Source organism: Sphingobacterium humi (genome assembly GCF_009768885.1).
GTDB classification, from domain to species: domain Bacteria; phylum Bacteroidota; class Bacteroidia; order Sphingobacteriales; family Sphingobacteriaceae; genus Sphingobacterium; species Sphingobacterium humi.
Genome location: NZ_WSQA01000003.1, coordinates 115,343 through 173,013 on the forward strand (window position 1 = coordinate 115,343; position 57,671 = coordinate 173,013).

At 42.6% G+C, this 57,671-nt stretch carries 48 protein-coding genes and 3 tRNA genes (2 of these 51 running past the window's edge); 28 read left to right on the forward strand and 23 right to left on the reverse strand.

The genetic code is table 11. The features are described 5' to 3' along the window. From GQF63_RS04670 to GQF63_RS04680, 3 genes are all read right to left on the reverse strand, one after another. On the reverse strand, window positions 1-215 hold the beginning of the coding sequence (locus GQF63_RS04670; protein WP_160367955.1) for an alpha-2-macroglobulin family protein. The gene continues 5,467 nt to the left of window position 1, outside the view; only the first 215 of its 5,682 coding nucleotides appear in the window; the start codon lies at window positions 213-215; its stop codon lies beyond the left edge, outside the window. A gap of 272 nt (window positions 216-487) precedes the next feature. After that, complete coding sequence (locus tag GQF63_RS04675; protein ID WP_160367956.1) at window positions 488-868, reverse strand: transposase; 381 nt, start codon at window positions 866-868, stop codon at window positions 488-490. A 73-nt stretch (window positions 869-941) separates the two neighbouring features. Further along, a complete protein-coding gene (locus tag GQF63_RS04680) occupies window positions 942-1,832 on the reverse strand; it encodes a LysR family transcriptional regulator (RefSeq protein ID WP_160367957.1) in 891 nt (296 codons plus the stop codon). Window positions 1,833-1,910: 78 nt separating this feature from the next. Between GQF63_RS04680 and hutH the strand changes: the two genes are divergently transcribed. The 6 genes from hutH to GQF63_RS04710 all read left to right on the forward strand — a co-directional run bounded on the left by hutH (window position 1,911) and on the right by GQF63_RS04710 (window position 9,519). Further along, window positions 1,911-3,479: a histidine ammonia-lyase gene (hutH, locus tag GQF63_RS04685; protein WP_160367958.1), complete on the forward strand. Its 1,569-nt coding sequence runs from the start codon at window positions 1,911-1,913 to the stop codon at window positions 3,477-3,479. 1 nt (window position 3,480) lies between these two features. Then, window positions 3,481-4,731 carry an imidazolonepropionase gene (gene hutI / locus GQF63_RS04690; protein ID WP_212592468.1) on the forward strand — a complete coding sequence of 417 codons (1,251 nt, stop codon included), beginning with the start codon at window positions 3,481-3,483 and terminating at the stop codon, window positions 4,729-4,731. Between the two features lie 5 nt (window positions 4,732-4,736). Then, entirely contained in the window at window positions 4,737-6,749 is a 2,013-nt protein-coding gene (locus GQF63_RS04695; protein ID WP_246163312.1) for a urocanate hydratase, read from the forward strand. Between the two features lie 7 nt (window positions 6,750-6,756). Continuing rightward, the gene (gene hutG / locus GQF63_RS04700) at window positions 6,757-7,725 is read left to right on the forward strand and encodes a formimidoylglutamase (protein ID WP_160367959.1); all 969 of its coding nucleotides are present in this window, start codon (window positions 6,757-6,759) and stop codon (window positions 7,723-7,725) included. Window positions 7,726-7,778: 53 nt separating this feature from the next. Next, window positions 7,779-8,657, forward strand: coding sequence for a pirin family protein (locus tag GQF63_RS04705; RefSeq protein ID WP_160367960.1), 879 nt, complete (start codon window positions 7,779-7,781; stop codon window positions 8,655-8,657). Between the two features lie 217 nt (window positions 8,658-8,874). Next, window positions 8,875-9,519: a hypothetical protein gene (locus GQF63_RS04710; protein WP_160367961.1), complete on the forward strand. Its 645-nt coding sequence runs from the start codon at window positions 8,875-8,877 to the stop codon at window positions 9,517-9,519. Here the strand turns inward: GQF63_RS04710 and GQF63_RS04715 are convergent. The 7 genes from GQF63_RS04715 to GQF63_RS04745 form a co-directional block, all read right to left on the reverse strand. Beyond that, complete coding sequence (locus GQF63_RS04715; protein WP_160367962.1) at window positions 9,516-10,346, reverse strand: sulfurtransferase; 831 nt, start codon at window positions 10,344-10,346, stop codon at window positions 9,516-9,518. The two genes, GQF63_RS04710 and GQF63_RS04715, sit on opposite strands and share 4 nt — an antisense overlap. 89 nt (window positions 10,347-10,435) lie before the next feature. After that, the gene (rpsA, locus tag GQF63_RS04720) at window positions 10,436-12,370 is read right to left on the reverse strand and encodes a 30S ribosomal protein S1 (protein WP_160367963.1); all 1,935 of its coding nucleotides are present in this window, start codon (window positions 12,368-12,370) and stop codon (window positions 10,436-10,438) included. A gap of 91 nt (window positions 12,371-12,461) precedes the next feature. Next, a complete protein-coding gene (locus tag GQF63_RS04725) occupies window positions 12,462-14,627 on the reverse strand; it encodes an ATP-binding protein (protein WP_160367964.1) in 2,166 nt (721 codons plus the stop codon). Window positions 14,628-14,677: 50 nt separating this feature from the next. Further along, complete coding sequence (locus GQF63_RS04730; protein WP_160367965.1) at window positions 14,678-15,649, reverse strand: YihY/virulence factor BrkB family protein; 972 nt, start codon at window positions 15,647-15,649, stop codon at window positions 14,678-14,680. Beyond that, a complete protein-coding gene (locus tag GQF63_RS04735) occupies window positions 15,649-16,059 on the reverse strand; it encodes an acyl-CoA thioesterase (protein WP_160367966.1) in 411 nt (136 codons plus the stop codon). The genes GQF63_RS04730 and GQF63_RS04735 overlap by 1 nt, the downstream gene beginning before the upstream one ends. A gap of 2 nt (window positions 16,060-16,061) precedes the next feature. After that, window positions 16,062-17,102 (reverse strand): endolytic transglycosylase MltG, encoded by a 1,041-nt coding sequence (gene mltG, locus GQF63_RS04740; protein WP_160367967.1) that lies wholly within the window; start codon window positions 17,100-17,102, stop codon window positions 16,062-16,064. 4 nt (window positions 17,103-17,106) lie between these two features. Beyond that, window positions 17,107-17,904, reverse strand: coding sequence for a PASTA domain-containing protein (locus GQF63_RS04745; protein ID WP_160367968.1), 798 nt, complete (start codon window positions 17,902-17,904; stop codon window positions 17,107-17,109). Window positions 17,905-18,785: 881 nt separating this feature from the next. Here GQF63_RS04745 and GQF63_RS04750 point away from each other — a divergent pair. The 3 genes from GQF63_RS04750 (at window position 18,786) to GQF63_RS04760 (ending at window position 20,950) form a co-directional block, all read left to right on the forward strand. Further along, the gene (locus tag GQF63_RS04750; protein ID WP_160367969.1) at window positions 18,786-19,403 is read left to right on the forward strand and encodes a hypothetical protein; all 618 of its coding nucleotides are present in this window, start codon (window positions 18,786-18,788) and stop codon (window positions 19,401-19,403) included. Between the two features lie 21 nt (window positions 19,404-19,424). Next, window positions 19,425-19,814 (forward strand): copper resistance protein NlpE, encoded by a 390-nt coding sequence (locus GQF63_RS04755; RefSeq protein ID WP_160367970.1) that lies wholly within the window; start codon window positions 19,425-19,427, stop codon window positions 19,812-19,814. A gap of 131 nt (window positions 19,815-19,945) precedes the next feature. Beyond that, complete coding sequence (locus GQF63_RS04760) at window positions 19,946-20,950, forward strand: D-alanine--D-alanine ligase (RefSeq protein ID WP_160367971.1); 1,005 nt, start codon at window positions 19,946-19,948, stop codon at window positions 20,948-20,950. A 372-nt stretch (window positions 20,951-21,322) separates the two neighbouring features. Here GQF63_RS04760 and GQF63_RS04765 read toward each other — a convergent pair whose 3' ends face one another. Then, window positions 21,323-23,950: a M14 family metallopeptidase gene (locus GQF63_RS04765; protein WP_160367972.1), complete on the reverse strand. Its 2,628-nt coding sequence runs from the start codon at window positions 23,948-23,950 to the stop codon at window positions 21,323-21,325. Between the two features lie 173 nt (window positions 23,951-24,123). On the opposite strand from GQF63_RS04765, the gene GQF63_RS04770 reads away from it, so the two are divergent. Both GQF63_RS04770 and GQF63_RS04775 read left to right on the forward strand, forming a co-directional pair. Then, a complete protein-coding gene (locus GQF63_RS04770; RefSeq protein ID WP_160367973.1) occupies window positions 24,124-24,987 on the forward strand; it encodes an N-acetylglucosamine kinase in 864 nt (287 codons plus the stop codon). 5 nt (window positions 24,988-24,992) lie between these two features. Next, window positions 24,993-25,505 carry a glutathione peroxidase gene (locus GQF63_RS04775; protein WP_246163314.1) on the forward strand — a complete coding sequence of 171 codons (513 nt, stop codon included), beginning with the start codon at window positions 24,993-24,995 and terminating at the stop codon, window positions 25,503-25,505. Between the two features lie 52 nt (window positions 25,506-25,557). On the opposite strand, the gene GQF63_RS04780 is transcribed toward GQF63_RS04775, so the two are convergent. After that, entirely contained in the window at window positions 25,558-26,151 is a 594-nt protein-coding gene (locus GQF63_RS04780; protein ID WP_160368312.1) for a thymidine kinase, read from the reverse strand. Between the two features lie 216 nt (window positions 26,152-26,367). Between GQF63_RS04780 and GQF63_RS04785 the strand changes: the two genes are divergently transcribed. Continuing rightward, a complete protein-coding gene (locus GQF63_RS04785; RefSeq protein WP_160367974.1) occupies window positions 26,368-27,465 on the forward strand; it encodes a hypothetical protein in 1,098 nt (365 codons plus the stop codon). 419 nt (window positions 27,466-27,884) lie between these two features. On the opposite strand, the gene GQF63_RS04790 is transcribed toward GQF63_RS04785, so the two are convergent. Next, entirely contained in the window at window positions 27,885-28,388 is a 504-nt protein-coding gene (locus tag GQF63_RS04790) for a hypothetical protein (protein WP_160367975.1), read from the reverse strand. A 99-nt stretch (window positions 28,389-28,487) separates the two neighbouring features. On the opposite strand from GQF63_RS04790, the gene GQF63_RS04795 reads away from it, so the two are divergent. Then, on the forward strand, window positions 28,488-28,805 hold the full coding sequence (locus tag GQF63_RS04795) for a YbaB/EbfC family nucleoid-associated protein (RefSeq protein ID WP_160367976.1): 318 nt from the start codon (window positions 28,488-28,490) through the stop codon (window positions 28,803-28,805). 6 nt (window positions 28,806-28,811) lie between these two features. Next, window positions 28,812-29,498, forward strand: a complete 687-nt coding sequence (locus GQF63_RS04800; protein ID WP_246163315.1) for a metal-dependent hydrolase — start codon at window positions 28,812-28,814, stop codon at window positions 29,496-29,498. Window positions 29,499-29,564: 66 nt separating this feature from the next. On the opposite strand, the gene GQF63_RS04805 is transcribed toward GQF63_RS04800, so the two are convergent. Together GQF63_RS04805 and GQF63_RS04810 are read right to left on the reverse strand one after the other, a co-directional pair. Then, window positions 29,565-30,425 (reverse strand): N-acetylglucosamine kinase, encoded by an 861-nt coding sequence (locus tag GQF63_RS04805; protein ID WP_160367977.1) that lies wholly within the window; start codon window positions 30,423-30,425, stop codon window positions 29,565-29,567. 241 nt (window positions 30,426-30,666) lie between these two features. Then, window positions 30,667-32,394 carry an MFS transporter gene (locus GQF63_RS04810; RefSeq protein ID WP_160367978.1) on the reverse strand — a complete coding sequence of 576 codons (1,728 nt, stop codon included), beginning with the start codon at window positions 32,392-32,394 and terminating at the stop codon, window positions 30,667-30,669. Between the two features lie 321 nt (window positions 32,395-32,715). Between GQF63_RS04810 and rho the strand changes: the two genes are divergently transcribed. Together rho and pssA are read left to right on the forward strand one after the other, a co-directional pair. Beyond that, on the forward strand, window positions 32,716-34,212 hold the full coding sequence (gene rho / locus GQF63_RS04815; RefSeq protein ID WP_160367979.1) for a transcription termination factor Rho: 1,497 nt from the start codon (window positions 32,716-32,718) through the stop codon (window positions 34,210-34,212). 56 nt (window positions 34,213-34,268) lie between these two features. After that, complete coding sequence (gene pssA / locus GQF63_RS04820; protein ID WP_246163317.1) at window positions 34,269-34,961, forward strand: CDP-diacylglycerol--serine O-phosphatidyltransferase; 693 nt, start codon at window positions 34,269-34,271, stop codon at window positions 34,959-34,961. Here pssA and GQF63_RS04825 read toward each other — a convergent pair. Both GQF63_RS04825 and folK read right to left on the reverse strand, forming a co-directional pair. Continuing rightward, the gene (locus GQF63_RS04825) at window positions 34,940-35,251 is read right to left on the reverse strand and encodes an Hpt domain-containing protein (protein ID WP_160367981.1); all 312 of its coding nucleotides are present in this window, start codon (window positions 35,249-35,251) and stop codon (window positions 34,940-34,942) included. The genes pssA and GQF63_RS04825 overlap by 22 nt on opposite strands. A gap of 1 nt (window position 35,252) precedes the next feature. Continuing rightward, a complete protein-coding gene (gene folK / locus GQF63_RS04830; RefSeq protein ID WP_160367982.1) occupies window positions 35,253-35,777 on the reverse strand; it encodes a 2-amino-4-hydroxy-6-hydroxymethyldihydropteridine diphosphokinase in 525 nt (174 codons plus the stop codon). Between the two features lie 78 nt (window positions 35,778-35,855). Between folK and sppA the strand changes: the two genes are divergently transcribed. Both sppA and GQF63_RS04840 read left to right on the forward strand, forming a co-directional pair. Beyond that, complete coding sequence (gene sppA / locus GQF63_RS04835; protein ID WP_160367983.1) at window positions 35,856-37,625, forward strand: signal peptide peptidase SppA; 1,770 nt, start codon at window positions 35,856-35,858, stop codon at window positions 37,623-37,625. Window positions 37,626-37,715: 90 nt separating this feature from the next. Then, window positions 37,716-38,906 (forward strand): phosphoglycerate kinase, encoded by a 1,191-nt coding sequence (locus GQF63_RS04840; protein WP_160367984.1) that lies wholly within the window; start codon window positions 37,716-37,718, stop codon window positions 38,904-38,906. 77 nt (window positions 38,907-38,983) lie between these two features. On the opposite strand, the gene GQF63_RS04845 is transcribed toward GQF63_RS04840, so the two are convergent. Next, window positions 38,984-41,800 (reverse strand): hypothetical protein, encoded by a 2,817-nt coding sequence (locus GQF63_RS04845; protein ID WP_160367985.1) that lies wholly within the window; start codon window positions 41,798-41,800, stop codon window positions 38,984-38,986. Between the two features lie 636 nt (window positions 41,801-42,436). Between GQF63_RS04845 and mgtE the strand changes: the two genes are divergently transcribed. Both mgtE and GQF63_RS04855 read left to right on the forward strand, forming a co-directional pair. Beyond that, window positions 42,437-43,810, forward strand: coding sequence for a magnesium transporter (gene mgtE, locus GQF63_RS04850; protein WP_160367986.1), 1,374 nt, complete (start codon window positions 42,437-42,439; stop codon window positions 43,808-43,810). Window positions 43,811-43,919: 109 nt separating this feature from the next. Beyond that, window positions 43,920-43,993 (forward strand) — tRNA-Asn (locus GQF63_RS04855). A gap of 233 nt (window positions 43,994-44,226) precedes the next feature. Here the strand turns inward: GQF63_RS04855 and GQF63_RS04860 are convergent. Beyond that, window positions 44,227-44,943 (reverse strand): class I SAM-dependent methyltransferase, encoded by a 717-nt coding sequence (locus GQF63_RS04860; protein WP_212592469.1) that lies wholly within the window; start codon window positions 44,941-44,943, stop codon window positions 44,227-44,229. A gap of 311 nt (window positions 44,944-45,254) precedes the next feature. Here GQF63_RS04860 and GQF63_RS04865 point away from each other — a divergent pair. Beyond that, window positions 45,255-45,328 (forward strand) — tRNA-Asn (locus GQF63_RS04865). Between the two features lie 59 nt (window positions 45,329-45,387). Then, window positions 45,388-46,308, forward strand: coding sequence for a PfkB family carbohydrate kinase (locus tag GQF63_RS04870; RefSeq protein WP_160367987.1), 921 nt, complete (start codon window positions 45,388-45,390; stop codon window positions 46,306-46,308). Window positions 46,309-46,407: 99 nt separating this feature from the next. On the opposite strand, the gene GQF63_RS04875 is transcribed toward GQF63_RS04870, so the two are convergent. Then, window positions 46,408-46,923, reverse strand: a complete 516-nt coding sequence (locus GQF63_RS04875) for an RNA polymerase sigma factor (RefSeq protein WP_160367988.1) — start codon at window positions 46,921-46,923, stop codon at window positions 46,408-46,410. Between the two features lie 280 nt (window positions 46,924-47,203). Then, the gene (murB, locus tag GQF63_RS04880) at window positions 47,204-48,220 is read right to left on the reverse strand and encodes a UDP-N-acetylmuramate dehydrogenase (RefSeq protein WP_160367989.1); all 1,017 of its coding nucleotides are present in this window, start codon (window positions 48,218-48,220) and stop codon (window positions 47,204-47,206) included. Window positions 48,221-48,322: 102 nt separating this feature from the next. Between murB and GQF63_RS04885 the strand changes: the two genes are divergently transcribed. After that, window positions 48,323-48,934 (forward strand): TetR/AcrR family transcriptional regulator, encoded by a 612-nt coding sequence (locus GQF63_RS04885; RefSeq protein WP_160367990.1) that lies wholly within the window; start codon window positions 48,323-48,325, stop codon window positions 48,932-48,934. On the opposite strand, the gene GQF63_RS04890 is transcribed toward GQF63_RS04885, so the two are convergent. Together GQF63_RS04890 and GQF63_RS04895 are read right to left on the reverse strand one after the other, a co-directional pair. Then, entirely contained in the window at window positions 48,931-49,905 is a 975-nt protein-coding gene (locus GQF63_RS04890; RefSeq protein ID WP_170292225.1) for a YpdA family putative bacillithiol disulfide reductase, read from the reverse strand. The two genes, GQF63_RS04885 and GQF63_RS04890, sit on opposite strands and share 4 nt — an antisense overlap. Then, window positions 49,892-52,081 (reverse strand): FUSC family protein, encoded by a 2,190-nt coding sequence (locus GQF63_RS04895; protein WP_160367991.1) that lies wholly within the window; start codon window positions 52,079-52,081, stop codon window positions 49,892-49,894. Before GQF63_RS04895 ends, GQF63_RS04890 begins: the two co-directional genes overlap by 14 nt. 241 nt (window positions 52,082-52,322) lie before the next feature. On the opposite strand from GQF63_RS04895, the gene GQF63_RS04900 reads away from it, so the two are divergent. The 5 genes from GQF63_RS04900 to GQF63_RS04920 all read left to right on the forward strand — a co-directional run. Continuing rightward, the gene (locus tag GQF63_RS04900) at window positions 52,323-54,899 is read left to right on the forward strand and encodes a phosphoenolpyruvate carboxylase (protein WP_160367992.1); all 2,577 of its coding nucleotides are present in this window, start codon (window positions 52,323-52,325) and stop codon (window positions 54,897-54,899) included. Between the two features lie 90 nt (window positions 54,900-54,989). After that, a complete protein-coding gene (locus GQF63_RS04905) occupies window positions 54,990-55,616 on the forward strand; it encodes a hypothetical protein (protein WP_160367993.1) in 627 nt (208 codons plus the stop codon). A gap of 9 nt (window positions 55,617-55,625) precedes the next feature. Then, entirely contained in the window at window positions 55,626-56,648 is a 1,023-nt protein-coding gene (locus tag GQF63_RS04910) for a Gfo/Idh/MocA family oxidoreductase (protein ID WP_160367995.1), read from the forward strand. Window positions 56,649-56,723: 75 nt separating this feature from the next. After that, window positions 56,724-57,602, forward strand: a complete 879-nt coding sequence (locus GQF63_RS04915) for a Ppx/GppA phosphatase family protein (protein WP_160367996.1) — start codon at window positions 56,724-56,726, stop codon at window positions 57,600-57,602. Between the two features lie 57 nt (window positions 57,603-57,659). Then, window positions 57,660-57,671 (forward strand) — tRNA-Leu (locus GQF63_RS04920); it runs 72 nt beyond the window's last position.

Below are 57,671 nucleotides of genomic sequence, written 5' to 3' on the forward strand. Positions count from 1 at the left end.
TGGAGATAGTTGTGAAAATGATTTTGGCCGAGCTCAAATCGACCTTCTTCCGTTTGATTCACCCGAAGGATCGTAGACTCGGCAAGAAAGACCCGCATAAATAAAGGATTATCCTTTTGCCGAATAGCATAGGCTTTAATGTCGGTTAATAAGGGCCGCGTTTGTTCATAATTCCCAATGGAAATTAAGCGGTCTACTTCTTTCCATTTTTCCATAATGTCTTTGCTAGTAGTTGTCTGCCCGTAAATAAATAAGGGGAACAACAAGATTAGAAGTGAATAGACTTTTCGCATAAATGATGTATTCATGTAAAACAGTTATGAGTGTTTTCCAGATGGATGCAAGATAATGGGTAATTCCATAAGGCGAATAAAAAATAATTGGTGATAATAGGAATATACGACAAAAAGAGGATTATTGTTTCAAATCCTCTTGAATTTACTTTATTAAATACTAATTATAAATGGAATTCATTGACTTTATTTCCCTACAAATGCTTCTCAAAAGCTCGCTTATTCGAACTATTGAACTGCTGCAGGTTCTCCGCGGCCAGCATAGTTGAAAACCAATGCATCAGCTGCACTAAACTAAGCTGTTTAATCTGGTCATTGTTTATTAAGAAAAAATGAATATGCTCAGGGAGGATGGCAAACTCATCAACGGGGCAGATAGGACCCTTCTCCGGAAACTTCAAAAGCCAGGCTTTCACCCGTTCGCCATGGGCAGATAGATAGAGTTTATCTTGGATAATTTCACCGAGTAAAAACAATTGATGTTGGATACAAATCGTAATGAACGCATATCCTGCCGAGGTGCAATCATGACCTACTAAAGGAATGTTTTTTCGTATATGCTTGCTAACTCTCATGTAGTTAATATAAGAGCTTAATGAAATATACAAGTTAAGAAATGGTTATTTAATTAATAAGAGAACAGTCTTGTTACTCCATCTTCCGGACGATTGCTAAGAGCGCAGTAATCCCCGGATTTCGGTTCTCCTGATTCCATAATAGGGATAGGGTAGTCCGTTGGGGAATATGGCTTAACTCGAGGAAATCTACATGCGTATGGTAGCCTTTTTTGAGGGAGGAGGGCACAATGGCTACTCCTAAACCTTGTGCCACCAAATTGAAGATACTTAAGGCATTCACAGTTTTTAATGCTACATGGGGCTGAAAGCCATGGTCCTTAAAAATACTCATCACCAAGTCGTAGTAGGAGCTGCTGTATTCCTTTGAAAACAAAATAAAGGATTCCTCCTGAAAGTCGAGTAAATTCACCTTTTTGGTTTTAGCGAGTGGATGGTTCTTGGGTAACACCAGCGCAAAATGATCGGTTAGAATCGGAATAGATTGCAGTCCTGGCGGCGTATCTTTGATGCGAACAAAACCAAAGTCTAGTTCATTTTTCGCGAGTTTATCCAATTGCACTTCATTAGATAGCTCATTGAGGGTAATGTCAATGAGGGGTTGCTGTTGCTTTAAGTTTACCAATAACTGCGGTAGAATAGCCTGTACAGCAGAGCCTATAAAACCTAGCTTTAGGGATGCTAACTTGCCTTCGGCAATTTTTTCCACCTGATCCTTCATCTTTCCCAATTGATTAAAAAGATGATCCACTTCCTTTTTAAGGTAGATGCCAGCAGGGGTTAATTCCACTTTTTTCTTATCCCGAATAAAGAGCGGAGCTTGATAATATTCCTCCAACTGTTTGATCTGACGAGAGAGGCCGGGTTGAGCAATAAATAGACGCTCAGCGGCTCTTCGAAAGTGTAATTCCTCAGCAACAGTCTTAAAATATAACAGATGTCTAAGTTCTATTTGATAATTCATGGTTATCAATTGATGATAGTTTTGATATTATTAATTATCAAATATAGCGGGTAAATTTGAAAGACACAGTAAATTAATATGAATACATTCAAATACGGAGAAGATTTTCTGAACAGTTCTATCGCAGTTTCTATTGCCCATGGAGAAACCAAAGCTGTTCTTAGCGATACAGTGATTGCTAAAATCAACCAAAGTGCACAATATGTACAAGAAATTGTCGATGCAGGGAAAGTAGTCTATGGTATTAACACCGGTTTCGGACCGTTATGTACGACATTAATCGATGCGAATGATACCCGAAAGTTACAAGAGAATATCCTGAAAAGCCATGCCGTTGGTGTTGGCGAGCCGATTGCGAAGGAATTGAGTAAGCTTATGCTCATCCTGAAGGTGCAAGCCTTGGCCAAAGGATACTCCGGTGTGCAGTTGAGTACCATCGAACGCATTATCTGGCATATCGAGGAAGATATTATCCCCGTTGTTCCAAAGCAAGGGTCTGTAGGAGCATCTGGCGATTTAGCGCCATTATCCCATTTGTTTCTGCCTTTAATAGGCTTGGGCAAAGTATGGCATCAAGGAGAAATTAAAGACACAGCTACGGTGTTGGCCAGCTATAACCTAGAATCGGTGCACCTAGGCGCTAAAGAAGGGTTAGCCCTAATCAATGGGACGCAATTTATGGCAGCCCATGGGGTGAAGGCGGTTGTCGAGATGAGCCGCTTGCTCAATACTGCCGATTTAATTGCTACCCTTATGATTGAAGGGTTAAATGGTTCCATCAAACCTTTCTACGCAGAATTGCATGCCTTAAGACCCTATAAAGGCAATGTATTTGTGGCTTCCAGCATTTACAACCTCCTAAATGGTTCGGAAATCTTGGAGTCGCATAAAAACTGTTCTCGCGTACAAGACCCGTATTCCTTACGTTGTATTCCGCAGGTACATGGCGCTTCCCGCAATGCCTGGTTACACTTTAAGGAAATCATAGAAACGGAGATTAATGCGGTAACCGATAATCCGATTATCATCAATAATGAGCTCACTATCAGTGGCGGATCTTTCCATGGCCAGCCGATTGCTTTGCCTTTAGATTATGCTACCTTGGCGGTTTCAGAATTGGGGAATATCTCCGACCGTCGTGTTTACTTATCGCTGGAAGGTGAAACCAATGGAGTTCCTAAATTGTTAATGAAAGCAACAGGCTTAAACTCTGGTTTTATGATTCTGCAATACAGTACAGCAGCATTAGCCAGCGAAAATAAAGGCCTATGCTTCCCGGCCAGTGCCGACAGTATTCCGACCTCTTTAGGACAGGAAGATCATGTGAGTATGGGCTCTATTTCAGGAAGAAAGTTATTGCAAGTATTGGATAACGTCGATAAGATTTTGAGTATCGAGTTATTGTGTGCTGCACAAGCAAAAGATTACCATCAACCCCTGCAATCAACGCCAATCGTGGAAGCTATCCATCAGCATATTCGCAGTCAGATTCCGCATATTGAGGAAGACCAGCCGATGACGGATATCCTGGATAAATCCTTAGCGATGGTGAAGTCCGGCGAATTGTTACAAGTTGCCAAAGACACTGCAATAGCAAAGCAGGTTGAATATTTAGGCGAGGGTGCTACTTATTTTGAAAACTTCTAATATGGAAAAAAAAGGTGTTTTAATTGGTCCCTTTACCCAATTGCTGCCTATGAGCGGTTTATCCTTAAAAGGGGCCTTAAAGGATTCAGAACTAACCATCATAACCAAGGCCGGCATCTGGATAGAAGCCGGAATGGTAAAAGAAGTAGGTGATTTTGATGCCCTACAGCAAAAGTTGGAAGGCCAGGTGGAAGTACAACTGCTGGAAGGGGATTTCGTAGCCCTGCCAGGTTATATCGACTGCCATACCCATATTGCTTTCGGTGGAAACCGGGCCAATGACTTTGCCATGCGCAATGCCGGTAGTTCCTACCTGGAGATTGCAGAAGCTGGCGGTGGTATTTGGAGCACCGTTAAACATACCAGAGCTTGCTCGCAAACCGAATTGCAAGCCTTGACGGAACAACGTGCCGAGCAGCTTTTACAGCAAGGTATTACCACCATTGAAGTTAAAAGTGGCTATGGCCTGCAGCTCGATGAAGAATTAAAAACCTTGCGTGCGATTGCTGCTGCCGATCAACACTGTGCTGCCGATCTAATCAGCACCTGTTTAGCAGCTCATATGTTGCCGAAAGATTACGCCGGTACCGCAGAAGCCTACTTGGAAGAAATGGCCAATACGCTATTTCCTCAGCTGATTTCCGAGAACTTAAGTACACGGGTGGATGCCTTTGTGGAGCGCAGTGCTTTTTCTGCGGAACAAGCAAAACCCTACTTCGAAAAGGCTAAGGCTTTAGGACTTGATATTACGGTGCATGCCGATCAATTCAGCACTTCAGGCTCCAAGTTGGCCGTAGAGCTGGGTGCCGTATCTGCCGATCACCTGGAAGCCTCAACCGAAGAGGAAATCCTAGGCTTAGCCCAATCCGATGTTGTAGCTGTTGCATTGCCCGCCGCCTCCCTAGGAATCGGTTGTGCCTTTACACCAGCCCGTCGTTTACTCGATGCCGGCGCATCGCTAGCGATAGCCACCGACTGGAATCCAGGATCAGCACCAATGGGACAATTGATCAACTCGGCGAGTATCTTGGCCAGCATGGAGAAACTGACGAATGCCGAACTATTTGCCGGTATTACCTTCCGCGCTGCCCAAGCCTTAAACTTGTCAGATCGAGGCTGTTTAGCTCCCGGAATGTTAGCCGATTTTGTTATTTACCACACCGATAATTACCAAAATATCACTTACCTGCAAGGTAGCCTGCAGCCTGCTGCGGTTTGGAAAAACGGGAAAAAAGTGTATCACCAAAAATAAACCAAATGAACGTATTGACTTTTAAAGAAGCTATCGCTTTAGGCATTCCCAAGGAATTGCCTGAGGCGCCAATATATGATACTACGGTAAGCCATGCGCCAAAACGGAAAGCCATTTTAACCCTTGCCGAAGAGAAGCTTGCGATTCGCAATGCCCTTCGTTATTTCCCTAAGGCCTGGCATCCCACCTTGGCGAAGGAGTTTTTAGAAGAACTGCGAAGCTATGGCCGCATCTATATGTATCGCTTTCGTCCAAAATATACCATGTATGCTCGTCCAATTGAAGAGTATCCAGCGCAATGTCAACAGGCAGCAGCCATTATGCTGATGATCCAAAACAACCTGGATCCTGCTGTTGCACAGCATCCCCAGGAATTGATCACCTACGGCGGCAATGGCGCTGTATTCCAAAACTGGGCGCAATACCTGCTAACGATGCAATACCTGTCGCAAATGACCGAAGAGCAAACCTTGCATATGTATTCCGGACATCCAATGGGCTTGTTCCCATCCTCCCCGAAAGCACCACGCGTGGTGGTAACTAATGGGATGATGATTCCTAATTACTCCAAACCAGATGATTGGGAGCGATTCAATGCGCTTGGAGTAACCCAATATGGGCAAATGACTGCCGGTTCCTATATGTATATCGGGCCACAAGGCATTGTCCATGGCACAACAATTACCGTTATGAATGCCTTTCGCAAGCATCTACCTGCAGGTGAAAGCATCCAAGGCAAAGTATTCCTCACCTCCGGATTAGGAGGCATGAGCGGTGCGCAGCCCAAAGCCGGTAATATTGCAGGCTGTATAACCGTTTGTGCAGAGGTAAATCCTGCCGCAGCGCGTAAAAGACATGAACAGGGCTGGGTGGATGAATTGATTGAAGATATGCCAGGTTTGATACAACGGGTAAAAGAAGCCATAGCACAGAAAGAGTGCCTTTCTATTGCCTATTTAGGTAATATCGTTGATGTTTGGGAGCAGTTCTACGAGGCTGAGGTGCCTATTACTGTAGGTTCCGATCAAACATCGCTGCATAATCCATGGTCAGGAGGATATTATCCGGTAGATGTTAGCTTTGAACAGGCCAATGATTATATCGCCAACCAACCCGAGCTCTTTAAGCAAAAGGTGCAGGAATCCTTGGTTCGCCATGCAGCAGCCATCAACAAGCATGTTTCCCGCGGTACTTATTTCTTCGATTATGGCAATGCCTTCCTGTTGGAATGCTCACGTGCCAATGCCGGTGTCATGAATGCGGATGGAACAGGTTTCCGGTATCCATCGTATGTACAGGATATCCTGGGGCCTATGTGCTTCGACTATGGCTTCGGCCCATTCCGTTGGGTGTGTACTTCGGGCAAGGAGTCTGATCTCCAAATAACCGATAACCTGGCACAACAGGTATTGGAAGAATTGAAAAAAGAAGCATCTGCGGAAATATCCCAGCAAATGGATGATAACATCAAATGGATTAAGGATGCGAAGCAAAATAAACTGGTCGTAGGCTCACAAGCCCGAATCCTTTATGCCGATGCCTTGGGTAGAACCAAGATCGCCTTAGCATTTAACGATGCGGTTCGCGATGGCAGGCTTTCAGCACCTGTGGTGCTCGGCCGCGACCATCATGACGTCAGTGGAACCGATTCGCCCTACCGCGAAACCAGCAATATTTACGATGGCAGCCGCTTTACTGCTGATATGGCCATACATAATGTCATTGGCGATAGCTTTAGAGGTGCCACTTGGGTATCCATCCATAATGGTGGTGGTGTAGGCTGGGGTGAAGTGATCAATGGTGGCTTCGGTATGTTATTGGAAGGAACAGCAGAAAGTGAACAGAAGCTCCGGGAAATGCTTTTCTTCGATGTGAATAACGGTATTGCCCGCCGCGCCTGGGCCCGGAATAAAGAGGCACAAAGCGCTTTGGAAACGGAACTGGCTAGAACGCCAAACTTCAAAGTAACAGCAGCACAAGCCGTGGATGATCAGCTTATCCAAGATTTATTTGCTTAATTTGACTATGGAAATCGATCAAGCATTATATCAGCCGGGAAAGCAGGAACATTGGCAAGGTAGGGTAGATGGCACCGCAAGGGAAACCCTGCGTTGGCATCAGCTCATCCAGCCTGTTGATTTGCAAAGTCCAGTAGATTTAAACGGAGCCTATGTATTGCTGGGCTTTTGCTGCGATGCTGGGGTGCAGCGCAATCAAGGCCGAGTTGGCGCCAAGGCGGGGCCAGCAGCTTTTCGCAGCATCCTAGCTGGTTTGCCGGTGCATTTTCCCGAACATACCCGATTGCTCGACGCCGGTGATGTGTCTTGCCAGGACGATGATTTAGAGGCTGCCCAAGCCAGCTTGGCAGCGGCCGTAAGTCGCATCATTAGCCAAGGTGGATTCCCTGTGCTGCTCGGTGGCGGTCATGAGATTACCTATCCACATTACTGTGGCTTGCAAAAGGCCAGCCAGCAACGTGTGGGGATTATCAATATCGACGCACATCTCGACATCCGGCCCTTGAAGGATGGACGAGGAAACTCAGGTACAGGATTTTTCCAGATTGCAGCCGACTGCGAGTCGCGGCAACAGCCCTTTGATTACCTAGCTATCGGTATTCAAAAAATATCCAATACCAAAGCTTTGTTCGATTATGCTGCCGAGAAAGGCGTTGAAATCATCGAAGCCGATGCATTATACATGGAAAATATGGGGCGCTTGATCGATCAGGTCATCGCCTTCGCAAAGAAAGTAGATATCGTATACCTTACGGTAGACCTGGATGCTTTTGCGGCAGCCTATGCGCCCGGGGTTTCGGCCTTAGCCTTTCAGGGCATACAGCCCGATAAGGCCTTCCAGCTCTTGTTTGACACTATTATTCGCTTGCCGAACCTAAGGTCAGTCGATATCGCGGAATTGAATCCACACTACGATATCGACCATCGAACCACGAAGTTAGGGGCCGATCTCCTGTTTCGTTTGTTGGCCAACTAAATACTTTTCGTAAATTAGTATACAATTCACATCACTAATTAGCAAGGAACAGCATGTCAAATATTGATTTCATTCGGGAAGAAACGGCCGCAAACATAGGTAATTTCATGGTCGGCAGGTTACTGCCATTTCGCCAAAAAAGATCCATAGGGCCCTTTGTATTTATCGATCATATGGGTCCAGCTTGTTTGGCCGACCATGAGAACCTCGATGTAGGGCCACATCCCCATATCGGATTATCAACCCTGACTTACCTTTTTGAAGGATCTATTTTCCATCGAGATAGTATTGGCTCGGCAATGGAAATAAAACCTGGCGCCGTCAATTGGATGACTGCCGGAAAAGGCGTGGTGCATTCCGAGCGGACACCAGAGTACCTGCGGCAGCAGGACAAGTTTTTACATGGCCTGCAAATCTGGGTCGCCTTGCCGAAACACCTGGAATTCCAAGAACCTGAATTTCATCATGTCGATGCGGAGGCTATACCTGCTTGGGAGGAAGGCCCCGTATCCTATAAATTAATCGCCGGAGAAGCCTTTGGAAAGAAATCACCGGTTCCGGTGCACTCCAAATTATATATGATAGAAATCAAGGCGAAGGAAGATGCTTTTATTGATATCCGCGGTGAGCTTTATGGCGAGAGTGGTTTATATATCCTGGAGGGTGAAATCGATAGCAACGGCTATAGTTATGGGCCGAAGCAGATCTTAATAACCCTAGATGCGCACCTTTGTTCCTTTGAGATGAAAGCCGGTACTACGGTTTATATCTTTGGCGGGGAGCCCTTTCCTGAAGAACGTTTTATCTATTGGAACTTTGTGGCAACCAGCAAAGACATTATTGAAGAAGCGAAACAGAAATGGATTAATCATGAATTTCCGAAAGTCCCCGATGATGATGGCTATGTGCCATTGCCGGGGACAGAAAAATAAGTGAAAAGGATCAGCCAAACGGTTGATCCTTTTTTTTATGCCTAAAAGCTGAAGATTAACAATATTTAACTTAAGAAATAAATTTTACCCTGCTATATTTACAATTATATCTTTTAGATTAAAAACACACTCATCAATGTTTCAAAAACGCTACGCGCTATTTATAATGCTCTTACCAGTGTGGCTGTTGTTATGTACGGCATGCAACCCAATATTGATGAAGCTGGCAGGAGTACAAGAAATCAACTCTTTTGACCCCCTCCGGTATGAGAAACACCTGCAGCAAATGTTGGATCGCTATGAGGGGCCGCAAGCTCACTTTGTCCTTCAAGATGTGGCTATCCCGCGATATGCCACCCTGTTCGATTCCATTTTACTTAACCATGCTTTTCAACCCTTACAGATGCTGTTTTTTGATAAGGGGAGACTAAGCTCTTATCAGGTAAATTGCATGGCGAAAAGTTCTATATTTTTCAATATAGAATGGAATTTTAACCAACGTTTTGATACGTATATGCCGCAAAGTGCCGTAGATATCCACCATGAAACCTGGAATTTGGAAAGCTTGCTTAACAAAGTTGAAATAAAGCAGGATACTAGTTTCTATGGTCATTCGGAGGTTGTTGTACTTTTCTGGAGCACAGCCTTCGCTAAAATCGCTAAAAATAGTCAAGCCTTTTTAGCCGATTATCTGCAGCGCCATACTGATGCAAGCCAAAGACCCTTGTTACTGTACCTAAATACGGATGCCTTCTTTGTTCAGGCCTATCAGCAAGAGGATGGGCGAGCTTGGATGAAAGCTAACCTGCGCCCTGAAGAATTAGCGAAATTCAATCGAAGGGCCACAAATCGAAACCCTTAATCTCTTTCCACCAAGCTATCCGGATCGGCTCCATATTCCGACCAGGAACCATCGAATACCGTAGGTGTATCAATGCCCAGTTCATAGGCACCTAAGGCTAATACAGACGCTGTAATGCCCGATCCACAACTAAACACATTAGTATATCCTTTTTCAATTTTATGCGCATATATCGGCGCTAATGCAGCTACATCTTTAAAGTAGATGCCATCCAAAACCTGATCAAAGGGAATATTACTGGACCCGGGAATATGTCCTGATTTTAAACCCGGCCTAGGCTCGGGGGCTGTTCCGGCAAAGCGACCTGCACTTCTTGCATCCACAATATGTACGTCTTCTTGGCCCAGTAGCATTTTTAAGTTTTCTAAATCAATAAACCAATTCGCTTGGGGCTCTGCCTTAAAATCGCCGATTGCGGAAGGACTTTCATAGGCACTTACCGTCGGTTTGCCAGCCTGTTCCCAAGCGGGTAACCCACCGTTTAAAATATAAACCTCCTCAAAACCCATATAGCGGAACATCCACCAGGCCCTTGGACTGGAGTATACCCCCCAGCGATCATACAGCAGAATCTGACTGTTTTGGTTGACACCTAATTTTTGAGCCTCAGCCTCAAAAACTGCTGCCGATGGCATGGTATGGGGCAAGCCAGATTGATGATCGGAGAAGACCCCTTCGATATCAAAAAAACGGGAATGGGGAAGGAGCTGCAAATTGCTGTTGTCCAACTTTTGACCTACTTTATCAATGCTGGCATCCAGTACAATAGTTTGCCGCTTGGCCATTAGGCTTTCGGCTTCAGAAACGGAAAGTAAAACCTTGCTCATAACGATTTGATGTTTATACGAATGTAGGCAATAAAAACAAAAAACCCCGATCCTAAGGACCGGGGTTTCGACTATTTTGAAAAATCTAATTATTTAGATTTTTTTTCATCGTCTTCCATTTGCTCTTTTAATTGAGCAAGAACGTCAAGATCACCTAATGTTGATTTTTCAACATTATCTTTCACTTTTCTTACTGCAGAAGATGCTGCTTTCGCTTCTTTCTTACGAGCGTTGAACTCTTCGATACGTGCTTCAGCTTTTTGATCTTCCCAAATACGAGAGTGAGAAATCACTAAACGTTTGTTTTCTTTGTTGAACTCGATGATTTTGAATTCAGCAACTTCGTCAACTTTCAATGCAGAACCGTCTTCTTTTACAGAGTGTTTGTTCGGGCAGAAGCCTTCAACACCGTATTGTAAAGCTACGATATCGCCTTTGTCACCAACTTTGATTACTGTTCCTTCGTGTACTGAACCTTCAGTGAAGATGGTTTCGAAAGTATCCCAAGGGTTTTCTTCTAATTGTTTGTGACCTAATGAAAGTTTGCGGTTTTCTTCGTCTAATTCTAATACCACAACATCTAAACGCTCACCAACTTTAGTGAATTCGTTCGGGTGGTTCACTTTCTTAGACCATGAAAGGTCAGAAATGTGGATTAATCCGTCGATACCGTCTTCTAATTCTACGAATACACCGAAGTTAGTCATGTTCTTAACAACCGCTGATTGTTTAGAACCTACTGGATAACGCTCAGTGATGTTCTGCCAAGGATCTGGAGTCAATTGTTTGATACCTAAGCTCATCTTACGATCGTCACGATCTAAAGTTAAGATAACAGCTTCGATTTCATCACCTACTTTTAAGAACTCTTGTGGAGAACGTAGGTTTTGAGACCATGACATCTCAGAAACGTGGATTAATCCTTCAACACCAGGGATGATTTCTAAGAAAGCACCGTAATCAGCAACTGTTACGATTTTACCTTTTACTTTAGAACCGATTTCTAATCCTTTGTCTAAAGATTCCCAAGGATGCTCTGATAATTGTTTTAAACCTAAAGCGATACGTTTTTTCTCGTCGTCGAAGTCTAAAACTACCACGTTGATCGTTTGATCTAATGATAATACTTCTTTTGGATGCTCGATACGGCCCCAAGAGATATCTGTAATGTGAAGTAAACCGTCAACACCACCTAAGTCGATGAACACACCGAAGTCAGTGATATTTTTAACTGTTCCTTCTAATACTTGACCTTTTTCTAATTTCGCAACGATTTCTGATTTTTGGTTTTCTAAATCATCCTCGATTAATACTTTGTGCGAAACAACGACGTTTTTGAACTCATGGTTGATTTTTACCACTTTGAATTCCATGGTTTTACCCACGTAAACGTCATAGTCACGAATAGGTTTGATGTCGATTTGAGATCCTGGTAAGAAAGCCTCAACACCTTTAATATCAACGATTAAACCACCTTTAGTGCGTGATTTAACAAAACCATCGATAATCGCATCGTTCTCCAATGCCGCATTGATTTCTTCCCAAGATTTTTGTGTTTTAGCACGTTTGCGTGATAATACTAATTGACCGTTTGCATCCTCTTGCGATTCTACAAATACGTCAACAGTGTCACCAACTTTTAAGTCAGGTAAGTCACGGAACTCAGATAATGCTACAAGACCGTCTGATTTAAAACCGATGTTCAAAACTACATCTTTGTTATTGATAGATACTACAATACCTTCAATAATTTCGCCTTGATTGATTTGGTTGAATGTGCCAGCATATTGCTCTTCTAATTTTGCACGCTCAGCTTCGCTGTAATTACCGAAAGCTTTCTCATCAAGATCCCAGTCGAAGTCCCCTTCCGGAGTACTCCAGGTGTTAGATTTAATCTCATCGATTAAATTTGAATCTGCTTCAGACTCAATCTTTTCAGTGTCTTTCACAACTTTTGTGTCAGCACCTTGTAGCTCTGCGTTTTTCGCCGCTAACTCTTTTTCTGCTTCTTGTTTTTTTGCCATTAATTAATTATCTCCTTTTCCCTACGATGTAGGGACTGCAAAGATACGAAAAACTTTTATTTACAAGAGTTTAGATGAAAAAAAATATTTCCTAGCTTTCTTCCGCGATTTGGTCGCTTTCTTCGAAAATCGGATAGAGCGTTTTTAAGATCACCTCGGTCAGCTTCTTTTCGTTAAACGGCTTCACTAAAATACCGTCGAATTTCTCTTTCCGCTCTTGTTCTAGTAGCTTAACCTGTTCATTATCAGAAGAAGTGGCGATTACTTTGACCTGTTTGGTTTTCGCATTCTGGCGAATGTTCACCAACAGCTCATCGCCGGTCATGAGGGGCATATTAATATCAGTGACCACCACATCAATGGTTTTCTCCTCCAATATCTGTAGGGCTTCAATTCCATTCGTAGCGGTATAAACCTGCTCGTGTAACATGAAAAATTGCTTCAAGTACAGCAGATTTAAGGCATTATCATCTACAATTAACCAGGCTAGGTTCTTAGGAAGGTCTTTTACCTTATGAATATTTAAGGTGTTCTTACGTCTAAACTTCGGACGCGGAATCGGAATCTCTACCGTAAAGGTGGTGCCTTGATTCTGTTTCGATTGAAAGTAGATCTTCCCTTTCAGGAGGCTGACAATATTTTTGGTAATGTATAAACCGAGGCCAACACCACCTTCCACCTTATTGGTTTTGTTTTCCGTAAAGTACTTCTTAAAGATGTTTTTCTTTAAATGCTCCGGAATACCATTGCCCTCATCTGATATTTTAATAATCAGATTGCTTTGGTTATTCACAAAAATCTTCGCCGTCACAGTTCCCTGCGCCGAGTATTTGATGGCATTACTGATCAGGTTGCTGATAATCTGACGCACCTTTAATTCATCGGTATAAAGGATGGTCGGTTTATCGGTATCCAATACATAATGCAATTGGATGTTCTTTAGATTTGCTTGATTCCTATAATTATCGATAATTTCCAAAAGCATATCGTGGTAATCAAAATGCTGCGATTCTACAGCATCGTGTTTATCGATTTTACTCAGGTTTAAGATATCGTTGATGGTTTTGGAAGTGGATGTTAAATTCGAATAGGCCGTTTCCAAGAGAATAACATCCTTTGCCTGATACAGGTCATTGCGGCTCTTCAGCAAATCCACAATCCCTATCAGGGAGTTGATTGGTGTTCGAATTTCATGGGTAATTTCCGCCAGAATATCTGTTTTCTGTTCCGCCAGTTTCGAGGCATACATTTTTTCATCCATCAGCATCTGCTCATAGTAATTGGTGAAAAATTGATAGTATACCAAAATACAAATCACAATAAACACAAAGGTGAGGGAAATAATAATCTGCCATTTAAAGGTGTCGGTATTGGCGATCAGGGTACTCAGCTCCCGATCCGACTTATCCCGCTGAAACTTTAATCGTTGATCGTGGATATAGCGAATCAGCTGGTTGGTGGTATGCAGCAAAGTGAAATTATCCGCCAGTAAAGAGCGTTCATTCATCCTTAGCTCAGCCAGCACCTCTTTCAACTCATCCAGTTTTTCCTGCGCCCGTCGATTAGACTCCTGCAGCATTTTGGAATAGTCCGCATGAATCTCCGTTTGGGTATTTCTGCTAATATCAAAATCCTGAAAACTGATGGTATCCAGTTTAGATTGGAAAATACGTTTTAATAGCGGTTTTCTTTTTAGGACAATTTTGCCATCCTGCATGGTCTTATTAATGGTCTCTCTGCTTTGGTTACTGGGCAAGTTAAAAAGACTATTGTTTAGGGACTCTTGATGGAAGTTATTCAGGCTGCTCGAGGTCACCAACATCGAGTCTATTTTTTCCATTAACTCGTGATAGCGGGGCAACAAATTGGCATAACTGATGGAGTCATTGCTGTTTTTGTTATCGATGATTTCCTCAATTTCACGCACCTTTCGCAGGGAGTCCACGGAGTTTTTTAGGTCGGTTAATTGCGCCTTGTAGCTAATGTAATCAGTTGAATCATAGCTTATTGAGAACTTACGGAAGGAGTTTTCTGCATCATTGAACTTGGTAAGTAAAACGATAAAGCTTGTTTGGTCGGTATTGATGGTGCTGTAGATCTTTTCAATCCGGTTCTGTATCGATTTATATTGAATAAAGGAACTGATAAAAAAGATCAGGAAGGCTACAAAAAGCACAATAGTAGAGACCAACAAAATATTGCGGATGGTTTTATTTCGTTTGGTTCTTTCTGTGGTTTGTTCGCTTTTTTCTAGCATTTCAATATTAACCCAAAGTTATGACGGCATAATATTACGAAAAAATATCTTTATATCTGGTCAGATTTAAAGGAATTGTAGACTCTTGGCTTCACAATTTTGATACTTTGCTTGGAAAGCGCAATGCTCGCATTTAACTCATAACCAATGATCAAGATCAAAGCATTCATGTACATCCAAATCATCACGACAATGAGGGTTCCAATGGATCCATACAATTTATTGTAGGCTCCGAAATTGTTGATGTAGAAGGTGAAAAGGGAAAAGGAAAGCATAGCCAATAGGGTTGCTAAGCTGGCCCCCGGGGTAAAAAGTTTCCAACGTCGGGAAGAGGTAGGGCCGAATTTATATATCAGACTGACCGTAAAAAAGTAAATGGAAAACAGAATAATCCATTGTGCAGTTTTGATGAGGAAGGACCAAAACCACGACAGATCATAATCGATATGCGTTTTTAAATAATTAATCAGCACGTTAGACCCCGTATAGAGAAAAATGCCGATGGCTAAAGCCAATACAATGGAAAAAGAAAGCAACAAAGCTACAAAGCGTCGCTGAAACCAAGTGCGGGATTCTTTCGCTAAGGACGACTTGTTAAAGGTCATCATCAAAGTCGTCATTCCATTGGTTGCGAAAAAGGTACATAATATAAAACCCACGGAAAGCAAACCGCCATTCTGCCGGATAATAATATCCTTCAGCGTGTTTTCCAATACTTCATAGGCATTATTGGGTAGGGCAAGTTGAATTAAATCCATCAATTGCTCCTGAAAATTTGCTACCGGAATATAAGGGATGAGGGTAAAGAGAAAGATAATCCCCGGAAAAATAGCCAACATAAAATTGTAGGCTAGGGAAGAGGCTTTATTTAAAATAGACTCACGCGCAATTTCCTGAAAAAAGAACAACAATACCGTGTACAAAGGCAATTTGCCAAAGCCCGGTAGGGTAGCACTCTTCGACCATTCAATTAATTGATCATAAGGTTTGAGATGAAGAAGTGTTTGATGTACTTTTTTCATTATTCTCCAAAATATGGAGCCATTTTATCCTGAAATACCTGTGGAGGTTTGCATGGTCTATTTTTCTCCATGTCAACAAATACTAATTGGGTAGATCCTCTGTTCAATAATTCGCCCGCCTCGTTAAACAGCTCGTATTCAAATTTAATTCTTATCCCTGGCTTTTCCCGAATATACACCATTATTGTTACTAAATCATCATACTTGGCCGCTTTAATAAACTGGCAGTGCAAGTCGATCACAGGCATCATCACACCCATTTCTTCCAGTTCCTTGTAGGAGAAACCCGTGCTGCGCAACATTTCTGTACGCGCAACTTCGTAATAGGCCGCATAATTACCGTAATATACGTAGCCCATCTTGTCGGTCTCAGCATAGCGAACCCGAACCTGATGTTGAAAAGAAAACATACTTATTTTTTAATGTTTCGTTCGTCCAGTGCCTTTTGGAACTTGCGGGCGTTGATCTGATGATCGGCCACATTCGTCGCAAAATTATGATAACCCGAGAAGTCGTCCTTCGCACACATGTAGATGTAATCGTGCTTCTTATAATTTAAAACAGCATCTATGGAGGCAATACTCGGCATCATAATAGGTCCCGGGGGCAAGCCTTTAAAACGATAGGTATTATAAGGATTATCAATCGTCAGGTGTCTGTTCAACACACGACGGATCGTAAAATCATTGTTGGCGAAAATTACCGTAGGATCGGCTTGCAACAGCATTCCTTTTTGCAAACGGTTAAGGTATAAGCCTGCAATTTCAGGCATTTCATCCACATGTAAGGCTTCTCCCTTTACAATAGATGCCAATACGCTCACTTCCTTAGGGCTTAAATTCAAGGCAGCAGCCTTGGCTTTGCGGTCTTCATTCCAAAACTTATCATACTCTTTGGAAAAGCGATCGATAATTTCTTTGGGTTGGGTGTTCCAGTAAATTTCATAGGTATTCGGAATAAACATCGAAAAGAAATTATCCGAATTAAAGCCATAGTCTTCCGCAACCTGCGGGTTATTCAATAAACCTAGGAAAGTTGCTGAATCGGCCTCAAAGTTGCGACCTAACAGGCCGGCAAAATCAGTTTTTAGACGCAGGTTCTGAAAACGAAAAGAAACCGCATCCTGATATCCACCACGCATATTGCCGATAAAACGACGGTTGTTTAAATCTTTGGAAAGCTTATAGCGCCCTGGCTTAATGTTCGCCGGCAATTCCATCAGCTTCGCAGCATAGCCAAAAAGCTCCGGGTTCTTTACAATCCCTTCATCTTCTATACGCTTCAACACGGAAGCATAATCTTCCCCGCTATGCACATAGAAATAATCTTCATCACTGGCAATGCTTGGCGCCATAAAGGCTTGATAGGCGAACCAGGCTGCCGTTAATCCCAAGACAATAATCAGGGCCAATATGACCTTTAAAACCGTGTTTTTCTTTTTATAATCCGCCATATTTTTATTGTTGTGGGGTTGTTGTCGGTGTTGCAGGACTGCTGCTTGGCATGGCCATCGTAACGTGGATAGCACTACCAATCGATATCACATGCGAGGAGGTGTCTGGACTTTGGCTAACGATGCGCGCATTTAAACTATCACGTGAACCGTCGGAGAAAGATACAGAACCCAAGGTCAGCCCTAAACCGGCTAAGGCAAATTTCGCCTCATTCAACTGGAATCCCACTAAATTCGGAATCTCCACCTCATCATTGCCACGGCCGTTTCCTAAAATCAAGCTGATGCGCGAACCCTTCGGTACCATCCGCCCTGCTTGTAGGGCTTGCCCGGCAAACTTCACGTCTAACACGACATCCCGCGCAATATCGTTGATATAGGTCGTATCGGAAATTTTTAACGAGTGGTTCTTTAATATAGCAGAAGCTTCAATGTAGGTTTTGTCAATAATTTCTGGGAAGGCAATCTCCGGTGCCGATTGCGTAATAATCGTCAGGTAAACTGTTCTTCCACTTTTTACGTGTGATTTTGGATCCGGGTCTTGATCGATTACTAAACCCGGTTTGGCATCCATTTGATAGATTGAGTCAATCTCATATTCTAAGCCGGCTTTGTCCAATACCTTTAGGGCTTCGCTGATGTGCAGGCCTTTGAGCACCGGAACCTCTTGCGAGTCGCCATGTTTGGTGTACACTTTTAAGCCAAAGTAAACGACGATAAAGAGCACGACAATAAAGATTAAGGCAGCTATTAAGTTTTTCCTAAACGCACTTGTCCTTAAGTATAAAAAGAATTTCGACATCAATCTGTTGCTTTAAATGTTTTCCTATATCAATATTAATTCCAGTTTTTCGGAATCTTGCCGATACAGGCAATATTTAAGGCAAAAATATTCGTTTTATTAACTATATTTTTGCACATATAATATGCATTTATTTTCTTTAAATGCAAGGTTTTAGTCTTGTTGTTTTACCCTTATGAGCTCTAATTTGGGTGTATGTTTTGCTAGCAAACATTGATAATAGAATAGTTAAGCAATTTTTGAAAAGCAATAAACCATGAGAAATGAAGTGGTTTGTAAACATGAAGTATGAATATGCCCAAAATGTGTCAAAAGAATATAAAAGAACTTTTGTATTAAATAAAGCCCCATTTGTAAATAAAAGGGCATTATAAATGACATGGCAAATATAATAAAGGAATAGGAAAAAGAGCTAAAGAATATTGTTCGAATTTGTATTCAAAGTTGGACACAATTGAGTTTGATGCTCAAAGACGTGTTTTTTGTTAAAAGAGTATTAAACCTACCTATTAATGATTGGTTGCAATGGAAAAGGAATAAGATAAAGTTGTCTTTTTTCCAATGCTAGGAAGAGAAATTTAAAATAATCTATGATTTTTTTAACGATAATGAAATCATAAAATACGCCATGCCAACTTTACTTAATCAAGCTTGATTAAGTTTCCCAATAAAAAAACAGTAAAATATCTAAACTAACTTAAAGCACTAATTAAGATTTCAAATTTATTTGAAATCACATGGAAGGCTATACTCAAAAGCAAGCTGCATATTTTCTTCCTTGATGGTTCTTTGATGCCTTCCAAAAAAATAAATAATAACACTTTGTAAAACGTATTAAACCTCCTATTTTAGTTTTTTACTAAACCAAATTATTAATCAGAATGAAAATTATAAAACTAAGCAGTCTATTATTGATTTTATTCGCTTTCTCTTGTGCTAAGGAAGGTGAGGTAGGGCCAGAAGGTAAGAAAGGAGAAAAAGGAGAAAAAGGAGAAAATGGAATAAATGGAGAAAAAGGGGTAAATGGAAGTACTATTTTAAGTGGTTTTTCAAAACCTACTCTTGAAATTGGGAATATCGGAGATTTTTTTATAAATCTTACAAACATGGATTTTTATGGCCCAAAATCTTCTACAGGGTGGGGAAATTCAATTTCTTTAAAAGGAACAAATCAAAATCAATTTAATAAAAGTTACGTTTATGAAATGTTAAAGTCTGGATGGCAAAGAGTTAATAATAAAGTTTATAGTTTTAATTTGGATATTTCAGAATTGAACAATAAAATATTCCAAGATGGCCATGTTGGGATATCTATTTCTTTTGAAAATGAAAAAAAATATGAAATAATTCCATCAGTATTTCAATCTGTGAGTTACAGTGCCAACTATTCAATAGGAAGTATTACTATATATGCCGAAAAAATAGGCGATGTTAATTTGGCAATTCCTGAGGTTGCTTATCTTAAGGTTGTTTTGATTGATGCTGAAAGTGGGATATGATTTTTTATTAACTAATATATTATGAAAATAACAACTTATTTATTAGCACTTTCTTTTTTTGTGTGTGTATTTATTCTAACATCTTGTTCAAAAAATGACCAATTAAAAAATGACTCTATTGTTGGCTCTTATTCATTAGAAAAGGTCGGAGTGGTTGAAAATGGTAAATTTGTCCAAATGAATAGTGATGTCAAAGCAGAATTAACTTTATTATCAGATAACTCTTTTAGGATAACTTATACTTCAGAAGGACAGAGCACTGTTGAAATAGGTACTTATAATCCTTCAACTAAATCAATTACACCAAAAGATGAAGAGCCTACCTATTATTATTTCGATAATGGATATCTTGTGTTAGTAATGGAGGTTAATGGTAATTCGCTCAATGTGGGTTATTTTAAGAAAAAGTAGTTTTTAACCACCATTTAAGGTGGCTTTTTATTTTTCTATGAAATTCTTTAATAAATGTTAATTAATATCATATTTAAAAATATTCGTTTTTCCTCGTATCTCAAATTATATTTGTTCCCAGATTAGTTATTATGAAAACAAAAGTTGCTTTAGTACAAGGAGGCTATACTGGCGAAGCGGAAGTTTCGTTCAAGAGTGCAGCCTTCGTATATGCTCAAATCGATAAGGAAAAATATGATGTTTTCCCGGTTACCATCTCGGTAGACCAATGGTACCACCAAGACCAACAAGGAAACCAATACCCTATCTCGAAAGAAGACTTTTCCTTTCAACGTGAAGGGGAGAAGATCAGCTTTGATGTGGCCTTTATTATTATACATGGTGTACCGGGAGAAGATGGCCGTTTGCAGGGCTATTTCGATATGATTGGCCTGCCATACACGTCATGCTCGGCCTTGACATCAGCCTTGACCATGAACAAAGGCTATACGAAAGCTGTTATTCAAGACATTCCAAACCTGCATGTAGCACAGTCTGTTTTGTTGTTCAACGAGCACCGCCCAGAGGCTGTCGACTTAGTAACCGCCAAATTAAGCCTGCCTATTTTTGTGAAACCCAATGCCGGTGGAAGTAGTATCGGCATGAGTAAAGTAACCGACTGGACGGCCCTAAAGCAGGCCTTAGATAATGCCTATGATGCAGAAAATACAGGGCAGCAAGTATTGGTGGAAGAGTTTGTAACAGGACGCGAGTTTTCCCAAGGTATTTACCGCGATACCAAAGGCGAATTGCAGGTGCTACCAGCAACAGAAGTGCGCACAACACGTGAGTTCTTCGACTATGAAGCCAAATATACACCCGGATTAACCGAAGAAATTACCCCCGCCGACTTAAATGAGTCGCAGAAAGCAAATGCCGATGCCTTGATTAAGGAGATTTATATCCGCTTAAACTGTAAAGGTATGGTGCGCATTGACTTCTTCATCGAAAATAATACAGATAAGTTCTACTTTATTGAAATTAATACAGTGCCCGGCCAAACGGCACAATCCTTTATTCCGCAGCAAGTGCGTGCTGCCGGAAAAACCGAAACTGAGTTTTATGGGGAGTTGATAGAAGCTGCTTTGCAGGGTTAGGTAATTGTAAGGGCGGTTTTCTTTCACAATTTGTCATCCGTGCTGTCATCGTTTTGTCATGGTGAGCGGAGTCGAACCACGAACGACTGGTACGTCAATGCAATCAGTTATAAGTACAGCGCTTGTTAACAATGTATTGTTTTTGCATAACATTGCTAATGAGGTGTTTATGTGTGGTGGTTTGTACTGACGTACCAGTCGTTCGACTCCGCTCACGATGACAACACGATGACAACACGTCTCCCACTCACCCCTTTCTCACCCCTTTCTCACCCGTATCACTCCCCTTTCAAACCCCTTTGCAATGGGCTATAAAAGGGAAGTAATCCGCTTCATCAAAAGCGTTCCAAAAAAACATATCAAAACATCATCCTACTGAATCAGCTGATTAAATAGCAGCTTAAAGGTGCCATGGGTTTGCGCTCTAAAGCTAATATCATTACCAAAACAGATCAGTTTTCCTTTTCCTACTGGTGCTTCAAAGGCGAGTACGCCTTGGTGCAGGTAAGGTTCGCCCCAGGACCAGCCGCTTTTTAGGGGTTCTTCGTCGCCGAACCACAGCAGGGGTTTTATTGCTTTGTCTTGAATTTTAAAGAGGTTGGAATTGCTATAATAGACGTCGATCTTTTCGCCGTAGCCCCAGGTGCTGCTGGAATTGTTGGCTACATGGGCCGTTAACACGGATCCCGGGGTGTAAAATTGCTCGCGAGTGAGAGGTTTGTTTTGTTTATCGACTAGTGCATCGCTAATGCCGAGGTCGAAGTGCATGGCCAGGTTGCTGCTATTGCCAATACAGATTAGGCGGCCACCATGATCCATAAAATCACGCAGGGCAGGAATCGATTTATCCACACTCAGCTGGCCCCATTTTGTTTGGTGTTCCGCGGGGATGTTAGTCGGCATCGCTTGGTTACGTGCGGAGGATCGGCTTATATTGCCACCGTGGATCAGGATAACATCGTATTTCGCATGTAAGTTTCCGGCGTCATTTTCGGGAACAAAGAGCAGTTCTGCCGGATATTGGTATTGTTCCATGAGGAACCTGAGCCAACCGGAGCTCATGCTGCCGCCATAGCTGTCCCACAGCCCAATCCGTAAGGGTTTCACGGGCTTGGCCTCCTTCGGAAGCTTCGCGATGGCTTTGCTTGGCAGGCGAAGTTGCAGGTCGGGTTGGTTCTTGATGTAAAAGTTGCCGTTTTGCTGATCGCGCCAAACGGGCTGTCCGGCTTTTAGCAGGCTATTTACTGTTTTATAAGCATCATTTAGCTGCGGCGAAAGGACGATATAGTTTGATTTTGCTGCTTTTTGAACCGCCGGTGTAATAAACTCTCCTAAGGTCAATGCCTCAAAAGGACCATTGATGTCGTCTAAAAATCGGTCGAAGCGTACGTCCATCAGGTAGGCTAAAGTCCATCCTGCGGCGTCGTACGGCGGAATTGGTGGGCCTCCTGGGTATTCGAAATCATCCGGGTGATCTTGCGGTTCAAACATATCCAGGATATGTGGGCGGAAGGCTTGCGCCGTTTTTACAATATAGCTGCCTTTGGGGTAGGATTTTTGACCCACTTGAAACGCCTCGGTAGCTTGTAGCACCTGAATGCCATTGCCGATGAGGGCATTCAGAAACTTGATGGCCGTAGGGAAGTCGGGCTGATCTGCCGAAATAACATATGCGCGCGCGTCGCGCAGCTCTTTTTTGCCGAAGTAATGCTCGATATAGCTGGCATTTGGAAAGCGCTCTTGTTGATTGACTGCTTTATTGGCTTGAATAGCGGAGTCGATCAAGGCCACCTTGCTTGGCGATAAGGACCAATGATCTTGGCTTCCCTTTTCAATGGAGTTTCTACCCATGCGGTAAATGTTGAACAAGAGTTCATCGCGATAGCGGGCTGCATAGCCCAAAACGGCATAGTTTAAGGAGATGGAGTAATCGATCGACTGTTTGAAATGCCAACGCTGGGGCAATACCGGATTTTGGGTATTGCTGGACGGAATTAAGCGGTTGGTCACCAAAGGGATGTCATAAGGGGTAGGGTTGCCAATAATTTCGGTAAGCAAACCAATCATATTGTGGAAATAGGTGGTTGTACGCAATCCACCGTTATACCAGGTTGAAAAAACAGAACCTCCTTTAGCCGTATAGCCGGGTTTGTTTTCGGCATTCAAACGGGATGACATGGCGGCTCCGAGGGCATCGATACCCGACATCAGCAAGGGGTCGAAAACATAGTTGAAGGGATCGCGGTAAGGCGCGCCGGCCACCACTGCACCGGCAGGGGCCGTTTGATGGTGATTGTACATAATCTGGGGAATCCAGTCGATAAAAAGCTGCCGCGCCATGTTCTGGCTTTCCTTCAAATTAAGCATGAAGAAGTCGCGGTTATTATCGTGTCCAGCATATTTTTGGTAGAGTACCGGCAAGAGGCTGCTGCTTCTTTTTTCAGGGCTTGCCTCGCGCATATACCAGTTGGTCACCAGGTCCTGCCCATCAGGGTTGGCATGCACCAACAACACAATACATTCGTCTAATATTTTTTGGGTTTCCTGATCTTGCGAGGAGGCTAAGAGGTAGGCCATTTGAATTAATTGATGCATCCCCACCACCTCGGTTGAATGCAGACCACCATCAATCCATACCACGCTTTTCCCTTCTTGGGCTAAGGCTTTGGCTGCTGCGGGTTGCATTTCGGCACGTGCCAACTGCTGCGAAATGGCTTGGTAGCGATCGAGCTTGGCAAGGTTGGCCGGCGAACTGATGATTAGCATACATTGCTCGCGCCCCTCTTCGGTTTTGCCGATGACCTTATAGTTAACCCGATCGGACTGTTGGCTCAGGGTTTTAAAATAACTTTCGGTTTGTTGAAAATTGGCGAGTTGATAATCGTCGCCAATATCGAATCCAAAGTGCGCCTTTGGGCTTTTGATTTGCTGGGCCGACAATTGGGTGCATAACAGGCTGCATAAACAGACCCAGGCAAAGAAAAAGGTTGCAGATTTCATAATTATTGGTTATTATGTAGTTCATAAAGATAAGTAAACCTAGCACAATCCGGCAGGCTGCAGCCGGAATAGTAAGAAACGTATTCTTTTTTTTACAGGAGTCTTTTCCCCGGAATGAATTTTTCTGGATTCTTGTATTTTTGTATATTTGATTAGATGAAATTAGGTAAAATATGATTTTAGTTGCAGATAGCGGTTCATCACGATCGGACTGGATGTTGCATCTTCCAGATAGCAAGCCCCTTCAGTTCCGTACCAAAGGCCTAAATCCATTTTTTGTTAACGAGAAAGAGATCGCCACGGTGTTAAACCAAGTGCCCGAAATTATTCCGTACCTGAACGAGGTGCATGAGGTTTATTTCTTCGGGGCAGGTTGTACCACCCCTGACAGGCGTGAATTGGTGTCGAATGCATTGAGCGAAATATTCCCGGGCTCCTTTATCTCGGTGGAAAGTGACCTGGTGGGCTCTGCATACGCGACCTTCGGTACAAAAAAAGGACTGATTTCTAACATTGGAACCGGCTCGGATGTGGGTTTTTATAATGGCGAGATCTTGGAAGGTGGCGTGCATGGCATTGGTTATGTGCTGGGTGATGAAGGCTCGGGTGCCTGGTTTGGCAAACAGTTGATTACGGCCTATTTGTATGAAGAGATGCCACGTGATCTGGCCCGAAAATTTAAAGAGGTGCACCCCATTACCAAGGATATCATTATTAAAAACGTATACCAACGCGATCGGCCGAATGCCTATCTAGCTTCCTTTGCAGAGTTTATGGCAGCTAACCGTTCGCACCCTTATATCGATAATCTACTACGCAATGGTTTCGACGAATTCGTAAGAACCAATATTATGACTTACCCTGATTTTTGGGAGTATGAATGCAATTTTGTAGGCAGTATTGCCTATCATTTTGACCTGCACCTCAGAGAGGTATGCAATTTGCATGGGGTAAGGATAGGAAAAATATTAAAAAGCCCTATTGAGGAGGTGTTTCACTTCATCGTAAATAGGGAATTGAACGTTCAATTAAATTAAAAAATATGTATTTATTTATGATTATGCTCTATTCCATGCTGTCGACCCAGCAGCCCTCCGTATACGATTATTCGTTTAAGAGCATTGACGGCAAAGAAGTTTCATTAGCTGATTTTAAAGGCAAGCAGTTGTTGTTGATCAATACGGCATCCAAATGCGGCTTTACAAAGCAGTATAAGGAATTGCAGGAACTGCATGAACAATATGGCGATAAATTGGTGGTGATCGGTTTTCCATCGGATAATTTCGGCGGACAAGAATTTGACGCTAACGATAAGATCCAAGAGTTCTGTGAGCAGAATTTTGGGGTGACCTTTATGCTATCGGAGAAAGTGAATGTAAAAGGGGATAAAATCAATCCTTTGTTCAAATACTTAACCACGGCAGAAAATGCGGATTTTACCGGCGATATCAAATGGAATTTTGAGAAATTCCTGATCAATAAAGATGGGAAATTAGTACATCGTTATCGTTCGAAGGTTACGCCTTTAGATGAGTCGATTACTTCGCAGATTTAACAAAAGACATTAAGAAAAGAAAAATCCCCAAAGTTCTGCTTTGGGTTTTTTTTTATGCGGATGGTTTTTTCGGTAAATCGAAATAACAACGTCGACAGCGTGGTTCGTAGCTTTCTTTTTCGCCAATCAGCACGCGCGCTTCATTATCGGCCAAGCGGTACGAGTAGGTGGCAGGTGCCCCGCATTGTACACAAACGGCATGAACCTTGGAAACGTGCTCGGCCATGGCCATTAAATGGGGGATAGGGCCGAAGGGCTTGCCTTGGAAATCCATGTCTAAGCCAGCGACAATTACGCGGATGCCTCGGTTGGCCAAGGTATTGCATACCGCCGGCAGCTCCTCATCGAAGAACTGGGCCTCATCAATACCCACCACTTTGGTGTCGGCATTCAACAAAAGGATGGCCGATGAGTGGGAAACCGGTGTTGAAGGAATCGCATTGCTATCGTGCGATACCACTTCCTTTTCGCCATAGCGTATATCGATGGCGGGTTTAAAGATCTCGACCGGCAGCTTGGCAAAGGTTGCCCGCTTAAGCCGACGGATGAGTTCTTCCGTTTTCCCGGAAAACATAGATCCACAGATAACCTCGATGCTGCCAACGCGCTCTTGTCTATCGTGAAAATTATGTTCTGAAAATAACATCATTTTTACTCGTTTTTATACTAAAGCGGCTTAAAATTCAGTTATAGTTAAGTATGAAAATCTTAAGCCTTAATGGATGCGAATATCGAAATTTAATCTTATTTTTGGTTTAAGGATTATAAATTAAAACCTGAACCGGGTATGTATCAGTGCTTTTAATTTCAAACATTAACAACAGAATTCCTCAACATTTTTAGATTAAAGCGATTTATTAATATGGCCTATTCACAACAAGATATTTACGGTAAAGTTGGCGATTTATTACTAGAGATTAACGAACAATACGCTGCCTTGAATAAAGACAGCCTGGGTGCAAATAAAACAGACGTATTGCTCCTGGCAGCACAAGCGAAATACCTGGCAGCACATTTGGATGTGTTGGCAAGCCTGCAACCTGCGGAAGCAGCGCCTGTAGAAAAGGCGGCCGCCCTTGCGGTTGCGCAAGAAGAGATCTTTACGCCGGCAGTAGATATTAAAGCGCAGGAGGCCGATAGCCAACCTGTTGTGGATGAGATTCAAGAAGTTCCGGCGGATGAGCAAACCGAAGAAACCGAAGTGGCAGCACCTGAGCAGGCTGAAGAGGCCGTGCCAGAGCAGCATAGCAACGAGATTAAGTTCGAAGGATTTGGACAAGCTGATGATTCTGTAACAACAAACGAACCGGACCAGGAAGAGGCTGCCACGGTAGAAAATCTGGAAGAGGAAGTGGAAGAAGAGGAAGAGCCGGTGGAAGAAATTCAAGAAGTAACGCCTGAGCGTGAAGAATATAAACATACGGCCGCATCTGACTATACCTCTGTGGAAACCGAAACAGCAAAAGAAGAACCGGTAGCAGAAAAGCCTGCAGCGACGCCTGCGGCACCAACACAAAATGAGCCCGTGGTGAATGAAGTGGTGATCGAGGAAAAACAAGTATCGATTCCGGAAGAGCGCCAAGAGCCTAGCCTGAACGATTTGGCGAAGCAAGCCGAGGATCGTCCGGCACGTCCTTTAACCCTTAACGAATTGATTCAGCAACAGAAGAAAGCCGGTTTAACTAACGTGAACCAGTTTCAAACTTCCGGAAAACCCAGTGAAACTGTAGTTGATCTGAAAACGGCCGTAAGCTTAAACGATAAGTTGTTGTTTATTAAAGATCTATTCAATGGCTATAGCCTGGCCTATAGTGAAGCCATCGAATTGTTGAACCGCTTCGATAACTTCGCTGAAGCCGATGCTTTCCTGCAATCAAACTACGCCTTGAAAAATAATTGGGCCACAAAACCTCAAACAGTAGATAAGCTGTATGCGGTGCTGCGGAAGAAGTATAATTAGATTTGAGATATGAGATGTGAGATGTGAGAGTGTGGGGTTTGAGAGCTTGGGGTTTGAGAGCTTGGGGTTTGAGAGCTTTGTACTGCGTTGTGGCCAGAGTTGTCATGGTGAGCTGTCATGGTGAGCGGAGTCGAACCACGAACCATTGGTACGTCAGTACAACGAACATATTAAAAACTGCTGATGATCAATAGATTAATCAATAAAAAAATAAGCGAGTTAGAATTACTAACTCGCTTATTTTTTATTATATAAGTTTCATTTTAGCTGAAAAAGCATTGACGTACCAATGGTTCGTGGTTCGTGGTTCGACTCCGCTCACCATGACAGCTTACCATGACAATACGGGCCAAGACGCAGTACAAAGCTTACAAAGCCACACTCTCATATCTCACATCTCAAATCTAACTCCAATTCCTTTATCCAATATCAAACTTAACCCAATATTCTCCTTCATGTCCAAAAATAAAATACTTAGACTGAATTATCTCCGCAAGGATTTCAATGTCTTGTAAATAGTCTTTGCGGTCTTGGGCGAAGTTCGCTTTTTGAATGATAAAGATCTTATTGTTCTTCACAGCTTTGCAGTTGGCAAATGTTTCCTGCAGTTGGGCTGGCAGGGTACTGAGGTAGCTGTTTGTTTCATCGATAAAAATCAACAGCTCGACATCGTCTAGGGCAACGGCATATTCGTTATGCTGGGCACCGGCAACCAACAACAGTTCCTGCAGATAATCGCCGGGAAGGGAAGCCCCTAAGGGAATCACTTGGGTAACCGGGCGGCTTTCCTGCGGAATAAACTTAAGCTTATGAAGGATGATATGGATTTCTTCATCTAAGATTTCGTAGGCTTCTGGATTGTGTTGCTGCAAGTCTTCGGCAATTGCACTGTAATATGTTAAGTCGAGCATCTCTCTGTTCATTTGTTGCAAAGGTAGGGAAGCTGGGCAAAAGAACCTAATTCCTGCGGGAAGATTGCCTAATATTTTGTAATATTGAACTGGAAAAACAAGAAAGATCATATGTTCGATAAACTATTTCAAGCCCAACAGAAGGCACAAGAGATTAAGGAAAGGTTAGACCATATTTCAGTTTCTGGGGAGGCTGAAGGCGGAAAAATTAGGGTTATCGCTTCGGCAAATAAAGAAATTAAAGAAGTGAATATCGATCCTGATTTCTTAAAAGATGCCGATAAAGAAGAATTGGAAGAGCTCTTGATAGTGGCTTTAAATAAAGCCATTGCCCAAGCAGAAAGCATCAGTCAAACCGAGATGGCAGCAGCCTCACAAGATATGCTGAGCGGTTTGGGAGGATTAGGAAACCTATTCGGAAATAAATAAACCAGCATGATGAAAATGACCTATTACGGGCAATCCTGCGTCTTGTTCGATTTCGATGGAACGCGCGTGTTGCTAGATCCTTTCGTGACCTATAACCCTTTAGCTAGCGCTATTAAGGTAGCCGATATCAAAGCGGATTATATATTTTTATCGCATGGGCATCAAGATCATGTGGCCGATATGTTAACTATTCAGCAACAAAGCCAAGCTACAGTAGCTACTATTGTGGAGACTGCAGGTTGGGTGCGAAAGCAAGGGGTGCCAGATGATAAAGTAATTGAATTTAACCTCGGTGGAACACTTCAGCTACCTTTCGGGAAAGTAAAGATGGTGTATGCCATGCATACCAACAGTACGCCAGATGGTAACTACGGAGGATTTCCGGTAGGCTATGTGTTTTTTATCGGCGATAAGACCATCTATTTTGCCGGCGATACAGCCTTAACTATGGAGATGAAGTTGTTAGCACGTTTTAACTTGGATTATGCCTTATTGCCTATCGGTGGCCATTATACCATGGATGCAGAGGATGCGGTTTTGGCTGCTGACTTTATAAATTGTAAGGAGATTATTGGAATCCATTACGATTCATTCCCACCGATTACAATTGATAAAGCGGAAACTAAAGTCTTGTTTCAAGCGGCAGGCTTAAACCTGCAGTTACCAGCGATTGCTGAAACAATTTCACTATAGGCGAAAAAACGCTAAAAAAAAAGCCGTAGAATTTGTTCTACGGCTTTTTTATGTGCAGGTTGCGGGTTAGGCAACGCTTTGTGATCTATTGATGTGGAATTGTACTAAGTCGTCAATAGGGGAGCGTAAGATCTTTCCTACTTTCATACCATATTGAGCGGCTTTATCTTCCAATACGTTTCTAAAGTTATAGCCTACAGATCCGATACAGTTGAAGGTATAAGACTGGTAATCTGGGTATTTGCTCACTAGGTTTGCAAAGAAGGCCTCAAATGCGTCGTCAACAATTTTACGGGTATAGTGAATATTCACGTTATTGTCGTAGACAAATTTGCTGAAGCTTGCGCAGAAACGGTTTGCTAAAGGTTTAGTGTACACGTTATCCATGATTTCATCTGGGGATAGCTTGTAGGTTTCGTAAAACACGTCGGCTACATCTTTCGGCATTAAGCCACGGATGAAATCAGTTAATAATTTCTTGCCAATATAGCTTCCACTACCTTCATCACCTAAGATATAAGCGGCAGAATCAATATTGTGGGTAATTTCCTTACCGTCGTAAATACAAGAGTTTGTTCCTGTACCAAGGATGGCTGCAAAGCCTGGCTCGTTACCTAATAAGGCGCGTGCTGCTGCTAATAGGTCATGGCCAACTTCTACTTTTGCTGTTGGGAATACAACCTGAATAGCTTCCTCTACAATTTTCGCTTTCTCTTCGTTATGAACGCCTGCACCATAATAATTTACCTCCGTAATCTTTTCGAATGGAATATCGGATGGTAATCCTTTCTTAAGGGATGCTACAATGTAATCGCTATCTACAAAGTATGGATTGTATCCTTCGGTGTTAAAGTAGATTTTTTTATTTGAATCATCTAACAAACACCAGTTTGTCTTTGTAGATCCTCCATCTGCAATTATGATCATTAGTATTTAATTTAATTTAAAGTAACTTGTTTGTTCGTTTTACAATGGTATGTGTTGTATTAATCCCCAAAATAAGGGATTTATCATTAAAAATAAGAATTTTTATTTGATATATTCAAGGAAACGCAATCGTTTTGGCAAGGGATTTCAAGGAAAACCCTCGTAATTTATTGATTACGAGGGTTTTGTGTATTGTAAATTATTTGTAATACTTAGTGTATTTTGTACAATTAGGGAGCTCTTAGTGCGCGCTTTCAGCCTCTACTTCATCCATGTTGATGCCTTGTTTGGTTAAAAATCCACGAACAAGAACGGCAAATAAAATGATGTATATGAAACCGATTACAGGTACGATGTAAGAGTTGTGGATACCTATGATATCTGATAGTTTTCCTTGGATAGGAGGGATGATACCACCACCTAAGATCATCATTACTAAGAATGCGGACCCTTGTTCGGTATATTTTCCTAAACCTACAATCGATAAACTGAAGATAGATCCCCACATGATAGAACAAGCTAAACCACCGGCAAGGAATGCGTAAATGGCGACTGTTCCTGTACTCAGTAGGCCTAAGATCATGGCTACTAATCCGAACGTTCCGAAGATAATTAAGGTGCGCACAGGCTTGTCTTTACTGATAAAGAACGCGAAAATTTGTACTGCAACACATAAGATGTAGTAATACAATACCGACATATCGAATCCTGCTAAGGTGTTTACCCCGATGATAATCGAGAAGGCAATAACCGGAACGATGATCAATAGGATCTGTTTTCTGGACGAGGTGAAGTTGAAGGCGGAAATAGCGCCTGCCCAACGACCGATCATCATACCGCCCCAATACATGGAAACATAAGGGGTAATTTGTGAAGACTGCAGGTTTCCGAACTCATCTAAGGTCATTAACTCGCCAAGGTTAGATCCAATTGCTACCTCAATGCCGACGTATACAAATAGGGCTAGCATCCCCAATACCAATTGTGGGTACTTCATCGCTCCCCAGCCTTCTGGATTCTTCTGCGCACGGTTATAGGCAAATAGCAAACCACCTACCACAACAATAAGGGCGCCTATTAACCAGAACATGCGTTGCAGCTCTAATCCGTGGCTTAATTCCTTCATTTGAGCTATTAATCCGGCGTCTGCACTCTGCTTAATCTGCTCCTGAAGAGAAGCGACCTGTAGGGCAACATCCGATTTGTAGCTGGTAAATACCGGTACAAAAGCACACAATAAAAGGATGGTGATAATGATAAGGGTGGTTCTTGCCTTGTTGGCAGGTTCCATTTGCTCGTGGTTATAGCCGGCAGGAACCTTCTTCGAAAAGTTGAAGAGTGCAGCTGCTAGTATAAAAAGGAGTCCTACACCTATATATAGGTATACTACTTTATTTAAAGGTAACTGCGCAATCTCGGAGTCTGAAACGGTTTCAAATGTACCAAATAAGGCGTATCCAATAATCAAGGGGCCGATGGTGGTTCCTAGTGAGTTTACAGCTCCACCAAGATTGACACGGGAGGCTCCGGTTTTAGGATCGCCTAAGATTACAGCAAAAGGATTTGCGGCTGTTTGTTGCAAAGAGAATCCTAAAGCAACAATAAATAAACCGATCAGCATGCCTACATACAGGTTAACTTCTACCGCCACAATCATGGAGGCAGCACCTAAAGCGGAAAAAAGAAGACCATAGACTATACTCTTCTTGTAGCCCCACTGGCCCACTAGATCCTTGCCAGATAAGGTTCCGAAGATAAAGAGCAATAAAGCGCCAATGTAATAAGCTGAATAGAACGCAAAGTCGATTAACTGCGATTGAAATTGGTCCAAATGGAAATAGTTTTTACAGAACGGGATAAAGACAGAGTTCCCGGCAGCAATAAAACCCCAAAAGAAAAATACCACAATGAGGGTATAGAGAGCGGGGTAGTTTGTTTTAGTTTCTGTGTTTGATGGAAGGTTACTCATAAAATATATTGAACTATTTAGCGTTAAAGTCTTACAAATAAAGAATTTTTTTTTGATTTTTCTAGTTTGACGAGAAAGGCTAAAACAATTTATTGGCGTATTTTGGGAAGAGATTTAAAAAAGTGAAAAAAAATTCTTATTTTTCTTTTGAATTTACGTTACTTATTTTTTTCTTTGTGGCGGTTCTAAAATTAACTTTCAACAAGGAAATAATAAATCGCTTTACGATTTGCAATCATCCTTGGAAGAACGGAAGCCCGTATAAACTGGAAGTTATATTTCAAAAAGTGAAAAATCCTTAAAAAATCTTAAAATAAATTAATGGATATTAATGAATTGAATACGAAACTCGTGTCTGAATTACGCGAGATTGCGAAGGTTTTAGGTATTGTTGATGCCGAAAAACTGAGAAAGCAAGAGTTAATCGATCGTATTACCGTAATAGCCAAAGAGGCTCAGCAGACCGAACCTGCTCCTGTTGCAGAGTCGGAAGCTGATGAATCCGTTTCAGCAGATCGTCCTCGGAAGCGTGTAAGAACAGTAAAAACGGCAGAGCCCGTAGCTGTTACCAGAAACAAACCTGCAGCACCTGCTGAAGATGTTACATTCGCAGAGCCTAGTGCCGCAAAAGAAGTAGAGCCTACAGAAGCTCCCAAGCAAGCCAATCCTGAACCAGCAGCCAAAGCTTCCTCCTCCGCAGATTTTGACAATGTGATTGTCAATGAAGGGGTATTGGAAATTATGGCCGATGGCTATGGTTTCTTGCGTTCATCTGATTACAACTACTTGACTTCTCCGGATGATATCTATGTATCGCAATCGCAGATCAAACTTTTCGGTTTAAAAACCGGTGATAATGTACGCGGCTGCATTCGTCCTCCGAAAGAAGGTGAGAAATATTTCCCGTTAGTTCGTGTGGAAGCCATCAATGGTCAGGATCCTGCTGAGGTTAGAGATCGTGTTCCTTTCGATTACTTAACGCCATTGTTCCCTGATGAGAAGTTGAACTTGGATTTAGGTCCTAGCAATTACTCAACCCGTATTATGGACTTGTTTACTCCAATCGGTAAAGGTCAGCGTGGATTAATCGTTGCGCAGCCGAAAACAGGTAAAACAAACTTATTAAAAGAAGTAGCTAACGCTATTGCGAAGAATCACCCGGAAGTGTATTTAATCATCTTATTAATTGATGAGCGTCCGGAAGAGGTTACAGATATGGCAAGATCGGTGCGTGCGGAAGTAGTATCATCAACGTTTGATGAGCCTGCAGACCGTCATGTGAAGATTGCTAATATTGTATTGGAGAAAGCAAAGCGTATGGTAGAGTGTGGTCATGACGTGGTGATCTTATTAGATTCGATTACACGTTTAGCTCGTGCTTACAATACCGTAGCTCCGGCATCGGGTAAAATTCTATCCGGTGGTGTGGATGCCAATGCTTTACATAAACCAAAGCGTTTCTTTGGTGCTGCCCGTAATATCGAGAATGGTGGCTCATTAACTATTTTAGCAACTGCATTAACCGAGACAGGTTCTAAAATGGATGAGGTTATCTTCGAGGAATTCAAGGGTACAGGTAACATGGAATTGCAGTTGGATCGCAAGTTATCGAACAAGCGTATCTTCCCTGCGATCGACCTGACAGCGTCAAGTACACGTCGCGACGATTTATTGGTAGATCGCGACGAGTTGCAACGTCTATGGGTATTGCGGAACCATTTGGCCGATATGAATTCGCAAGAAGCGATGGAATTCTTATTGACGCAAATGCGTGGAACAAAATCCAACCAAGAATTTTTAATTAGTATGAATGGCTAAAAAGCCATTTTAAATTGATAATTTAGGCCATCTTTTACTGAAAGATGGCTTTTTTTATGAAGAAATATATTCCAAATAGCATTACCTCTCTTAATTTATTCAGCGGATGTATCGGTGTGTTGATGGCCTTGAAGGGGGATTTCCAAGCGGCATTTTATTGTGTGCTAGCTTCGGGGATCTTTGATTTTTTTGATGGGATGTCGGCGCGCGCCTTGCATGTAAAATCGCTAATTGGGAAGGAGTTGGATTCCTTGGCGGATGTAATCAGCTTTGGATTCTTGCCCGGCACGGTGATGTATATGCTTCTAAAGGATGCCAGCAGCCATGCTTATTTGCCATACTTAGGCTTTGTGATGACGGTTTTCTCGGCTTTGCGCCTTGCGAAGTTCAATATCGATACCCGGCAAACCACCGACTTTATCGGTGTCAATACCCCGATGAATACCTTTGTGATTATTTCCCTGCCTTTTATTGCCGAGCAATATCCGCAGGTTAAACAAGAGTTTATCTTACTGGCCATAGTGGCCATGTCCAGCTTTTTGCTGGTTTCGGAAATCAAGTTGTTTTCTATGAAATTAAGCTCCCTGGCTTGGGCACCCAATAAGTTCAAATACCTATTTTTATTGGTGAGTTTAGGGTTAATTATCGCTTTGCAATTCCTTTCATTACCGATCGTGTTGCTGCTTTATATTCTGTTTTCGTATTTGCATTTCGCGCAGGAAAAGCATCAGGATAGGGTCGAAGCGTAATCCTCCAATTCCGACATTGCCGTGTCGAAGTCCGTTTTTATGGTAAAATAAAGGGCCTTAATATCTTCCATGGCGGTGTTTTCGCGGGCCGCTTTTTCCAGGCCTTGGAAAGCTAAGCGCAAGTCGGAAGCGCCGATGTATTCCATAGTAGGTTTTATATGGTGCGCTTTGGATGCGATATCCGAAAAACTACCTTCATTAATTACTTGTTCCAGGTTTTTGAAGTCATCTTTACCTTGGGTTAAATACAGACTGATCAATTGTTTAACCATGTCCATATTGTTCATCATGCTACTTTTGATGGTCTCCGGGTTGATTATGCGATAAGGATTCATGCGATGCTAACTTAACATTTAGGGGGTCTTTACTGGCGTTTAATAATTGTTGGTTTGTTTTTTTGAATATAGGGTGCTCCCAATCCGGTGCAATTTCGCATAGGGGAATCAGGGTAAAGTTACGTTCTTGTATATAAGGATGAGGTACGGCCAAATCAGTTTCATGGATCACCTCCTGGTTATAATACAAGATGTCAATATCGATTACCCGCGATCCCCAACGTTGTGCCCGGATACGGCCAAGAACCCGTTCAATCTGTTGGCTGGTTTGCAGCACTTTCTGGACAGAAAGCGTGCTATGCACCATTAAAACTTGATTTAAAAAGGTCGGTTGATCTTCTACTCCCCAGGCTTCCGACTCATAAATTGCCGATTCCTGTTGGATGGTTCCTATTCGTTCAGCAATCTCTGCTCGCGCATCCGAGAGCTGTTTGAGTGGGTCACCTAAATTGGCACCTAGTAATAGGTAGACTACATTCATCGTATTAATATAAGAATAGTTTTATGATAATTGGAATAATACATTATTTTTACGCCTGTCAAAGTTAATAAAATCGCTATGAAATCTTTTTTTAAATACGTCCTCGCAACGGTTACTGGTATTATCATCTGTTCGCTATTGATGATCTTAGTGATCATTGGCATCGTGACCAGCATGGTAAGCTCGGTATCCTCCGGAAAGGATACTGTGACACCATCCAACGCCGTGTTACTGATTACATTAGACCATACCATTACAGAAAAAACAGAGCCTAATCCATTCGAAGGATTAGATATGCCTGGTTATAGTGGTTTGAAGAGTTTAGGATTGAATGATATGCTAGGACGCATTAAAGCGGCCAAGGAAGACAGCAATATTAAAGGTGTTTACTTGAATGTAGCTGGTGTAAACACCGGATTCGCCAGTATGAAAGCTATTCGTGATGCCTTATTGGATTTCAAGGAATCTGGCAAGTTTATCATGGCCTACAGCGAAAACTATACGCAAAAAGGCTATTACCTAAGTTCGGTTGCCGATCAGGTTTATCTTCATCCGGAAGGAGGCTTAGATTTCAGAGGTTTAGCCAGTTCGGTGATGTTCCTGAAAGATGCCCTGGACAAGTTGGGAATCGATATGCAGGTATTGAAGGTAGGTACCTATAAAAGTGCTGTTGAACCTTATATGATGAACAGCATGAGCCCGGCAAATCGGGAGCAGGTTAACTCCTATTTAGGAAGTATTTACGAAACGTTTGTTCAAGATATTGCGGCCAGCAGAAAACTAACGGCCGATAGCGTGAAAGGTATTGCGAATGCTTTTGCTATTCAGCAACCCGAAGATGCCGTAAAGGTTCATTTTGTTGACTCCTTATTATATAAGGATGAATTGCTAACGAAGGTTCGTCAGCGTTTGGATGTAGCCGAGAAGACAGAGATTCCGGTTATTTCCATCTTAGATTATAAAAATAAGCCGGCTACAGGCAAGGCTACGGGCGATCGTATTGCCGTGTTGTATGCTTATGGCGCTATTGTAGATGGGGAAGGAACCACGGGAGAAATCGGTGGAGACAAGTTATCTCGCGAACTGCGTGAACTACGTGAAGATGATAAAGTAAAGGCGGTGGTTATGCGAGTGAATTCACCGGGCGGTTCGGCCTTGGCCTCAGATATTATCTGGAGAGAGGTTGAATTGACGAAAAAGGTGAAGCCTGTTATGGTTTCCATGGGCGATTATGCTGCCTCTGGTGGTTATTATATTTCTGCTGCTGCGGATTCCATCTTTGCCGACCCAACCACTTTAACCGGGTCCATCGGGGTATTTGGCGTTATCCCGAGCTTCCAAAAGTTGTTTAATGAGAAGTTAGGGGTACATTTCGATGCCGTAAAGACGGCGAAATTTGCCGATATGGATGTAGATATGGATCGTCCTTTATCTGAAGAAGAGAAAAACATTATCCAAGGGAGTGTAAACCGCGTTTATCAAGTATTTATGAAGCGCGTGGCCGATGGTCGCAACATGTCCATTGCCAATGTAGATAGCATTGGCCAGGGGCGGGTTTGGACGGGTGCTCAAGCTGTAGATTTAAAGCTGGTAGACCGCTTAGCGAGCCTAGATGAGGCGATAAAGGCAGCAGCCCAAAAGGCTAAAATAACCGATTATCGCGTAGCCGAGTACCCACGTACCAAGGATCCTTTTGCTGAAATCTGGTCGGTTTCCAAAGAGAAAGTTAAGGCCATGATGATTGATGAGGAGCTAGGCGACTATGGCAAATACCTGAAGGAACTTAAAAAGGCGGTAGGCCATACCGGTATCCAAGCAAGAATCCCTTATCTCATCGAGATATATTAAGGTTAAGTTAAAAAAGGCGTTGAGGACATTTCCGAATCAACGCCTTTTTTATATCTTTAATCCCTGAATCAACCGCAAATAAAATTATATATGAAAACTATCGACGATTTAAATTTTAACGGCAAGAAAGCATTGATCCGAGTTGATTTCAATGTTCCATTGGATGAAAATTACCATATTACAGACGATAACCGCATTCAAGGTGCTGCACCTACCATCAAGAAGATTTTAAAAGATGGCGGTTCAGTTATTTTAATGTCTCACTTGGGTAGGCCAAAAGAAGGCCCTACAGAGAAATATTCCTTAAAACACATTGTTAAGCATCTTTCTGATGTATTGGCTGTAGACGTACAGTTTGCAGATGATTGCATTGGTCAGGAGGCTGTTGATAAGGCTGCAGCATTACAGCCCGGCCAGGTTTTATTGTTAGAGAACCTACGTTTTTACAAAGAAGAGGAGAAAGGCGATCGTGCATTTGCAGAAAAACTAGCCAAATTAGGTGATGTTTATGTGAATGATGCTTTTGGAACAGCACACCGTGCGCATGCTTCAACGGCTGTTATCGCAGAATTTTTCCCTGGAAATAAATACTTCGGCTATTTAATGGCGAAGGAAGTTGAGAATGCAGAGAAGGTATTAAACAAACCCGAGCGTCCATTTACGGCAATTATGGGTGGCGCAAAAGTTTCAGATAAGCTAGAGCTCATCGAAGCCTTATTAGATAAGGTAGATAATTTGATTATTGGTGGCGGTATGGCCTACACCTTTGTGAAGGCACGTGGCGGCGAGATTGGTAAGTCTTTAGTGGAGTTGGATAAGTTGGATTTGGCCAATGAATTGGTGAAGAAAGCGGATGAAAAAGGCGTCAATCTAGTGTTACCAACGGATGCGCAAATTGCCGATCGTTTTGCCAATGATGCTGCGGTATACGATGGTCCGAACGATCAAATTCCTGCGGATATGCAAGGTTTAGATATCGGGCAAGAGTCTGCAGAACATTTCAAAGATGTAATTATGGCTTCCAGAACCCTATTATGGAACGGTCCTATGGGCGTTTTTGAAATGGATACCTTTGCTAAAGGAACGAAGGCCGTTGCAGATGCAGTGGTGGCAGCTACCGAGCAAGGCGCTTTCTCCTTAATCGGTGGTGGCGACTCGGCTGCGGCAGTTTCTAAATTCGGCATGACCGAGCATGTAAGCTATGTAAGTACCGGTGGTGGCGCTTTATTAGAGTATATGGAAGGCAAGACTTTACCCGGTGTAAAAGCCATTTTAGACTAGAAAAACTAGTTCATAAACAAAGCGGGCGGTAGTATTCTACCGCCCGCTTTTTGTTTAACCCTAAATCTTCTGCCTGGTTAATAGCTGTAACTAAAGCTGAAATTAGGGACGAATCGTTGCTTCGCAGAAGCATCGTTAATATAGCTCAGCTTGGCACCGACCCCAAAATCGGGTAGCTTATAGCGTAGGAGATTGAAGTCCATCGACAGTCCCAAACCATATACTTTTGGTGCGAGTTCACTCTTGTGGATATTCTGGTAATCGGCGAATAAATAGCCATGAAAACGCTTGATATAGGCCAGGGAACCCAATGCCCAATCGGGATAAGCAAGGGGCAAACGATAGTTCAACATCAGGTTATTGGATACCCTTGGCGAGTTGAAATGTCCGAAGGCTGATATCATCGGAATTTCATAGGATGCGGCGAATTTTCCGGTATTTGTTTGCATGTTATAGCGGGCTTGGAAGGCATGATTGGCGAAGAATCCAGGAAAATAGAAGTTCGATTTTAGGGCGAACAATTGTCCTTTTTGCTTGGGTTCAAAGGGTACATGCCGGTACACAAAGCTGATGTTCTGGCCCCATCGTGGCACCAGATCCATGCTACTGCGGCGCATATTTCGGTTGAAGTAGGCGATATAATTCATCGGAAATAGGATTTCATCCTGAAAGCCCTTCAAGTTTTTATTGCTGATATCGTAGTATTTTTGGTAGGAGGTGCCAATATTTAGCCCAAAACTATAGTTGTTTTTGCCGCGGTAGAGCGAGAATGGCAGCTGCATTTCCAGGGAATAATAGTGTTCCCGATAGGTAAATTGTCCCACTTCTTGCTCGGGTTTGCTGGGTTTTATGTAGCCCACACGACCTCGATTGAGGTAGCGGGCGCTGAATTTTGGCAGGTATTTCAGGTAGTTTAGCTCGGCAGAATAGATGCTTTTTTCCAATTCCATGTCGTATTCATAGCCTAATTTTAGCTGGCTGGTGTTCAATAAATCGTTCGCTAACCAGAAGATTCCGGGCTTGTAATTGTCGAAATTTTCGAAGTTATTGGTGCTTATACTTAAGCTGTGGAAGTTGAAAAAGTCGCTTAATGGGTTGTATTTTTGTATGCTATATGCAGCGGAATCGGAGGATTCTGTCGCCCGAAAGGGGGTCGAAATCCGTTCATCCCTGAGTGCTGGTGCAGCAAATTCCGGTAGCATTTGGGTTCCTTTTAGGCTGTTGATATCGGCAATGGCTAAGCGATAACCATCACTTTGATACTCGTTATAGGTTAGTTTTCCGCCGCTGGAAAGGCTCGGATTGAAGGCTCCATAGCTGGCATTACTTAACTGTTCGAAGGAATTTTCAGGCCGATTATAGCGGTAAATATTGTCGATTTGGTTGAAGTGCGCTTTAAAAATCAGGTCGTTTTCTTGGTAAATCGGACGCTCCAACTGCTGATTTCCCCAAGGAAATAGCAGGGAATAGCGGCCAGATTCAAGGTCTATTTCCAATAGATTTGTGCCTTCTTCGCTCACCGCTACGGCTATTATTCGTTTGTTTTCGGCGTCTAACGCGGGCTGTTGCAGGTGCAAACCGGCCGGAAATTCAAGCACTTTTTCCTGTTTCTTAGAAAAAATATCGATATAAATAAGGCTAGCGACATTATCTTGATCCACATGGACTGCATATACCCTATTCAATTTTGAAGCGATTACAGGGCTGTAAAAGCGCGATTTCTTAGAAAGTTGCGTTACTTTTCCCGATTTAAGGTCTAAAAGTCGGATGATATTATAGGTTTGTTTCCCAAATCTACCGTCTTTTCTAATTTCATCCCAGGTAATAAAATCGGCTGAAAGATCGAAATAGGGACGCAATTGGTAGCCGATTTTCAGGACTTCCTCCTCGGTATTGCCTGTGATTTTTCGGAATGCCGGGACGTGTTGAGGCGATTGAAAGAGGCTGTATATGCTGCCATCGGTATGGGTTTGGGGCAAGTAATAATGACTGAAATACCGGTTTGTATTCGGGAGGATTTGGACATTTTCCGGGCTTGCTTTGTGGGGTTGAAGGTCTGCTTTTAGACCTGTCAAACTAGCCTGATAGAGGGCATGACTGTTCATGCCGGTCTGTCTTTTTAGGGCCCTGTTGAAGTTGTATGGTCGTAGTAAATGGCGGCGCATATCTTCCATAATTTTGTCCTTCACTGGGTAGCCAAATTGGTTGGTCAGCTGGGTGTTCATCAGGTAGCCTGTGAGGTAAAAAGTAGGGGTGATATCTTTAAAAGAACCGAGGATGTTTTTGTCAAATCCATAGCTTTTTCCACTGCCTTCATTCGCTCGAAGGGGCATGAAGAAGGAGGGGAGTCTGCCTCTTCCGCCGGCCGAGAATTGGGTCTCAATTGAAACGGCATCTCCTTCGAAGTACCAGGCGGGGAGGTGAATTCCAAAGAATGCCAAGGCCAGTTGTTCTAAAAATGGCCCTCGCAAACGACCTGTCAATTTGTCCATTTGCACCACATGACGTAATTCGTGTTGTATTAAATTGGGTAGCCATTCTTGGTTGTCAGGATTGCTGCTGGGGGTAGAAAAAGCTTCCACTTTTCGCGGTGCCAACTGGGCGAAACCATTTTGTTCGATATGGTTTTCGTGTAAAATGATGCTTATTTTTCGGGGTTTGATCTGTAAATCCTGACTGGCAAAATGCAGCATGCTATCCAATTGATGGGCTAGGGTAGAGCCTGATTTTTCAAACCCTGTCGGGAATATCAATTGAAAATTTGGCTGCTTTATCTGCTTCCATTTTACCCAGGAGGCCGGTTGTTCATAGTCTACCAACTGCCCGAAAACCTGATGTGTAGGTATGCTTAAATATAAAAGCGTTAAGATACTGATAAATAGGTTTTTATTCATTAAAAAATAACTTAAAAACAATGAATGCTAAAAATATTAGTACAATTTCTTTGTTTTTGTTTAATTTATACTTCTTATAAAATTAGCTAAATGGTTGAAATATAAATTATTAAACTGGTTTTATAAATCCTATATTTCGGTTAAAAAATAGCTGAAAAATGGCCTAATCCTTTTTTGCATGCGCTTGTTTGTGCTGCAGACGGATCTTGTTTTTTGAACATTTTTCGGAAGTGAAATTACTCAATTTTTACGGCTAAAATAGCCTTGTCGCAATTTTTGTTTTTGTGCTCGTTGCTCGGCTGTGGATTTTGACGGGCAGGTTTTATGATACGGATTGATACGGCTTCCTTTGTGGGTTGAATTTGCAACGCGCTGTGACATGAAAGGCTTAAACTAAGCTTGAATTGATATCGGTTTTGAATGTCTATTTCATCCCTTACTTAAGCATTTTCTGCTCTTCTTTTTATGCTGTCATCCTGGCAGATTTGCTTTATTGAATTATAAGGGGTAACCTAGCGGTTTGCAGGGTTTGTGGGTAGGCAAAAATTTAATTATATTTTTAGGGTAAAAAAAACGACTTTTGCACAAAACGAATTTTTGGCACCAATGTAGGATTGATAAAATAAGAGGAAAGGTATGGAAGAATTAGCAATGCTAGTAGCACATGTGGAGCAATTGATTGAGCGTGGTGATCAAGCTGAGCTTGCAGATTATTTGAATGAATTGAACATCTCGGATGTTGAAGAATTGATCGATGAACTTCCCGAATACGGTCCTCTCTTTTTAGAAACCTTAAGCCTAAAACGTGCAGTCAATGTGTTCCGGATTTTGGACTTCCCAACCCAAGAACGGATCTTCAAAAAATTGAAAGCAAACACCATTCGCGAACTCTTAAATGAGATGCCTCCCGATGACCGTACTTCCTTCTTCTCCGAGCTTACCGGTGATGTGGTGAAACGCCTCATTATTCTGTTAACGCCGGAAGAAAGAAAAGAAGCACTTTCCCTGTTGGGCTATCCTGAAGATAGTGTCGGGCGATTGATGACACCGGACTACATTACGGTGAAAGAACATTGGACCATGCCGCGGGTACTTGATCACATCCGTCGTTACGGGGGAGCATCGGAAACTATCGATGTGCTCTATGTGCTCGATGCTGATGGGAAGCTGGTGGATGACGTGCGGATTAAGGATGTATTGTTGGCGGATCAAGAGAAGGTGGTTGGCGACTTGATCGACAATCGGCTAATCTCCTTACGCGCGAACGATCCGCAAGAAGATGCGGTTTCTATTTTCCGAATGAACAACCGCGTGGCCTTGCCTGTGGTTGATGATCGCGACATCATGTTAGGGATTGTGACGATCGATGATATTCTTTGGGTAGCCAATGAAGAGTACTCGGAAGACATGCAACGTATGGGGGGTACCGAGGCCTTGGACGAGCCTTACCTTGATGTTTCCATTTTTCATCTAGTGAAGAAGCGGGCCGGCTGGTTGATCGTGCTCTTTCTGGGGCAGCTCCTTACCGTTACGGTGTTGAACCATTACGAAGATAAATTGACCACGGTGTTGGTGATGCTGATGCCGGTGATTATGTCGAGTGGTGGTAACTCGGGATCGCAAGCTTCCACGCTGATCATTCAAGCCATGGCCATGGGCGAAGTTACCCTGCGGGATTGGTGGATGGTCATGCGTCGTGAAATTATATCGGGTTCGCTTTTGGGAATTATCCTAGGCACCTTAGGCTTCTTCCGGATTTCGGTAGAGGAAGCCTTCCGTCATACCTATGGCGATATCTGGTACCTCTATGGTTTTGCCATCGGTGCCGCACTGGTCGGGGTGGTGCTGTGGGGATCGTTGATTGGTTCCATGCTTCCGTTTATCTTGCGCCGCTTCGGTGCAGATCCGGCAAGCTCCTCCGCACCCTTTGTATCCACTATTGTCGACGTTACGGGCTTAATTATCTACTTTACCTTCGCTTCCCTGATCCTGGGGGATGTGCTGTTTTAATTATTCCGCTTGGTTTTGAATAACTTGCAAAATAATGCATAAAAATATTTGGACATATCGGTTTATCTTCCGATAATTGCATCACCAAAACCGAAAGGGACGGTAGCATTCCTGAATAGCTCAGTTGGTTAGAGCATCTGACTGTTAATCAGAGGGTCGCTGGTTCGAGCCCAGCTTCAGGAGCAACAAAAGAAAAGGTGACGATTAGTCGCCTTTTTTTATGCCCCCATTTTTTGGCCTCGCCGCGCGCGGGGAAATTTTAAACTCAGCTAAGTTTCGGTAATTCTTCTTCTCTTGTTGATTTTAATATCACCCCTTGTTGGCCCTATTTCAAAGGGGCTTGAAAGGGGTTTGAAAAGGGAGTGAAAGGGGAGAGAAAGGTATTTAGTATGGAGTAGTTAGTATTTAGATCTAGCTTATTCCGGTTTGAATCCACAGTACGAAGCAAAGCAAAGATTTTTGTGTAGAAGATCTACCGTACTAAAGCCCGCTTCTTCCAGGCACTTCATTTGAAAGTTTAGGGAGCGTGGCGAATCTTCCTTTTCGATATAGGCGAAAACATGATCACGATAGCTGTCGTCTTTAAGTCCGCTGAGGTACTTGCCATAGCGCTGCTTAAATAAGATGTTTTGTAGGCCGCTGTGCGCTTGTTCTATCATGTCGCACACCCAAATGCTTCCGCCGGGTTTTAAGAGCTTGTAGAGCTTCTGAATGGCTTGTTGCCAGTCGGCATCCGAGCGAAGGTGGTGGAGTACGGCTGTAGCGATAATAACGTCGTATTGGTTTTCAGGTAGGTCAATGCTGCTGAAGTCGCCTTTGTGGGCTTGCACCTTACCTTGGGTTAGCGGTTGGATGCGTTCCACAGCCTTATCTAGCATAGGTTGACTTAAATCGACCAAATCAACATGAGCCACATTTTGGAAACCTTGCAGCAGTTTCACGTCATAGTTTCCGGCACCACAGCCAATATCTAGGATATGTTGCAGGTTGGGGTACAGCTGTCGGATACTGTCTGTAATGAGGTCCATTTGCAGGGCGGCATCCACGATGGTGGCTTGGCCAGTATCTAAATTGGAGAAGCGGGCGACATCTTGGTCGAATCTTTTTTCAATTTCTTCTAATGTTGATTTCATAGCAATTAAATTTTCCTTGGTAATAGTATCCCTTACCGTTCTGTTTGAAATTTACTAAATATTATCCTAACCGGAATAATTCACAGATTATGTGGTTTCTTTTTCTGAAAAGCAGATGCGTTTTCAACAGCTTATGGCTATTCTTAAAAATCTTCGGTAATCTATCTATTTTATTCTCAATAAATTATAGGGGTTAATCGGGGTTTAGCTGCTTTAATGCGGGATTTTTTTAACTTTTTTTTGCGAATTAAGAGATAAAGCTGTATTTTTGTACCACTTTAAAGGAGAAAGCTAGTTTCTCATTTTAAAATTCCTGAATAGCTCAGTTGGTTAGAGCATCTGACTGTTAATCAGAGGGTCGCTGGTTCGAGCCCAGCTTCAGGAGCACCAGAACACTGCCGACTACCATGTCGGCATTTTTTTTTATTAGAAAATTTAACGTCCATGAGCTTAGTTATAGTTGGTACCGTTGCATTCGATGCTATAGAAACCCCGTTTGGGAAAACAGATAAAATTGTTGGTGGTGCTGCTACCTTTGCAGGTTTAGCCGCTTCGTACTTGTATCCGAAGGTGAAATTAATCTCCGTAATAGGGGAGGACTTTGGCGATGATAATTTAGCGATTATTACATCAAAGGGAATTGATGCAGAAGGAATCGAGATTATTCCGGGTGGCAAGTCATTTTTCTGGTCGGGTCGTTACCATAACGATATGAACAGCCGTGATACCTTAGTAACCGAACTAAACGTATTGGCAGACTTTGATCCGAAAATCCCAGCTTCCTACCAAGATTGCGAGTACCTGTTGTTAGGCAATCTTACTCCTGCGGTGCAATTGGCAACATTGGAGCGTTTGGAAAACAAGCCGAAATTAGTGGTTTTAGATACCATGAACTTCTGGATGGATGTGGCGATGGATGAATTGAAAGTAGTATTGAAGAAGGTGGATGTGTTGACGATCAATGATGCTGAAGCACGTCAATTATCGGGCGAGTACTCTTTAGTGAAAGCAGCAGAAAAAATATTGACTATGGGACCGCAATATCTAATTATCAAAAAAGGAGAACACGGTGCCTTGTTATTTGGTGAAGGCCAAGTGTTTTCTGCACCAGCATTACCATTAGCAGATGTATTTGATCCTACTGGTGCAGGTGATTCCTTTGCAGGTGGCTTTATCGGCTACCTTGCGCGTTTGCAATCGATCAACTTTACGAACATGAAGAATGCCATTATCTATGGTTCTGCTTTAGCGTCGTTCTGTGTAGAACAATTTGGCACAGCACGTTTGCAAAACCTCAGTCAAGCCGAGATTTCAGCACGTATTCAACAATTCGTAGCCTTGTCGAAGTTCGAAATCAGCGAATAAAACCTTTGCGGTTAGCTGGATTTAAAACTCCGGCATGCAAAAGAATAGAAGGGATTTCCAATTGGGGAATCCTTTTTTTATAGTAGTGTATTTGTTGGCTTATTCCGCCTCAAACTTATAGGATGCCAATGTTTTCTTCATGGACTTGCGGGCCACATGGATCCTTGTTTTTACGGTGCCTATCGGGATTTTCAGGTGATCGGAGATCTCATGGTATTTGTAGCCTTCGAAATACATCGTGAAAGGCACATAATACTCATCTGAAAGTTTCGATAAAGCATAATTAATGTCTTCCATTACAAATTTGTTTTCTCCTTTGTTTTTACTGGCTGAAACGACAAGGTTTGTCTGGGAAATTTCCTCCTCCTTGGTGATGAAAGAGTTTGTTTTTACGACGCGGCGGTAGTTATTGATAAAGGTGTTTTTCATGATGGTGTATAACCAACCCTTTAAATTCGTACCATCTCTAAAGTTCTTAAAGTAGGTCACTGCTTTGAGCAGTGTGTCCTGCACCAAGTCGTTTGCATCATCCTGATCACGTGTAAAATTGCGAGCGTAATTTTTTAGCGAATCAGAATGCTTAATGACGAGGGTGTTAAATTCAAGTTTGTTCATACAATCAGTGGTTATGTAAAGTAAAATAGTTAATGAATCGAATTAATTTTTTTTACGATTCGGCGATTTCGAATCTTATTGATTACTCAATACTTACAGACAGAATGTATCAATTACTATGCAGGGAATGCGCGAAAATGTGGAAAAACCTCCTGTTTCTCGATAAAATTATTGTTTCACGAAAAATTTAAGGCGCAAAATATCAAGCCTCATCCTGCGATAAAGCCGATTTATTATTTTTTAATAAAAAAAATTGGAGATATTGAAAATGTGGAAAACTTTATAAAATGTTTACTTCACGTTCTAATTTTACGCCGAATTTTGCAAAAACATCGTCTACAATATTGGACGATACTTGAAAAATCTGTGCTCCCGTTGCTTCTCCTTTGTTGGTGAGCACCAAAGCTTGATTTTTCCACACGGCCACTTCACCGACCTGTTTTCCTTTCCAGCCACACTGTTCTATTAGCCAACCGGCAGCCAACTTTTGTTGGCCTTCATTCATGGGATAATGCACGATATCAGGAAATTGTTTTTGTAATTGGCTGAATGTTTCAGCAGAAACGATCGGGTTTTTGAAAAAACTACCCGCATTGCCTACCGTACTAGGGTCTGGAAGCTTTTCTATGCGGATAAAAGATACTACCTCGGCCATATCCTTTATGCTGGGTTGGCTGATGTTGCGCTTAGCGAGTTCGCCATTTATGGCGCCATAGCTGCTGTTGATTTCTCCGAAAAGAGGCAGTTGATAGGTAACACTGCAAATAATATAGCGGCCTTTGTGTTGATTTTTAAAGATACTATCGCGGTAGGAGAATTGACAAGCCTCGTTTGAAAAAGTAACAAACTCGCCGGTCTGGGTATCAAAGGCGCGGCAGGAATAGAAGATATTCATTAATTCGGTGCCATAAGCGCCGATATTCTGTATGGGTGAAGCACCTACAGTTCCTGGAATCAGGGCAAGGTTCTCCATGCCCGGGAAATCATGGTCGATGCAATACCACACCAGGTCGTTCCATACTTCTCCAGCCGCGGCTGTTACGAAAACCTGACTGCCTTGAATGAAATGTTGAATACCCTTATTTCCAATATGCACGATTAGCCCCTCAAAGTCTTGCGTGAAGAGCACATTGCTGCCGCCACCCAGCACGAAAAATGTGGAATTGAAATACCCCTGTTGGAATAAATCAGTTAAACTACTTTCGTCGGTAATGTGGATATAGCGTTGCGCAGATGCTTCGATGCCAAAGGTGTTAAATGCCTTTAAAGACACATGCAATAGGGGTTCGTTCTTCATTATTTTGACCGATATCTTTAAAAATTCGAAAAAATAAGCTATCTTAGTTTAAGAGTCGGTAAATATAATTAAACCACAATTTATAAACTAATTTAATTGCGAATGGCAAAGAATGCGGATGTAAAAAGACAGAAGATATTGGAAGCAGCGAGGCGACGCTTTGCACATTACGGCATGGCTAAGACTACCATGGCCGAGATTGCGCAGGACCTGTCTTTTTCTAAGGCACTTTTGTATTATTATTTCCCGGATAAAAATCGCCTCTATGCTGCCGTGTTAGAATACACGGTGGATGAAATGGTGACCGAATCTAACCAGCGTATAGACGAGCAGAAAAATATTGAAGATGCGGTAAAAGTGTTTTTGGAGGTTCGCTTGGAGATTATCAAAGAAAACTACAGCATTTTTGAATATACCTATTCTTTCCGCAGCGACTTTCCGCCTGATCTAGAAGAAGCCTGCAGTTCTATTTTCAAAAAAGATATTGAACAGGCGCAATTAATTTTAGAACGTGGTGTAGCCAATAAGGAAATTGTTGTGGAAGACCTGCCGTTAACGGCCAGAATCTTTATGATTTCCATATTAGGAATGCGTATTGGGGTCATCAAAGAGTTCAAAAACCTCTTTATCCCACCCACCAAAGAAGAATTCGATTACATCCTTTCCCTACAGAAAAAGTTAGCTAAAATCTTTATTAACGGCTTGCGACCTTAGGCTTGTTGTATGATATGCTGCAAGATCATCTGCGCGTGTATTCTAGAGTTTTCGATAAACCAGAGGTGGGTATTTAGCCCGCCGCAAACCACACCGGCCAGGTAGAGCCCTGGAACATTGGTTTCCATGGTTTCTGGGTTGTGCATCGGAATCATTGGTTTCTCCTCTGGTATCTCAATCCCTATCTTCCGTAAGAATTGGAAATTAGGACGATAGCCTGTTAAAGCCAGGACGAAATCGTTAGGAATACAGATTTCTCCTTCGGGCGTTTGAATATACGCCTCCTTTTCCGTTACCCTGCTGAGGCAGCTGTTGAAATAAGCCTTTACCTCGCCAAAGGCAATACGATTGTCAATGTCAGGTCGAACCCAGTATTTTACACGTGGACTAATAGCTGGTCCACGGACTACTAACGTAACTTGTGCTCCCTTACGGAATGTTTCTAAGGCAGCATCGATGGAGGAATTGCTGGCACCCACTACCAGCACCTGCTGCTTGGCATAATAATGCGGATCATCGTAATAATGCTTTACTTTCGGTAATTCTTCGCCCGGAATATCCATCAACATGGGGATATCGTAAAATCCCGTCGCCACAATGACCTGCTTTGCCGTATATTGATCCTTATTCGTTTGTACCTTAAATAGCCCCTCTTCTTTCTGAATCGCTAACACTTCCTCGAACAAATGGGTATTCAGGTTGAATTTCTGTTCGATGCGGCGGTAGTATTCCAGAGCTTCTGCACGCTTAGGTTTCGGATTGGTAGTAACGAATGGCGTGTTGCCTATTTCTAATCGCTCGGCGCTAGAAAAGAACGTCATATTGACTGGATAATGGTAGAGCGAGTTTACTAGACATCCTTTTTCTATGATAATATGGCTTTTGTTATGTTTCTGCGCCTCAATACCACAGGCGATGCCGATAGGGCCGCCGCCAACAATCAATATATCGTAATAATTATCCATTTGCATGCTCCATTTGTTGAGGTTGTATAATGGCTTCCTTTTCCATGACCTCTACCGTCGATTTGTGTAAATCTGTGGATATTTTATTTAAAAACTGCAATTGTTCGGTAATTAATTTGGTTTCCTCGGGGTCTAGGGTCTCCTCATTGACGTCCGGGAAGTCCTGCACTTCTTGGAAATCCTGCTGCTCCGGATCAGATACTACTTGGATTGCTTTGCTCAGGTGGTTCAGGATCTTCTTCAATAAAACCAAGTGTTCCTTCGTGTAATTGCTGTTCCTGGCCTCATGCAATTGCAAGAGTAGGGTAGCTCCATAAGAGGAGAGGATATGGTTCAAAATGACGAATCTATTGACTTCCTTGGTGCTTTTCTGCCGCCATTTGGGCTCGGATAGCATCCGTTGGAAGGTAGAACCCATATTCGCCGAGGCAATATATACTTCTTTGCGCGATAGCTTGTAAGAGGTAACAGATACATTTTCTTCCGCCAACATACGCACAGCAAGAGCCAGGTAATTATAGTTGGCCTTCAACAAGTGGCGCATGCTGGGTTTAATTTGGAAGCTTTCCCAGTTCGGGAAGATTACATAGCTGGAAATAAAAGCAATCATACCTCCTAAAAAGGTGTCAAAAATACGCTCCTTGGCTATTTCGAAGGTATTCAGCCCCGTAAAGCTCAGCATAATTAACACATAGGGCGTCATAAAGAGCACCGCGACAATATAATTCACCCGGAACAGGCTATAGGCTGTCAGGAAGAAAAAGATCAGTAAGATAAACAGCGCGATCTGGTTGTGGACCGTCATCAGGATGATCGCCCCGATTATCCCACCGATAATAGTGCCCAAAAGACGTTGGAAATTACGTTCTTTCGTTAAACCGAAACCTGGTTTTAAGATGACCATAATGGTGAGTAAGACCCAGAAACTGCCCATGCTACCGATATTAAAAAGATCGGCGTTTAGCACCAAAAAGGTAACAGACATCACCACGGCCATCCGTAAGGCATGGCGGAAAATGGAGGAGTTGAAGGAAAGGTTATCGCGAAGTTTGCTCCAGACAATATGTTCGGTTTGGATAAACTTGTTGGCTTCTTCGATCTCTTGTTTATTTACCTGGTTGGAACGGATGACATTGTAGTTGTAAATGTTCTGGATAAATAAGGTGATGCTCCGGATGCTGATCAGGATTTTCTTCAAAGGAATGGTATTGATACCTTCCTTGGTTTCGATGTTATCGATTTGCTCGCGAATATGGTCGATATCATCTTGGAAATTATAAAGCGGCTTTGGTGCGCGGTTGGCATTCAATTGATAGGCCAGGTGATCCAATTCATTCGCCACTTTTAATAGCAGGTTTTTAAACTCTTTGAGAATACCGGTATGGGCATAGTTCTTACGGATTAATTCATAATCGTAATGTGTCGTCATGCTCAATTCAAAGAGGTCTACAATATCATTAAAGATTAGGGTTAAGAATCGTCCAATCTTAGTGGTATCTTTTATCGAGCGCTTGCTCTGGAAAAGGAGGTCGCGCACATTCTCCTGATGCTCGTGTACTTCGATTTGCTTTTCGATCAGCTTGCGGTAGTTTTCTTCCAAATCAATCTTATGATCATAAAAGTTTCCACGTAAACGGATAAAGTCGCCAACATAGCGGATGGACTCCGAAAGCTCTTGCTGCGCTAAGCGATAGGGGCGAACCTGACTTAAGGAAAAACTGATCAGCATATACCATACGGCACCTATCACAAAGAATAAGAGGTAATACAGTTCTTCTTGTAGGGTATAGGCATTGTCTACATTAATCAGCATAATCAATATCCCCATAGATCCTACGGTGGCGGCCCGAGCGTTAAACACGGCAAACATGGAATAAAGGAAGCAGAGTGCCCCAATCACCAGGGTCATCAGGTAGAGGTTGGTATTACTGACCACGGTGATGAGCTGCGTTAGTATACAGACAATCAGACAGGCAATCATGCCGGTACGTCGATGCGAGGGCGCTCCTGGGGTATCGGACAGCCCGATCAATAAGGCCCCCAAGGAGATAAAGGTACCCATGAGAAATTCACCTAAGGCTGCACAGATGAGGATAGGCACCACACAGCCTATCGTAATGCGTAAACCATCGGCGAAATACTGACTGTAAAAAAAATTGCTTATTTCCTTTGTTTTATTCATGGTTGAGGAACAAATATAAGGAGAGAATCCCGATTAGGATAGTATTCAATAAGGATTTTTTATGCAAATAGTTTTTTTTACATTAAAGCTGAATCAAAATGAGGTTTATAGAAATATCAATAAAAATCTAGTTGATATACAAAATTGTCAATTAAATAAGCTTTTCTATATAAAAATTATATATTTGTAAGGTCGTTGACCAACCTCAGGGAATAACTATAAAAATACTTTTGTTTTAATTATGAGATTAAGCCAGAAAAAAGCAGCTTTTCAAAACGAGGTGCTGACACGCTTCGATTTGTTTAAAAGTCTCTTTCTAACCTTGCCCTTCCAGCGTGTTAAACACACGGGGACTATCCTTCCGTTCTTCACGACCCACTGTGAAAAGGGAGTTGAAGAGCACCTAGCCCCCGAATCTATAATCGATAGTTTCTTCGGACAGTATGAACAATATGTGCAAGAAGATGACCGCATTGATCTTTTATTTCGTATTGTACAATATGTAGAAAGACAAGTGGTGTTATTTGATGCTGTTGAAGATTCTGCCTTTAAAGCGGTTGGTAAATCGGATGAAACCGCCGGCCTGGATTCCATCTTCCGTTTAGCACAAGCGAATCCGGAAACCAAGCAGCAAATCATTAATCGCATAAAAGAGATGTCGGTGCGCTTGGTATTGACCGCCCACCCGACCCAGTTTTATCCGGGTCCGGTATTGTCCATCATCAACGACCTGATCGATGTACTCAAGTTAAATGATATCCCGAATATCCACCTGTTGCTGCAGCAATTAGGGAAAACCCCTTTTATTAATAAGCAGCAGCCTACTCCGGTAGATGAAGCTATCAGCTTAGCCTGGTACCTGGAGAATGTGTTTTACCGGGTAGCTTCGGATATCCAATCAAAAATTGACGATGAACTGGAGATCTCCAGCAATGATACCAGCCAGATTGTGGAACTAGGCTTTTGGCCTGGTGGTGACCGCGATGGCAACCCGAACGTGACTTGGGAAAGCACCAAGCGCGTAGCCACCTTATTGCGTACCATTTTGTTCCGCTGCTATTACCGCGATTTCCGTATCGTAAAACGCCGCATTACCTTCCGTGGGGTAGAATCCTATTTGGAAGCCTTGCAAGAGCTGTTTTATGAAAATAGCTTTAACCCGAAAGAGAATCCGGAAGATATTACCGAAGAAATTGTCTTTAACCTGAAAGAGGTGAAAAGGGTATTGCTGGAGTCGCACGATGGCTTATTTGTAGAATTGGTGGAAGACCTGATCCGCAAGGTGCAGACCTTTGGCTGTTATTTTACAACCCTAGATATTCGTCAGGATAGCAGTGTTTTGCGCGAAACCTTTAACTGGTTATTGGCGACCTATCCAAAAGAAACAGGATTGGATGCCGCCCAATTGGGAGACTCGGAAGAAGAAAAAGAAAAAGCAATCGCCTTGAGCGAAGCGGATTTGGCTATTGATGATGCCGCAGCGCCATTGGTGTCAGATACCTTGAAGGTGATCCGTTTAATCAAGCAGATTCAACAATCGGGTAGCGAGCGTGCTGTACAGCGTTTTATAATTTCTAACTGTCAGCAAGCTTCTGATATTTTAGGATTAATGCAGTTGTTCTTATGGCAAGGCTGGAATAAAAAAGACCTGACCATGGACTTCGTACCTTTGTTTGAAACCGTAGATGATTTATCGCGCGCAGCAACGGTGATGAAAAGCCTCTATACCCACAAAGGGTATGCAGCCCACTTGAAGAAGCGCGGGAATAAGCAAACAATTATGCTAGGCTTCTCGGATAGCACCAAAGATGGTGGCTACCTGATGGCCAACTGGTCGATCTATAAAGCGAAGATTGAATTAACGGCCATGGCCCGGGAGTACGATGTAGACTTAGTGTTTTTCGACGGACGTGGTGGCCCACCAGCACGTGGCGGCGGTAAGACACAACGTTTCTACGCTTCCATGGGTAAAGAAATTGAAAATAACCATATTCAGCTGACTATCCAAGGACAAACCATCAGTAGCCAGTATGGATCTTTGGATAGCGCAAAATATAACATCGAGCAGCTTCTTCATGCCGGTATTATCTCCGACCTTCGCCAGAAAAATGGCGATACACTGACCGCCAAGCAGAAGAAGGTAATCGATCAGATGGCGGCAGAAAGCCATAAGAAGTTCCTGAGCTTACGGAAGGATGCGAAGTTCTTACCTTACCTGGAAACCCTAAGTCCGTTGAAGGCCTTGGCCTCCATCAACATCAGTAGCCGTCCGGTAAAGCGGAACTCCGGAAAAGAGTTGCGTCTAGAAGATCTTCGAGCCATCAGCTTCGTGACAGCATGGAGCCAGTTGAAACAGAATATTCCAGGATTCTATGGCGTTGGAACGGCCTTGCAATGGGCTGAAGACAACAACATGTGGTCTTACGTGAAAAACCTGTATGAAAGCTCCGGTATGTTCAATACCATCATTGACAACTGTATGATGTCTATGACGAAATCGAACTTCGATATCACCTCATACATGCAGCACGATAAGGAGTTTGGTGATTTCTGGAAGATGTTGAAAGAAGAATACGACCGCACGCGCGATTACTTGCTGAAACTGACCGGCATGAAAGAATTGATGGAAAACTACCCGGTAGAAAAAGCATCCATCTGCGAGCGTGAGAAGATTATTCTTCCTTTGTTAATTATTCAGCATTATGCGATTCGGAAGCTGGAAGCCAATAAGTTGGATGAAAAGACAGCCGCTGTTTATCAGAAATTGATAGGCCGTACCATTTTCGGGGTCGTGAATGCAGGGCGGAATTTAGCCTAGAATGATTTTGAATTACTTGAAAATAGGAATTTATACGGCTAAATAGCGATATTTTTTTATTTTTGTGTGTTTTTAAAATATTATAAAGCGATGAAATTAAATACATTATTTGTTGCAGCGGTTTTAGCAAGTACTACTTTGTCATCTTGCGTGTTCAAAACAGCGGATGAAAGACAATTGAAGTATACCCATACTTCTTTGGTTGATGGTGATGCTTATGCTTTCTTTAGACAGGTAGGAACCATCGTTCCTTACGAGGTTTCCTATACTAAACATGTAGAGACTGTGGGCTCCGCAAAAGCAAAAGAAGTAGCTGGAAAAGTAGCGCAAGTATTTGGCGAAATCCTTCCTCAAATGGATTCTTTGGCAACGAAATTCCACGTGGATTTCCCTATTCGTGGGGTTGAATTGTATAGCACTGAAACAGCTACAGCAGCTACGCCTGCAGCAGCACCTGTTGCAGTAGTAGATACAGCAGCACACGATTCGGCCGTTGATGCAGAACCTGTGGTATTGGCAAAACACGCTGATGTTTATTCAGATGATGCTTACCTGCACCATATTCAACATCAAGTGGCAGTGGTAAAAGAGCAATTCAGAAGATTGTCTCGTAACACCAACAAGGAATTGAGAGATTTCGCACAAGGAAAAGCAGAAACCATTGCAGAACTGTATACAGCAGTTGGCGGTAAGGAAGATGCGCACGCGCACCACTAAGCCTCGCTTATGCTGGATCAGCAAATAATAACAGGTATATTGTCGTATGGAATGTCCGGAAGGGTATTCCATGCGCCATTTTTGGAGGCCTCTGATCGCTTTAAGCTCAAGGCTGTCGTCGAACGAAGCAAGAAGCAAGCACAAGAACGCTATCCGGAAATTATCAGTTATGATGCGGTGAGCGATTTATTGCAAGATCCGGAGATTGAGCTGGTCATCGTCAATACGCCCAATGATACCCATGTGGCATTTGCCGAACAAGCCTTACGTGCTGGCAAGCATGTGTTGTTGGAGAAACCCGTAGCTCCTACGGTAAAAGAAGCCGAGCACCTGTTTCAGGTAGCCGCCGAATGTGGCAAATTACTCATGCCTTACCATAACCGTCGTTTTGATTCTGATTACCTAGCCTTAAAAAAGGTGCTGCAAGATGAACGATTGGGCAAACCTATTGAATTACATATCCGTTTTGATCGTTTCAAGCCTGAGATCGGTCCGAAAGCCTTTAAGGAAAAGCATGTGCCAGCATCGGGCATTATCTATGATTTAGGATCCCATTTAGTCGATCAGGTGATTGCCCTGTTCGGGCGCCCTAAGTCGATGACCAAGATTCGCGGCAGCTATCGTCCGAAATCAAAGGTAGACGACTATGGAAGCATCATGCTAAGCTATACCAGCGGTTTAAATGTATTTCTGACCTGTAGCTTATTGGTGGCTGCCCCGCAAGCTAGTTTTGTGCTGCATGGCAGCAGAGGCAGCTTTGTGAAGCATCGGGTAGATGTGCAGGAAGCCCAGCTGATTGAAGGGATGAGTCCTACTGCAGCAGGCTATGGCATTGAACCGGAAGGAATGGAAGGCATGCTAACCCTGGCCGATGAAAATAATCAACTCCATGCGGAACTGGTTCCTGCCGAAAAAGGCAATTATATGGGGATATTTGATGCCGTATATGCGGCCATTCGAGAAGATCAACCTTACTTGGTTCAGCAAGACCATATAATTTGGCAATTGGAAATCTTAACGCCTGGCAAGTAAATTGCTATTTAATATTAACTTTATATATAGTTAATATAGGATTTTTATCATTGTTGTTAAATCAAAATTACTAACGTGAGATATGCTGCTATAGATATCGGTTCCAATGCCGTCCGCCTATTGATTGCCGATATTATTGAAAGAGAAAACGAAATAATCTTTAACAAAAACACCTTATTACGCGTGCCGCTCCGACTCGGAGACGACGCCTTTATTCACCGTCATATATCGGAAGGGAAATTTGAAAGCATGGTCAAAACCATGAGCGCTTTCCGCAACCTGATGGATGTGTATAAAGTAACCGATTATATGGCCTGTGCTACCTCTGCGATGCGCGATGCCGATAATGGAAAAGATGTGGTGGCAGCTTGTCAAAAAGCTGGGGTAGACATTCAGATTATCGATGGCGCTGTGGAAGCCCAGATTATCTATAATGTACACAACAAAACCGCCATGGATAAAAATAAGGTTTACCTGTATATCGATGTTGGTGGTGGTAGTACCGAGATTTCTCTTTTCGCTAACGGCGATTTGGTGGCTTCGCAATCGTTTAACTTGGGTACCATCCGCATCCTGGATAATCAGGATAATCCAGATACCTGGGACGAGATGAAGCGCTGGGTCAAAAACATCACCAAGAACTATAAAAACATTTACGGCATTGGCTCCGGCGGGAACATTAATAAACTCTCGCGACTTGCCAATGAGAAGGCCGATAAGCCTATTTCCTACGCCAAGTTAAAAGCCCTTTACGTGTACCTGAATTCCTATTCTTTAAAAGATAGAATCAACGTGCTGGAACTCAAACAAGACCGTGCTGATGTAATTATCCCGGCTTCCGAAATCTTCTTAACCATTATGAAGGTCGGGCACCTCAAGAATATTACCGCACCTCGAATTGGCTTGGCCGATGGGATTATACAGACACTCATCAACAAGAATTATAAGAAGTAATTCCTGAAAGAAAAGGTTGGAAGTATCGAAAATAATTCTATTTTTGCGGTACAAAATACCTAGGTGGCG

What these genes read in the sequence shown, in the direction of transcription:
- GQF63_RS04675 (WP_160367956.1), bottom strand. Translation starts at nt 868, where the DNA reads ATGAGAGTTAGCAAGCATATACGAAAAAACATTCCTTTAGTAGGTCAT.
- GQF63_RS04680 (WP_160367957.1), bottom strand. Translation starts at nt 1,832, where the DNA reads ATGAATTATCAAATAGAACTTAGACATCTGTTATATTTTAAGACTGTT.
- hutH (WP_160367958.1), top strand. Translation starts at nt 1,911, where the DNA reads ATGAATACATTCAAATACGGAGAAGATTTTCTGAACAGTTCTATCGCA.
- hutI (WP_212592468.1), top strand. Translation starts at nt 3,481, where the DNA reads ATGGAAAAAAAAGGTGTTTTAATTGGTCCCTTTACCCAATTGCTGCCT.
- GQF63_RS04695 (WP_246163312.1), top strand. Translation starts at nt 4,737, where the DNA reads ATGAACGTATTGACTTTTAAAGAAGCTATCGCTTTAGGCATTCCCAAG.
- hutG (WP_160367959.1), top strand. Translation starts at nt 6,757, where the DNA reads ATGGAAATCGATCAAGCATTATATCAGCCGGGAAAGCAGGAACATTGG.
- GQF63_RS04705 (WP_160367960.1), top strand. Translation starts at nt 7,779, where the DNA reads ATGTCAAATATTGATTTCATTCGGGAAGAAACGGCCGCAAACATAGGT.
- GQF63_RS04710 (WP_160367961.1), top strand. Translation starts at nt 8,875, where the DNA reads ATGAAGCTGGCAGGAGTACAAGAAATCAACTCTTTTGACCCCCTCCGG.
- GQF63_RS04715 (WP_160367962.1), bottom strand. Translation starts at nt 10,346, where the DNA reads ATGAGCAAGGTTTTACTTTCCGTTTCTGAAGCCGAAAGCCTAATGGCC.
- rpsA (WP_160367963.1), bottom strand. Translation starts at nt 12,370, where the DNA reads ATGGCAAAAAAACAAGAAGCAGAAAAAGAGTTAGCGGCGAAAAACGCA.
- GQF63_RS04725 (WP_160367964.1), bottom strand. Translation starts at nt 14,627, where the DNA reads ATGCTAGAAAAAAGCGAACAAACCACAGAAAGAACCAAACGAAATAAA.
- GQF63_RS04730 (WP_160367965.1), bottom strand. Translation starts at nt 15,649, where the DNA reads ATGAAAAAAGTACATCAAACACTTCTTCATCTCAAACCTTATGATCAA.
- GQF63_RS04735 (WP_160367966.1), bottom strand. Translation starts at nt 16,059, where the DNA reads ATGTTTTCTTTTCAACATCAGGTTCGGGTTCGCTATGCTGAGACCGAC.
- mltG (WP_160367967.1), bottom strand. Translation starts at nt 17,102, where the DNA reads ATGGCGGATTATAAAAAGAAAAACACGGTTTTAAAGGTCATATTGGCC.
- GQF63_RS04745 (WP_160367968.1), bottom strand. Translation starts at nt 17,904, where the DNA reads ATGTCGAAATTCTTTTTATACTTAAGGACAAGTGCGTTTAGGAAAAAC.
- GQF63_RS04750 (WP_160367969.1), top strand. Translation starts at nt 18,786, where the DNA reads ATGAAAATTATAAAACTAAGCAGTCTATTATTGATTTTATTCGCTTTC.
- GQF63_RS04755 (WP_160367970.1), top strand. Translation starts at nt 19,425, where the DNA reads ATGAAAATAACAACTTATTTATTAGCACTTTCTTTTTTTGTGTGTGTA.
- GQF63_RS04760 (WP_160367971.1), top strand. Translation starts at nt 19,946, where the DNA reads ATGAAAACAAAAGTTGCTTTAGTACAAGGAGGCTATACTGGCGAAGCG.
- GQF63_RS04765 (WP_160367972.1), bottom strand. Translation starts at nt 23,950, where the DNA reads ATGAAATCTGCAACCTTTTTCTTTGCCTGGGTCTGTTTATGCAGCCTG.
- GQF63_RS04770 (WP_160367973.1), top strand. Translation starts at nt 24,124, where the DNA reads ATGATTTTAGTTGCAGATAGCGGTTCATCACGATCGGACTGGATGTTG.
- GQF63_RS04775 (WP_246163314.1), top strand. Translation starts at nt 24,993, where the DNA reads ATGTATTTATTTATGATTATGCTCTATTCCATGCTGTCGACCCAGCAG.
- GQF63_RS04780 (WP_160368312.1), bottom strand. Translation starts at nt 26,151, where the DNA reads ATGTTATTTTCAGAACATAATTTTCACGATAGACAAGAGCGCGTTGGC.
- GQF63_RS04785 (WP_160367974.1), top strand. Translation starts at nt 26,368, where the DNA reads ATGGCCTATTCACAACAAGATATTTACGGTAAAGTTGGCGATTTATTA.
- GQF63_RS04790 (WP_160367975.1), bottom strand. Translation starts at nt 28,388, where the DNA reads ATGAACAGAGAGATGCTCGACTTAACATATTACAGTGCAATTGCCGAA.
- GQF63_RS04795 (WP_160367976.1), top strand. Translation starts at nt 28,488, where the DNA reads ATGTTCGATAAACTATTTCAAGCCCAACAGAAGGCACAAGAGATTAAG.
- GQF63_RS04800 (WP_246163315.1), top strand. Translation starts at nt 28,812, where the DNA reads ATGATGAAAATGACCTATTACGGGCAATCCTGCGTCTTGTTCGATTTC.
- GQF63_RS04805 (WP_160367977.1), bottom strand. Translation starts at nt 30,425, where the DNA reads ATGATCATAATTGCAGATGGAGGATCTACAAAGACAAACTGGTGTTTG.
- GQF63_RS04810 (WP_160367978.1), bottom strand. Translation starts at nt 32,394, where the DNA reads ATGAGTAACCTTCCATCAAACACAGAAACTAAAACAAACTACCCCGCT.
- rho (WP_160367979.1), top strand. Translation starts at nt 32,716, where the DNA reads ATGGATATTAATGAATTGAATACGAAACTCGTGTCTGAATTACGCGAG.
- pssA (WP_246163317.1), top strand. Translation starts at nt 34,269, where the DNA reads ATGAAGAAATATATTCCAAATAGCATTACCTCTCTTAATTTATTCAGC.
- GQF63_RS04825 (WP_160367981.1), bottom strand. Translation starts at nt 35,251, where the DNA reads ATGATGAACAATATGGACATGGTTAAACAATTGATCAGTCTGTATTTA.
- folK (WP_160367982.1), bottom strand. Translation starts at nt 35,777, where the DNA reads ATGAATGTAGTCTACCTATTACTAGGTGCCAATTTAGGTGACCCACTC.
- sppA (WP_160367983.1), top strand. Translation starts at nt 35,856, where the DNA reads ATGAAATCTTTTTTTAAATACGTCCTCGCAACGGTTACTGGTATTATC.
- GQF63_RS04840 (WP_160367984.1), top strand. Translation starts at nt 37,716, where the DNA reads ATGAAAACTATCGACGATTTAAATTTTAACGGCAAGAAAGCATTGATC.
- GQF63_RS04845 (WP_160367985.1), bottom strand. Translation starts at nt 41,800, where the DNA reads ATGAATAAAAACCTATTTATCAGTATCTTAACGCTTTTATATTTAAGC.
- mgtE (WP_160367986.1), top strand. Translation starts at nt 42,437, where the DNA reads ATGGAAGAATTAGCAATGCTAGTAGCACATGTGGAGCAATTGATTGAG.
- GQF63_RS04860 (WP_212592469.1), bottom strand. Translation starts at nt 44,943, where the DNA reads ATGAAATCAACATTAGAAGAAATTGAAAAAAGATTCGACCAAGATGTC.
- GQF63_RS04870 (WP_160367987.1), top strand. Translation starts at nt 45,388, where the DNA reads ATGAGCTTAGTTATAGTTGGTACCGTTGCATTCGATGCTATAGAAACC.
- GQF63_RS04875 (WP_160367988.1), bottom strand. Translation starts at nt 46,923, where the DNA reads ATGAACAAACTTGAATTTAACACCCTCGTCATTAAGCATTCTGATTCG.
- murB (WP_160367989.1), bottom strand. Translation starts at nt 48,220, where the DNA reads ATGAAGAACGAACCCCTATTGCATGTGTCTTTAAAGGCATTTAACACC.
- GQF63_RS04885 (WP_160367990.1), top strand. Translation starts at nt 48,323, where the DNA reads ATGGCAAAGAATGCGGATGTAAAAAGACAGAAGATATTGGAAGCAGCG.
- GQF63_RS04890 (WP_170292225.1), bottom strand. Translation starts at nt 49,905, where the DNA reads ATGCAAATGGATAATTATTACGATATATTGATTGTTGGCGGCGGCCCT.
- GQF63_RS04895 (WP_160367991.1), bottom strand. Translation starts at nt 52,081, where the DNA reads ATGAATAAAACAAAGGAAATAAGCAATTTTTTTTACAGTCAGTATTTC.
- GQF63_RS04900 (WP_160367992.1), top strand. Translation starts at nt 52,323, where the DNA reads ATGAGATTAAGCCAGAAAAAAGCAGCTTTTCAAAACGAGGTGCTGACA.
- GQF63_RS04905 (WP_160367993.1), top strand. Translation starts at nt 54,990, where the DNA reads ATGAAATTAAATACATTATTTGTTGCAGCGGTTTTAGCAAGTACTACT.
- GQF63_RS04910 (WP_160367995.1), top strand. Translation starts at nt 55,626, where the DNA reads ATGCTGGATCAGCAAATAATAACAGGTATATTGTCGTATGGAATGTCC.